35 protein-coding genes and 1 pseudogene are annotated in these 41,641 nt (G+C 65.1%); 23 read left to right on the top strand and 13 right to left on the bottom strand.

Annotated elements, in window-relative coordinates; genetic code table 11:
* The 14 genes and pseudogenes from J1M81_RS25935 to J1M81_RS26000 form a co-directional block, all read left to right on the top strand.
* A pseudogene (locus tag J1M81_RS25935) lies at positions 1–242 on the top strand (hypothetical protein); the annotation flags it as partial.
* Positions 239–1,756: an SCO6880 family protein gene (locus J1M81_RS25940; RefSeq protein ID WP_206499175.1), complete on the top strand. Its 1,518-nt coding sequence runs from the start codon at positions 239–241 to the stop codon at positions 1,754–1,756. The pseudogene J1M81_RS25935 and the gene J1M81_RS25940, both read left to right, overlap by 4 nt.
* Before the next feature lies 1 nt (position 1,757).
* Positions 1,758–3,533 (top strand): hypothetical protein, encoded by a 1,776-nt coding sequence (locus J1M81_RS25945; RefSeq protein ID WP_206499176.1) that lies wholly within the window; start codon positions 1,758–1,760, stop codon positions 3,531–3,533.
* Position 3,534: 1 nt separating this feature from the next.
* Positions 3,535–3,804, top strand: coding sequence for a hypothetical protein (locus J1M81_RS25950; protein WP_094658377.1), 270 nt, complete (start codon positions 3,535–3,537; stop codon positions 3,802–3,804).
* A gap of 4 nt (positions 3,805–3,808) precedes the next feature.
* Positions 3,809–5,431, top strand: coding sequence for a M23 family metallopeptidase (locus J1M81_RS25955; RefSeq protein WP_206499177.1), 1,623 nt, complete (start codon positions 3,809–3,811; stop codon positions 5,429–5,431).
* A gap of 50 nt (positions 5,432–5,481) precedes the next feature.
* On the top strand, positions 5,482–6,165 hold the full coding sequence (locus tag J1M81_RS25960; RefSeq protein ID WP_206499178.1) for a hypothetical protein: 684 nt from the start codon (positions 5,482–5,484) through the stop codon (positions 6,163–6,165).
* Positions 6,162–6,710 carry a hypothetical protein gene (locus J1M81_RS25965; RefSeq protein ID WP_206499179.1) on the top strand — a complete coding sequence of 183 codons (549 nt, stop codon included), beginning with the start codon at positions 6,162–6,164 and terminating at the stop codon, positions 6,708–6,710. Before J1M81_RS25960 ends, J1M81_RS25965 begins: the two co-directional genes overlap by 4 nt.
* Positions 6,711–6,721: 11 nt before the next feature.
* On the top strand, positions 6,722–7,129 hold the full coding sequence (locus tag J1M81_RS25970; RefSeq protein ID WP_206499180.1) for a hypothetical protein: 408 nt from the start codon (positions 6,722–6,724) through the stop codon (positions 7,127–7,129).
* Positions 7,129–9,093 (top strand): type IV secretory system conjugative DNA transfer family protein, encoded by a 1,965-nt coding sequence (locus J1M81_RS25975; RefSeq protein ID WP_206499181.1) that lies wholly within the window; start codon positions 7,129–7,131, stop codon positions 9,091–9,093. The genes J1M81_RS25970 and J1M81_RS25975 overlap by 1 nt, the downstream gene beginning before the upstream one ends.
* Positions 9,083–9,922 (top strand): DUF4913 domain-containing protein, encoded by an 840-nt coding sequence (locus tag J1M81_RS25980; RefSeq protein ID WP_206499182.1) that lies wholly within the window; start codon positions 9,083–9,085, stop codon positions 9,920–9,922. Before J1M81_RS25975 ends, J1M81_RS25980 begins: the two co-directional genes overlap by 11 nt.
* Positions 9,923–9,953: 31 nt before the next feature.
* Positions 9,954–10,352 (top strand): hypothetical protein, encoded by a 399-nt coding sequence (locus J1M81_RS25985; protein WP_206499183.1) that lies wholly within the window; start codon positions 9,954–9,956, stop codon positions 10,350–10,352.
* Positions 10,349–10,912: a thermonuclease family protein gene (locus J1M81_RS25990; protein ID WP_206499184.1), complete on the top strand. Its 564-nt coding sequence runs from the start codon at positions 10,349–10,351 to the stop codon at positions 10,910–10,912. The genes J1M81_RS25985 and J1M81_RS25990 overlap by 4 nt, the downstream gene beginning before the upstream one ends.
* 360 nt (positions 10,913–11,272) lie before the next feature.
* Positions 11,273–12,573, top strand: a protein-coding gene (locus J1M81_RS25995) for an IS3 family transposase (protein ID WP_149407240.1) whose coding sequence is annotated in 2 segments (ribosomal slippage) — positions 11,273–11,546 and positions 11,546–12,573 — 1,302 coding nt in all. Because the reading frame shifts where the segments join, the coding sequence is not laid out codon by codon here.
* A 52-nt stretch (positions 12,574–12,625) separates the two neighbouring features.
* Positions 12,626–13,036, top strand: coding sequence for a hypothetical protein (locus tag J1M81_RS26000; protein WP_206499185.1), 411 nt, complete (start codon positions 12,626–12,628; stop codon positions 13,034–13,036).
* Between the two features lie 71 nt (positions 13,037–13,107).
* Here J1M81_RS26000 and J1M81_RS26005 read toward each other — a convergent pair whose 3' ends face one another.
* Both J1M81_RS26005 and J1M81_RS26010 read right to left on the bottom strand, forming a co-directional pair.
* Complete coding sequence (locus J1M81_RS26005) at positions 13,108–14,910, bottom strand: hypothetical protein (protein ID WP_206499186.1); 1,803 nt, start codon at positions 14,908–14,910, stop codon at positions 13,108–13,110.
* Positions 14,911–14,988: 78 nt separating this feature from the next.
* Positions 14,989–15,918 (bottom strand): hypothetical protein, encoded by a 930-nt coding sequence (locus tag J1M81_RS26010; RefSeq protein WP_206499187.1) that lies wholly within the window; start codon positions 15,916–15,918, stop codon positions 14,989–14,991.
* A 32-nt stretch (positions 15,919–15,950) separates the two neighbouring features.
* Here J1M81_RS26010 and J1M81_RS26015 point away from each other — a divergent pair, with 32 nt between their 5' ends.
* Positions 15,951–16,796 (top strand): hypothetical protein, encoded by an 846-nt coding sequence (locus J1M81_RS26015; RefSeq protein WP_206499188.1) that lies wholly within the window; start codon positions 15,951–15,953, stop codon positions 16,794–16,796.
* 61 nt (positions 16,797–16,857) lie between these two features.
* On the opposite strand, the gene J1M81_RS26020 is transcribed toward J1M81_RS26015, so the two are convergent.
* From J1M81_RS26020 to mobF, 6 genes are all read right to left on the bottom strand, one after another.
* Positions 16,858–17,238, bottom strand: a complete 381-nt coding sequence (locus tag J1M81_RS26020; protein WP_206499189.1) for a hypothetical protein — start codon at positions 17,236–17,238, stop codon at positions 16,858–16,860.
* Between the two features lie 411 nt (positions 17,239–17,649).
* Complete coding sequence (locus J1M81_RS26025; protein ID WP_143546445.1) at positions 17,650–18,522, bottom strand: zeta toxin family protein; 873 nt, start codon at positions 18,520–18,522, stop codon at positions 17,650–17,652.
* Between the two features lie 46 nt (positions 18,523–18,568).
* Entirely contained in the window at positions 18,569–19,027 is a 459-nt protein-coding gene (locus J1M81_RS26030; protein ID WP_094686151.1) for a hypothetical protein, read from the bottom strand.
* A 112-nt stretch (positions 19,028–19,139) separates the two neighbouring features.
* On the bottom strand, positions 19,140–25,709 hold the full coding sequence (locus J1M81_RS26960; RefSeq protein WP_308051321.1) for a helicase-related protein: 6,570 nt from the start codon (positions 25,707–25,709) through the stop codon (positions 19,140–19,142).
* Between the two features lie 659 nt (positions 25,710–26,368).
* Positions 26,369–27,007 (bottom strand): hypothetical protein, encoded by a 639-nt coding sequence (locus J1M81_RS26605; protein WP_241258490.1) that lies wholly within the window; start codon positions 27,005–27,007, stop codon positions 26,369–26,371.
* Positions 27,008–27,187: 180 nt separating this feature from the next.
* Positions 27,188–32,908 carry a MobF family relaxase gene (gene mobF, locus J1M81_RS26040; RefSeq protein ID WP_206499191.1) on the bottom strand — a complete coding sequence of 1,907 codons (5,721 nt, stop codon included), beginning with the start codon at positions 32,906–32,908 and terminating at the stop codon, positions 27,188–27,190.
* A 175-nt stretch (positions 32,909–33,083) separates the two neighbouring features.
* Between mobF and J1M81_RS26045 the strand changes: the two genes are divergently transcribed.
* Both J1M81_RS26045 and J1M81_RS26050 read left to right on the top strand, forming a co-directional pair.
* Complete coding sequence (locus tag J1M81_RS26045; protein WP_143546444.1) at positions 33,084–33,371, top strand: hypothetical protein; 288 nt, start codon at positions 33,084–33,086, stop codon at positions 33,369–33,371.
* Positions 33,371–34,021 carry a M48 family metalloprotease gene (locus J1M81_RS26050; RefSeq protein WP_206499192.1) on the top strand — a complete coding sequence of 217 codons (651 nt, stop codon included), beginning with the start codon at positions 33,371–33,373 and terminating at the stop codon, positions 34,019–34,021. The genes J1M81_RS26045 and J1M81_RS26050 overlap by 1 nt, the downstream gene beginning before the upstream one ends.
* Before the next feature lie 73 nt (positions 34,022–34,094).
* On the opposite strand, the gene J1M81_RS26055 is transcribed toward J1M81_RS26050, so the two are convergent.
* Positions 34,095–35,369, bottom strand: a complete 1,275-nt coding sequence (locus J1M81_RS26055; RefSeq protein ID WP_206499193.1) for a hypothetical protein — start codon at positions 35,367–35,369, stop codon at positions 34,095–34,097.
* Between the two features lie 271 nt (positions 35,370–35,640).
* Between J1M81_RS26055 and J1M81_RS26060 the strand changes: the two genes are divergently transcribed.
* Together J1M81_RS26060 and J1M81_RS26065 are read left to right on the top strand one after the other, a co-directional pair.
* Positions 35,641–36,177: a hypothetical protein gene (locus J1M81_RS26060; protein ID WP_206499194.1), complete on the top strand. Its 537-nt coding sequence runs from the start codon at positions 35,641–35,643 to the stop codon at positions 36,175–36,177.
* A gap of 128 nt (positions 36,178–36,305) precedes the next feature.
* Positions 36,306–36,812, top strand: coding sequence for a hypothetical protein (locus J1M81_RS26065; RefSeq protein ID WP_256993627.1), 507 nt, complete (start codon positions 36,306–36,308; stop codon positions 36,810–36,812).
* Between the two features lie 20 nt (positions 36,813–36,832).
* Here J1M81_RS26065 and J1M81_RS26070 read toward each other — a convergent pair whose 3' ends face one another.
* Positions 36,833–37,039: a hypothetical protein gene (locus J1M81_RS26070; RefSeq protein ID WP_206499195.1), complete on the bottom strand. Its 207-nt coding sequence runs from the start codon at positions 37,037–37,039 to the stop codon at positions 36,833–36,835.
* A gap of 198 nt (positions 37,040–37,237) precedes the next feature.
* Between J1M81_RS26070 and J1M81_RS26075 the strand changes: the two genes are divergently transcribed.
* The 3 genes from J1M81_RS26075 to J1M81_RS26085 all read left to right on the top strand — a co-directional run bounded on the left by J1M81_RS26075 (position 37,238) and on the right by J1M81_RS26085 (position 39,069).
* On the top strand, positions 37,238–38,176 hold the full coding sequence (locus tag J1M81_RS26075) for a hypothetical protein (protein ID WP_206499196.1): 939 nt from the start codon (positions 37,238–37,240) through the stop codon (positions 38,174–38,176).
* Between the two features lie 84 nt (positions 38,177–38,260).
* Positions 38,261–38,737, top strand: coding sequence for a hypothetical protein (locus J1M81_RS26080; RefSeq protein ID WP_241258491.1), 477 nt, complete (start codon positions 38,261–38,263; stop codon positions 38,735–38,737).
* Positions 38,734–39,069: a hypothetical protein gene (locus tag J1M81_RS26085; protein WP_206499197.1), complete on the top strand. Its 336-nt coding sequence runs from the start codon at positions 38,734–38,736 to the stop codon at positions 39,067–39,069. Before J1M81_RS26080 ends, J1M81_RS26085 begins: the two co-directional genes overlap by 4 nt.
* A gap of 130 nt (positions 39,070–39,199) precedes the next feature.
* Here J1M81_RS26085 and J1M81_RS26090 read toward each other — a convergent pair whose 3' ends face one another.
* The 3 genes from J1M81_RS26090 to J1M81_RS26100 form a co-directional block, all read right to left on the bottom strand.
* A complete protein-coding gene (locus J1M81_RS26090) occupies positions 39,200–39,796 on the bottom strand; it encodes a DnaB-like helicase N-terminal domain-containing protein (protein WP_206499198.1) in 597 nt (198 codons plus the stop codon).
* 76 nt (positions 39,797–39,872) lie between these two features.
* Positions 39,873–40,106 carry a glutaredoxin-like protein NrdH gene (gene nrdH, locus J1M81_RS26095; RefSeq protein WP_206499199.1) on the bottom strand — a complete coding sequence of 78 codons (234 nt, stop codon included), beginning with the start codon at positions 40,104–40,106 and terminating at the stop codon, positions 39,873–39,875.
* Between the two features lie 205 nt (positions 40,107–40,311).
* On the bottom strand, positions 40,312–40,452 hold the full coding sequence (locus tag J1M81_RS26100; protein ID WP_206499200.1) for a hypothetical protein: 141 nt from the start codon (positions 40,450–40,452) through the stop codon (positions 40,312–40,314).
* A 365-nt stretch (positions 40,453–40,817) separates the two neighbouring features.
* Between J1M81_RS26100 and J1M81_RS26105 the strand changes: the two genes are divergently transcribed.
* Complete coding sequence (locus J1M81_RS26105) at positions 40,818–40,982, top strand: hypothetical protein (RefSeq protein ID WP_206499201.1); 165 nt, start codon at positions 40,818–40,820, stop codon at positions 40,980–40,982.
* The last annotated feature ends 659 nt before the right edge of the window (positions 40,983–41,641 follow it).

Genomic DNA, 41,641 nt, shown 5'->3' on the forward strand with positions numbered 1-41,641 from the left:
GTGGTGGTGGTCGCGGTGGTGGTGGCGGTGCTCGCAGCCGGACGTCCAGCGGTAATTCCGGACCCGCACGGGGCAACGTCGGTGGACGCAGCAGCGGGCGGCGGGTCCCGTCGATCTCGGGAGGCGTTCAGTCGGCCCGCGCCGGGATCTCGCGCGGCAGTCACTCTCTCGACGCCATGGCCCAGGACATCGCTGGCGATGTGCCGGGCCGCCCCTTCGCAACGAACGAGGTCATGAAGTGAGCACGACCACCACGCCCATGCGTCACCGCCAGACGTACATGATCGGCCCCGCACCGAGGGAATCGTTCCTCTTCGGGCTGAACATCGCCGCAAGCGTCTATCTCTTCGCCTGCGCGATCGTGGGCGTGTTCGCACTGTCGATCGCCGACAACAAGCTCTATGCCCTCGCCTTCATCGGAGTCATGGGCATTACCGCGTTACCGCTGATCCTGCGGTTCCAGCGCAAAACCATCTACCAGTGGGTCGTCCTGTACTCGCAGTGGCTGATCCACATGTCGAAAGGCGAGAACTTGTACCTCTCCGGACGTTTCTCCCGCGTTCCCGGCGGCACCAACCGCCTACCCGGCGTGCTCTACGACAGCGTGCTGCACGACGGATGGGTCCAGCATCAGTCCCGCCAGAAGTTCGGCGTGATCGAGATGCCCAAGACTCATCAGTTCACCATCGTCATCGAGTGCTGGCCGCAGGGCAACGAGGCCATCGACCAGGACGCGGTCGATACCTCGGTGTTTTCCTGGGGCGCGGCAGTCAACTTCATCTCCCAGACCGGCGACGTCGACGGGATCACCGTCGTGATCGAGAACGGCCCCGAGTCCGGAAATCGGCTCCGACGTGAAGTGCGGTCGATGGCGCATGGCGACGGCTTCTACGGCGGAGAGCTGCCGGCACGGATGATGCTCGAGTCCGCGGAGTACCTGGCCACCGGCACACCGCGTTTGTGGGCACGGGTGGCCGTCACCTACCGAGCCGCCACCGCGAGTCGACGCAGAGACCCGGGCGAGCAGATCAAGGAACTGGCTCGCCGGATCGGCGGCGTGCTGACAGTGCTCAACGAAGCACAGCTCAACCCGCGACTGCTCGCATCGGAAGAAATCGTCTCGTTCGTCAAACACTCTTACACCCCGGCCGCATTGAACGATCTCGAGCTGTCGGAAATGAAGGGCGGGCACGACCTGGGGTGGGAGGACGCCGGCCCGCAAGCCCAGAAGGCGAATATCTCGAACCTCTTCCACGACGGCTGCTACTCCACGACTTGGGAAATGGCCGAGCGCCCGAAGAACGCCTTCGTCGAGACCGTGCTGCGACCACTGCTCGACCCCAACCCCGACGTGCTGCGCAAGCGCGTGGCGATCTGCTACCGCCCCCATTCGCCGGCCGAAGCCGCGACCATCATCGGCCGCGACCTCAAACACGCCAACAGCGGCGTGAACCGACTGGGCAAGAACGGCCCCAGTTTCGAGGCGCAACAGCGCTTGAAGAGCGTCGAGGACCAGCTCGAAGAACAGGGCCACGGACACGGGCTCACCATGATCGGGGTGTTGGTGACGGTGACGACTCCGGACGGGGAGGACCGCCCGAAGGCCGACTCGGTCACCAAGGATCTCGGCACTCGATCCTCACTTCGCTTGCAGCGCCTGTGGTTCACCCAGGACACCGGATTCGCCGCAACCCTGGGGGTCGGCGTCCTCATGCCCTCGCACACCAAGAACGTCGCAAAGAAACTGGGAGCGTGAGATGAGCATCAAACGCCCCTGGCGACGGGCTGCCAGCGCCGCCTCGCACCGCGACCTCGGCCGCACCGCGGCACTACGGCAGCGTGAACAGCACTGCGAAAGCGTCGATTCCGCCCCGGTGGCCGTCCTCGACGACAACGAGCGCCGCGAGCTCGAACGCGCCGCCGAATCGAAGAACATCGCCGTCTCCTGGCGGGCACGCCTGCATCTCGGGCGCGACGCTGCAGCTCGATCGAAGACCGTAGGCCACAGCCGCGACGCGGAGACACTGCGCGGCAACCACATGGGACTCTCAGGACGCGGCGGCGGCAAAGCCGGACCCGTGCTGCCCCTGACCGAATTTCGTGCCACCACACTCCAAGCAGCCGGTATGTGGCCCTTCCCGGTCGGAGCCGGTGCACCGATCGTCGGCGTTCCGCTCGGTGTGCACCTCTACACCGGCGCACCGGTGTGCTTCGACCCGCTCTCGTGGATGACTCGCGCCCGATTCCTCCAGCAGCCCTCGATGATGCTGCTCGGCCTGCCCGGATTCGGTAAATCGACGCTGGCCCGCAAGATCATCCTCGGCCTGATCTACGCCGGAGTGTCCACCCTGATCATGGGCGACATGCGGCCCGACTACCGCAAACTCGTCGAAGCCCTCGGCGATCGAGGCCAGATCATCGACCTCGGGCTGGGCCGCGGTCAAATCAACCCCCTCGACATGGGACCGCTGGCCCAAATTCTGCCCACCCTCGATGCCGCCGACACCGACGCGGCCGACAAGACCGCGGCCCTGGTTCGCAAACGCATCGCCGGCGACCGCGTCCGCCGAGTCAAGACATTGCTGCAGGTCACCCGCGGTAACGCCCCGATCGACGACTTCGAGATCTCCGCCCTCGGGGCCGCGATCCGCCTACTCGAAGAACGCTTCACCGGTGCCGTCCAACCGCTGCTCTCCGACCTCGCGGACGTCCTCGAGGAAGGCCCCGACCCGGTACGGCGTGCATTCAAAGCCGACACCGACTCCGACTACCGAACCGGCTCGATGACACTGCGCCGTACCCTCAACGCCCTGATCGACGGAGAATTCGGCGAGGTGTTCTGCGGTCAGACCACCGTGCCGATCGACATCAACGCCGCTGCGGTCTGCGTCGACGTCTCCGGGATTGGTACCGCCGACAAGACACTCAAAGGTGCAGTGCTACTGGCCTGCTGGGAGCACGGCTTCGCAGCTACCGACGCCGCGCATTACCTCGCCGATGCCGGATGCGGGCCTCGCCGCAACTTTCTGGTCATCCTCGACGAGATGTGGCAAGTGCTGCGCGCGGGCGTCGGCATGGTCGACCGCGTCGACGAACTGACCCGCCTGAACAGGGCCTGGGGGACCGCACTGTTGATGTGCACCCACACCATCAGCGACCTCGAATCCCTACCCAACCCCGAAGACGTCGCGACCGCCAAAGGACTGGTCGAACGCGCCGGAGTGCTGGTGGTGGGCGCATTGCCACGCAAGGAGATGACACGACTGTCCGACATCAAACCGTTCACCGACACCGAAGTCGCCGACATCACCTCCTGGTCGTCGCCGAAGGCACTGACCGGTGAGGCCGGCGCTCTGAGCGCTCCACCCGGGCAGGGCAAGTTCATCGTCAAACTCGGTGAGCAAGGCGCACCGGGTATTCCGTTCCGGACCGTGCTCATGCCCTCCGAGATCGAATCCGGTGTCCACGACACCAACCACCGATTCACCTTCGTCGGCGACGACCTCGACGACGACTACGACGAGGTCGCGTGAGATGGCGAAACGGTTCTATACCAGCGAGTTTCGGGACAAGTGCCTCGCGCTCGTCGGGGAGCAGATGAAGACCGCCTCCTCACGCGAAGAGGCCGTCGTCGCTGTCGCTGCGGCACTGCAAATCCCGGTCACCACCCTGCGTAACTGGGTGCGCACCGAACGCGGTGCAGCACGCGTCACCCAGTTCCCCGCGGATACCGAACTGGCAGTCCGCGAGCTTCGTGACCAAGTGGCCATCCTGCAACGCGCTCTCGGCCGCGAAAGGATCTGAACCGGTGAAAAGCACCGCCAGCAAGGGGACGTTGGTCGGCGTCGCCCTGTTCCTTGCCCTGATCCTGGCGCTGGTGCTGCTGATCTTCCCCGACGACGACGAACCCAAAGTCGGGGATTGCCTGCCCGGCGGTGCACCGACCGCGACGTTCCCCGCCGGCACCAAGGTCAAGCCGATGAAGGCCGGCACCTACCAGTTGACGTCCGGATTCGGTCCGCGTTGGGGCACCATGCACAAGGGGCAGGACTTCGGATCGGCTGCAGGCGAACCGATCTACGCCACCGCCGACGGTGTGGTGTCCAAGGCCGGACCGGCAACGGGGTTCGGGCAGTGGATCGTCATCGACCACAACATCGACGGACAAATCATCTCCAGCGTCTACGGACACATGTTTCCCGACGATCTAGAGGTGACCCCCGGCCAACAGGTCCACGCAGGCCAGGAAATCGCCAAAGTCGGCTACAACGGCGAAGTCTCACCACCTGGACCAGGCGGTGCGCACCTGCACTTCGAGATCTGGCAAGGCGGCCACGACGCCGGCGAAGCCGTCGACCCGGCCCCGTGGATCGCCGCAGCCTCCGAGCCCGACGCCCCCGTCGCGAGCCCAGCCACTCCGTCGCCCTCGCCCGCAGTACCGACCCCAGGCGGCGACCTCCCACCTCTACCGCCGTCAGTCGGGTCCGAGGAGCACTGGCAGGTCGACACCGTTCGCGTAGCCCGATCGGTTGCGCAGAAGTTCCCCGAGATCAAAACCATCGGTGGGTGGCGGCCGTACGACGCCTACGACGATCACCCCAGTGGCCGCGCCGCGGACATCATGATCCCGGACTACGACACCGGTGCCGGCAAGGAACTCGGAGATCGGGTCGTCGAGTACCTGATGGCCAACAAGACCGAGCTGCACATCGAGTACATCATCTGGCGCCAGACCTACATCCCCGCCGAAGGCTCCTCGAACCAGATGGAGGACCGCGGCTCCCCCACCCAGAATCACTTCGACCACGTCCACGTCACCACCGCCGGCGGCGGGATGCCCGACGCTCTGACCACCTACGGCTCCGCACCGGGCGCAGCAGGCAGCCCAGGGGCCGTCCCGACCCCCTGCGGGGTCAACCCGGCGGCGAGCGGCGGCGAAGCTGATCTCGCACCCGGGAAAGTGCCCCCGGAGTTCGAGCCGTGGGTGATCAAGGCCGGCAACACCTGCCCGCAGATCCGCCCGCCCGTGATCGCCGGACAGCTCAAGCAGGAATCGGGCTTCAACCCCCGCGCGGTTAGCCCGAGTGGAGCCGAAGGACCGGCCCAGTTCATGCCCGGAACCTGGCCCGGGTACGGGCGCGACGACGACGGCAACGGCTCGGTCTCCCCCTACGACATCGGAGACGCAGTCATGGCCCAAGGCCGCTACATGTGCGAGATCGCCGGCCAGGTCGACGCCGGGATTGCCAACGGCTCCATCTCGGCCCCAAACGGCCCCCTCGAGCTGTATCTCGCCGCCTACAACGCGGGCTTCGGCGCGGTGCAGTCCTCCGGCGGATTCCCCACCGGCTCACCGGACTACGTCAACCAGACCCGTCCCTACGCCGACCTGATCCAGCAGTACGCCACCGAATACGCCTCGATCGCATAACCGATCCACCCCAACCGAGATCACGAGCACGACCGAAGGAGATACCCGAAATGGTGAAACGGCGCAGCACCCACAACTCGGTAGCCGAATGGGAGACCGCGAAGAAGGCCGTCAAGGAACACCTCGACGACCTGCGCGCGCTCGAGACCCATGGCGAGCTCTACACCTGGGCGAAAGAGCACGACCTCGCCGTCCCTGGCCTGTTCCCGAAGTTCAAGACCGAACTGTCCAAACAGCTCGGTATCGACTACGACGCACTGCGCGAGCAGGCCTACGCCCAGCGCAGAGAGCAGATCGCCGCGGCCGCCGCGGATGGGCCGGTACTCGAGATGTGGACCGCCGCCGACGACGAGGTGTCCTCGTTCGCGATCTGCGGACCCGAAGGGGTCGTCGTCACCTACAACACCTTTCACCCCGAGGACAAGATCTACCGCAACGGCGACCAGGTCTCGGCCGACCGTTCGGTGGCGCAGCACGCGGTGTTCGTAGCAGGCCAGGCCCGCGAGGAGCTCGACGTCGAGGCAGTCCGGCTGATCCTGCACGTGCTGAACCACGAAGTCGGGGCCGACGACCCTGCCCTGGAGCGAACGGCGCTGCGAGGCCGCGTGCACGTGAGCGTCGAAATCGACCAGGACAACCCAGCGGCGGAGTGGTGCCGCGAGAACGGCTACAAGTCGTGGCGAGAGACAAATCTGACCACCCTCGTCGTCGACGACGAACGGATCGCAGGATGAAACGCGGGCAGCTCATCGTGGTCAGTGCGGTGCTGGTCCTCGTCGTGGCCGTCGCCGCCGCTGTGATCACCCTCGTCAAATTCAGCAGCACCGACGAGAGCCACGACCCGGCGACCGACGCCCACGTGCACCTCGACGACGACCGTAGTTCCGATCCGGACGCAGTCGCCGAAGCGGCACTGGCGGCGATGTTCTCGTGGCAACCGGCCATCGACCCCTCCCCCGCTGCCGCCGTCGGACGAGCTCAGCGCTGGCTCGGCGGTCAGCTTGCCGCCGACGCCACGCAACCGACCGCGACCGGGATCCGGCCGCTGCCGCAGTGGGCAGGATGGAGTGACTCCGGGGACATCGTCACCGCCACAGCACAATCGGGCGATTCGATCACCGCCTCCGACACCCGGCAGGTACTCGAGGTTGCTCTCACCCAGACCGTCCTGCACCGCGACGGAAGCACCGCCCCATACAGCAACTACCGTGTCCGGGCCGTCGTCGAAAAGAACTCCGACACATGGCAACTGACCGAATACAACTTGGCACCGAAATGAGGACGTGGGTCATGATAAGAGACATCATTCATTCGGATCCGAGCATCGTGATTTCCGGAACCGATCACATCGCACTATTTCATTCGTTGATCTCCTTCATGACGCTCGCCGTGATCACACTGGTTGCGGCGCTGTCGATCTGGGCCCTCACTGCTCCTCTCTGGTTGCTCCGTCGTCCGGGGGCACGGATCGTGGCAACGTCGTTCACAGTCGCGGTTCTCACCGGTGCAACGGCCACGGCACGGACAGTCCTCGACGCGCCCGGCTATTGGGCATCGGTGGCGTACCTGACTCCACTCTTCACGGTGGGAATGGTCGGTGTGATCGGACTTCGCAAAGGTGTTCCTTTCGGCCCTGCATCCCGCAAACGGAAAGCCGACACTCTCATCCAGGACCCGATCGCAGGGAAGGCGCTCTGATGGCGCAGACACGTAGATCCGGAACCGGCGCACGATCGCAGGAGAACCTTCTGCAGGCGGTGCTGCTCTGCATCGGCCTGGCCGTGGTGGTCACCCTCGTCTTGTCCTGGTGGGCAGGAACGTTCCTCGCCGGCGGCGACCCCAGCGGCAATCCCATTCAGGGGGTATTTGAGTCCTTCACCGGCCAACGCCCCTGGCCGTGGCAGTCGACGGCCATCGCCGTGGCACTGGTGGTGGCGATCATCGCAGTCTCCCTGCCTATCGCGGTCCGGCGAACGAAGGGACGCGCCGATGTCGACCGGGCCGCGCGCACGATGGTGGCACCGAACAAGCTTCGCGGCGTCTCCCCGAAGGAATCGCACCGTCTGACCCCCCAGTTCGACAGGACCGACCCCCGGTCGTGGGGATTTCTGATCGGTGTGACCGTGTTGGGGAACAAGCCGGTGTACCTGTCGTGGGAAATGGTCATGGTCGCCCTGGCCGGCACCCGAATGGGAAAGACCGTCGCTCTTGCGGTGCGCGCGACCTTGGCAGCACCGGGGGCCACGATCGTGACCAGCAACAAGCCCGACCTGTACGCCGCGACGCGCCTCGGGCGCGAACGGTACGGGCGGGTTTGGGTGTTCGATCTGCAGGCGGTCAGCGGATCGGTGCAGCTCACGTTCTGGTGGAACCCGCTCAAGCACATCACCACCCTTGCTCAGGCCCGCAAGCTCGCCTCCTTCTTCGTGTCCGCGTCGACGAAGAAGGACGCCAAGACCGACGGTTACTTCGACGGTGGAGCTCAAGAGTTGCTCGCCCTCTACTGCCTGGCTGCGGCGTCGGCCGGCGGTGATCTTCTGCACGCGGTGAGTTGGCTCGGCCGCGATCAGGACAGCACCCCCGCACAGATCCTCGATGCGTTCGACAAGAAACGCGCCGCGGCCCGAGTCCGTGAGGCGCAGGGCCTGACCGATCGCCAGCGCGACGGCCTGTTCGACATGGCGCGCAGATTCCTCGACATCCTGTCCGACGACGAGTACGCCCAGGCCGTCACACCGCCTGCGCGGGCGATCATCGAGGTAGACGCGACGGACAAGACCGTGGCCCCGCGCGTGAACACGCGGTACGAGGAGCCGCTGCACGATCGCCTCGAGTTCGATCCGCGGGCGTTCGTGGCCAGTACCGACACCCTCTATGCACTCTCGCTCGAGGGTCCGGATTCGGCGGCACCGCTCACCACCGCTTTGGTGGGGCAGATCTTCGATGAAGCGACCGCGCTGGCCTCACGGACCCCGGCTCGCACCTACGACAAGCAGATGCCGCGGTGGTGGCCGACCAGGATGTGGCAGCCCACCATTCGCACTCAGGGAGGCCGGCTCGACGTTCCGCTGGTTGCCGTTCTCGACGAGGCCGCGAACACCGTGCTACTCCGTCAGTTGCCTGACCAGTACTCGCATTTCGGTGGCCGTGGAATCATCCCGATCGCGATTCTGCAGTCGCCACAGCAGGGTGCGCGGGTGTGGGGTCGCGACGAGTTCGATTCGATGATTGCCGGTGCCGTGCATTTCTACGGCGGCAACATCAAGGACAAGCAGTACCTCAGCGATCTGTCCGAGCAGATCGGTTCGCACGAGGTGCAATCGACCACCCGCAGCAACGGCCAAGGAAGCCGCAGTACGTCGCAAAGCTGGCAGGAACGGCCCATACTCCCTATCAACGAATTAGCATCCCTCTCGAAATACCGTGCCATCGTGGTCTTTCCGGAGAATCCGCCCGTTCTGATCAAGAAAGTCTGGTGGACCGACACAGACGACGCCGAGATGATCACCCAGTCCATCATCGACTACAGCGGATCCGCCGAGCAGGCGAAAGAACTGCTCGACGGTCCGTTCAACGTCGACTACGAACCGGGCCACGACGACGTCGACGAGTACGAGCTCGAGGACTGGAACCGATCGGCGGTGAGCATCGATGGACGATGAATTCGCCCTCGACGAGGAACTGGATCTCGACGCCGAACCGGAGGTCGAGCCCGCGTACGAGTCGGTCGAGGACTGGGTTCAGCACTACCTCGCACGGGTGATTCAGCGTCGGATCAGTGACCGACCCGGCCACGGGCTCACCTGGGATGCCCGGTGGTGGCGGCATGGCGAAGCAGTCGCCCGCCTGACCGCACTGTGGTGGGCCTGGGAATCTGCCCGGCGTTCTGTCGAGGACCGGTCGGCGATGTCGGGATGGTGGGTCGATCACTGCGAACCTCACCTGCGGATGCTCCTCGACGGCGTCACCGGGCCGATGAGCGGTGCCGACGACACCGGCACCTGGGGCGGCTACGGACCTCTGACGTGCGAACCGGTTCCCGCAGGCTGGGTCGCGGACGATCTGGCAGACCTTCCTCATGAGCATCCGGTGCCGATCGGGGAGGACGCCGACGAGCTACCGGCCCCGGCGTTTCTGCGGCTCGAGGACTTCGTGGAGAAATACCTCAGCCACGTCATCAACCGCAAGATCGACGACAAGCCCGGCCGCGGACTGTCCTGGGATCGGCGCTGGTGGCAACACCAGGAGGTCGTGTCGCGGCTCAGGGCCTTGTGGTGGGCGTTCGAGGAAGCACGCAGTTCACCCGACGATCCCGCGGCGATGTCGAGCTGGTGGCTTCGGCACTGTGACCCGCAGATGCGGGTGCTCCTCGACGGTGAATCGGGACCGATGAGCAACGCCGACGTCGACGGGAGCTGGCCTGGCCATGGCACTCTGCTCATCGCCTACCCACCGGAGGGCTGGCAGGCACCGAAACATCTGACCCCCTGACGAGCAATACCTGATACCGAAGGCTTCCCCCATGAGAACAGCACCTGCACCCGCATTCGAGCGCCCAGGTACGCCCGGCGACCGGCACCGACTACGGGCATCGATCGCCTTGACGGCGATCATCTGGTGGCTCGCCTGGTCGATACCCGTCGCCGAGTGGGTGCTGTCCTCGGCGGCGAGTGTCTCGACCGATAGCGGCCGACGTGACGCCGCCAACGATGCTGTGGCGCAGGGATGGTGGGCGATCATCACCCTCGTCGTAGCGCTGTCGATCGGAAGCCTCATCGCCGTGGCCATCGACTACACGAACGGACGCCGCTGGGCTGTCACCGCGTGGAAGAACGCGGTGCGCCTGGCGAGCGCCCTCGCCCTGATGTGGGCGATCTGGACCGTGAGCGTCCTCGCCGCCGGCGGAGTGCAGACCCTGTGAAGGCGGCCGAAACCGCGCGCTCATCGGTGGCCTTTCGCGTGGTCACCGCTTGGGTGTCGGTGGCCATTCTGACGGGATGTATCCCTAATGGCGCACGGTCGACCACCGCGTCCGGATCGGAATCTTCTGGGGTGGTCGAGCGAGTGGTCGACGGGGACACGATCGAGGTGCGCCTGGCCACCGGTGGCGAACCGATACGGGTCCGCATTCTCGGGATCGACACTCCCGAGACAGTCAACCCCGACACCGACGTGCAGTGCTGGGGGCCGGAAGCAAGTGTCTGGGCACACCAACAGCTCGACCACACGGCCGTCACGCTCATCTCCGACCCGGTGGCGGACGCCACCGACCGGTACGGTCGCGCCCTGCGGTACATCGTCCTCCCGGACGGTAGCAATTACAGCATCGTCGCCGCTGGCGCGGGAATGGCCCGGGCCTACACGTACAAGGGCCAGCAGCTCTCCGAAGCGGCGAATATCGTTGCCGCGCAATCGACAGCACAAGACGGCGGTGCTGGCCTCTGGGGACCGCCGTGCCACGGGCAAGCCCTTCCCAACTGACACCCCACTCAGCTGGTCAACCCTCGGCGTTCTCGCATTCTTGTTGCCGGGCCAAGACTGCCGATCGAGCGCTATTGTCAGCGCACGAAACAGGGAGGGACAACATCGATGACAACACCGGGGCACCCATCACACAAAGGCCGCAACTGGACGGCCGGAGTAATACTTGCGGGGGCGATAATCGGGGTAGCGAGTGGAGTATTGGGCTTTCCGGGGCAGGTCAAGGACGCCTACAACGACCTCTTTGGGTCTGAAGAGACGCAAGCTCTAGATCCTGGCTCGACCACCACAGTCACCACGGCCCAGGTGAATCACCCTAGGTTTGATGCCGCTTCCTTCTGAGTCAGGAAGGATGAGCACATGCCCAAGAAAATCGATCCGGAGGTCCGTGCGAGGGCCCTGCGGCTACTCGAAGCTCACGGAGCCGAGTACGCCTCGGTGACGGCCGCGGCGGAAGCGATCGCCAAGCAGGTCGGTGTCGGTCAGGAGACAGTGCGGCGGTGGGCCGTGCAAGCCCAAGTCGACCAAGGCTCCCGCGCCGGCACTACCTCGAAAGAATCGGCGGAGATCAAAAAGCTCAAGGCCGAGAACAAGCAGCTGCGCGAGGACGTCGCCATCCTCAAAGCTGCGACGACTTTCTTCGCGGGGGAACTCGACCCCCGCAACCGATGATCATCGCTTTCATAGATTCGTTGCGTGCCAACGGTTCTGCGGTCGAGTCGATCTGCCGGGTCCTGAGCGATCAGGGCTGCAAGATCGCCGCGAGAACCTACCGAGCATGGCGTTCACGCACGCCCGCTCCGCGCACCGTCGCCGACGCCCACGTCATCGACGCGGTCAGGGATCTCGTGTGGAACACCGACGCCCACGGCCGGCGGAAGATGACACCGGAAGGGTTGTACGGGAGGGTGAAGATGCGCGCACATCTGGACCGGACCGCGATCCCCGGGGTGTCCTACGGCGCGGTGGACCGCGCGATGAAGGCACTGTGCCACAACGGTATTCGGCGAGCGAAAGGAATCAGAACCACAATCCGCTCGGCGGACGGCGTGCGAGCGGGCGACCTGCTCAACCGACAGTTCCGGGCCGAGGAACCGAATCGGGTATGGGTCACCGATTTCACTTACGTCCGAACATGGGCCGGGTGGGTCTACGTGGTGTTCATCATCGACGTGTTCTCCCGGCGGATCGTCGCCTGGCATGCGTCGATGTCGAAGACTGTGGACCTGGTGACGATTCCGCTTCGGATGGCGCTGTGGCAGCGCCGCCGTGAGGGTAACCCGGTGAAAGCTGCTGAGCTGATACATCATTCGGACGCGGGCAGTCAGTACACGTCCGTGAAGCTGACCGAGAAATTAGCGCTCGAGAACATCGCCGCGTCCATCGGATCGGTCGGGGACGCCTACGACAATGCCCTCGTCGAGTCAGCGAACGGGCTTTACAAGACCGAGTGCATCCGAACGACGATCTTCCACTCGGGGCCGTACAAGACGATCACAGACGTCGAGTACGCGACCGCCGGTTGGGTCGAGTGGTACAACGTCAAGCGGCTTCATTCCAGCATCGGCCACATGCCCCCGATCGAATACGAAACACTCCACTACGCTGACCTCACCACCGAGGATCAGCCCCAACTGGAGGCGGCACAGAACCTAGGGTGATTCACAGGTGACTACACCGTCGACGACGACCGCTGGACCCACGACAACCTCAGTGAGTACGCCACCCCGGACGACCACGCAGTCGTCAGCGCCCGCTGCACCGGCAGCAGCGACGGTCGTCGACCACATCGACGTCTACATCAAGGTGCTCGCCGGAGAAAAGCTCGGACCGGACCTCTATGCGACCTCGGGCACCGGCAAATTCGGTCTCGGTTACGGGTGGACCGGAACGACGAACGGGGCCGAAGTGAAGACAGACGCATGTCAGATCACCATGCAGGTCACCGGACCTGAGGACTTTCCCGTTCAGCGCAGTGCCCAGTGCTCGAAGCAGCCCGGCGGTCCCTTCAACGGCGGCGACAACTCCGAGGGCATCACTGTTTTCGGGACGTACACGATCACCGTGACAGACGAACTGACGGGCACAGTCGGACAAAAAGCGTTCACCGTGACGGCAGGCTGACCGCAGGGACCCGATACGACTGCAGCGACGCTCCGAAAGCGGTGGCTTGTTTCGGAGGTACGTCGGTCAGGTCAGATCGTGTCATCGACATCTTCAGGGGTAGCGGCTATCAATGTCCGTAGTTGATCGATCGAGATGTCCAGCGAGGCTTCGTCTCCGGTGGTTACCGCGTGATCGATCAATCGTTCGCGTATCCCGTAACCGAAGGTTCGGATCGTGATGCCGTCGCTGGCTTCGAGAAGCCGGCCGATGTCGCGACCGAGCGGGGTCGGTCCGCTCCCATAGCCGAAACTCCATCCGTTGAACCGGTTCTCTTCGGGTCTCGGCATTGGTTTCAGCGGACCATCGGGCTCGCGGAGAAACACTGCGGTGTGCCCGGATCCGGTAGAGCTGGCGACGATGTGGGTGCCATCGGGAATGCGATCGACGGCATGAGCGAACCACGGCCACATGATGATCATGCGATCGAGCTCGTTGTAGGAATTTCGGTAGCGCGCCATCAAGGTACCGTCGGCTGCGGTACGAAACCGCGATTCTGCTTCCAGGAGATTGACTGCCTTACCGAGCCTGCGGAGCTCCGCACAGTCGTGGACACCTTCGGTCCCGTGACGCCAGTACTCGTCGAGCACTGGGGAGACGTCGAACCTGGTGGGTTCGGTCGCCGGATAGGGAGGAAGCGGCTGTACTGATTCGTCTCCTTGGTAGGACCGCAGCCGATAGACGTTGTAGACGGTGTTCATCGCGGTCTCAAGAGCCTTCGCAAGCTCCTTGTTTCGGTGCTCGTCGTCGACGGCGTACTCACCGACTGCGCTGAGCCAGACACCCAAACCTGACCAGCAGGAACGCAATTCGTCCACGGTTGGGTCGGGTGGGCCGGACAGCGGTCGCCAGTCGAGGTCGTCGAGATTATCGACAGTAGGGTCGATCGCACAGTGGTCGGTGTCGAACGCACTGCCCCCGTGGCGCATCGCGCTCCGCCATTGCGGCTCACGATGGGTTTCGTCGTTCTCCAGGATCATGTCAAGGCGTTCCCACATCGTGCGCAAGGCTATTTCGCTGGTGGGATCGTCATAGCGAGGGTGTTGCTGAGACCGCCGCAGTGTCACCATCGCCTCAGCGAGTGGGCGAATCTCCGGAGCATCGACAACGACCGGAACGGGTGCATTCGTGGCGGCAAGTTGGGCGATGTTCTCCGGTGTGGCGAGCTCGTTGGTCGGGAAATGCCGCACTGTCTGACCTACGAGTGCGTCGATGGTCGCCATCGGCTCATCCAGCTCGATCAGCGTCGTGTCGACCATCTGATCGAGATCACGAGTGGCTCTGCCCCTCAACGTGTCCCACAATGAAGGTCGAGGCATATGCTCGTCCGCCCGGGTGACGAAGACATGGTTGTACGCCTTGATCCCCGTGATGTCGTTGCAGTATGTGTTGATCCAGTAGACCCCCAGGTAGTCCCCGTCGAGGTAGGTCCCTGCCACGGCCGGCAGTACGTAACTCTCGAACCGCCATCCCGAGAAACCACTCGAGCCTGCTACGGGGCCGGTCAGGACTACTGTCCGCGTCGAGGAGCGCCAGATCCGTAGGTGCACTTGCTCCGAGTCGTCACCGCGGCCCGCGCCGATCGTGGTGATGGTGTCGACGACGAGCGGCAGCGGTGATGTAGCGGGCGTGGCGGTGGTGGCCACCCCTGAGGCCGAGTCATGACCGCGAGTAGCCCTTTTGTACACCTCGATCTCGCCGACGTCGTAGAGCATGGTTCGCGGGCCGATGACCCGGCCGGTGATCGCTCCATCGAGGGTGAGCTGGCGGATTCGAGCCGAGCTCACGCCGAGAATGTCCGCGGCCTGCGCAGTCGAGATAAGAGTGGACGACATAGCCGAACGCTAACACAGCGGATGCGTTCATGAAGGTCATCGCTTGCGGTATCGCAAATGGTTGCCTTTTATACGCATCTACCGCCGACGCGTCCGCCACGGATGCTGTGGCGGTTTCTTTCTCCAGCGTGTCCGCCACGACTGCGGTGGTGTCTCGAACTTCCGATAGGACTGGGCGTGCCGCTCTCCTTTGACCCGGATGTAGGCGTTCATACCGAGGTCCTCGGGGCTTCCCTTCCGGGCCGCTGCCACCTGACCAGAGCTCACTGGGTAGTAGTGACGTACCCCGTCGACGAAGGTTTGTTCTACAGCCATGACCAGCCTGAGTTGTCTGTCGAGCTCGTCAAGCCAGTCTTCGACACTGAATTTGATATCGGGAAAGCCCGGTGGACGCGGGGTGTACGCACTGGGAGGTCGATCACCCCCGTCCTCGAAGTACGTGCGCAGCTGATTCAGCAGGCCGGCAACAGACTCGACGTAGCTGAGCATGTGCCCTTCGTCGAGAACGAGGCGTGCGTAGAAGGCTGCAGCTTCGACGTCGGTAAGAGCTTGCTGCACGTCTTTGGACAGCAGCTCGAGCTCGGAGGACGGGATTCCTCTGTCGAGCCCTCCCTGATGCCGAGCGACGGCGTCGAATGCCGACAGTGGTCGGCGGACTGCAACTACTGCCGCCCAGAGATCGGCCACGGCCCGGGCCGCTTGGCGATTGACCGTGAATGTTCGGTCCGTTCTGTTCGTGAACAGTGCTACCGACACTGCCGCTGCGGTAAGGATTGCACCTACCCACGCCGCGGCCGACCCCACCGCGCCGACCGACCAGCCCCAGAAAACGGCCACAACGCACAGCACGACGCCTGCAGCACCTGCAGCGATCGCCAAAGGCCCCATATGTTGCGCGACGACAGCGAGCAGGCTTTGCACGATCCGCCGGCACTTCAATCCGATCCCGGTATTGGCCGCCATCATCGAAGTATCGCCTGCATCCGTTGCGCCGTGGTCGTTTCCCAATCAGCTTCCTTACTGGCTGTTAGCGTCGCGCAATGGTCGTAACCGTTCCAGAGAAGACGCTCGAGCACTGGATCAGCCAGTACATCGCCAACCGGTATGCGCGCCACGCGGCGCTCTGGTGGCCGACACAAGGTGAAGACATCAATGTCGGCTCGCTTCCCGCGCGCTCCGGAAAGGCAATTCAGCTCGAAGTGAAGACGTCCACCGTCACTACCACCGGTCATGAAGTCCTGATTAACCTCGAACAGCTTGAGAAGTATCTGCGCAAACGTTTTGCGCTACAACCCTTTTACGTATTCCCGCTCCCCTTTTGGCAAGGGACCCTGCGAGAGGACGCTCACCGTCGCGGCGATGAAGTGACCGAAGGGGGATTCAAACGCAGCGGGTCGCCACGGTGGTTCGGACATTGGATGGTCGTCCTGACCACGCAACAGGTCTACGCCGCAATCAATCCCCGCCTCGGTGACCCCGAAAAGAAGGTGCTGGCCAGAGTGCAACCGGGCCCATACGGAGTACCGCATGTGACATGGCCCAATGCTGGTGGCATCACGCCCGCACCCGTCGACTTCCCAGATTTCTGGGATGTCCTCGGCCGGTGCGGTCGACCGGATTGGCCGCAACTCGTGCGACTGCCCACGCACCTCGTCGGCGAGTGGTTTTACAACCACAATGAGATGCTCGACCTACTTCAACTCGCTGCCGCGAACGACAACAACGCTTCGGCGGAGTCGTTGACCACCTTCGAGAGTATGGACAGAGAAGGTTTCGCTCGCGCTTCTGAATTGGATGACTTTCAGGAGGGTGGGGACTCGGATACCAGCGGAGGCTCCGATGAGCACCGTCAGATCGTATTCATCTACGCCCGAAACTTCCGATGAGAACCGTTGCCTCACCGCCCCCTTGAGCTGTGCAAGCAGCGTCCTGGACCAATCAGCAGACTCACGTCGCCGAGATGATGTGCTCCGATACCCGAGTTGACGGAAATGCGGATTCCAACAGGGGTAGCGAGTAGCCAGGTAACGAGTAAGGACGCAGGGGCGTAGAAGTCGGCCCCGATGGGAGATCAAGCCAGGAACCGGGAGCACCGACACGGTTGCCATCGCGGCGCAGAAGACGCCCGTGTTGCAGGCCTGCAGTCGTCGACTCAGAGCTGACTTTGATCTGCCCGATCCCCAGCGCTTCTTCCTCGAGCAGGAAAACCGCCATGTCTCTCTCTTCCGGCCGCCGTTCGCGAACTTCGCGGAGCTTCGTCTGCAGCACCCGGTCCGTGGTCGACGTTTCGTACACGTCGGAACCGTCGTAGCGTGCGAATGCATGCACTCGGTACCACAGTGCAAGGCCAGTCTGCACGAGACCGATGATGCTGGGGCTGGTCCAGCCGATGAAGTGTCCGGATCGGGCGGGGCACATGTACGCGTGCTTTTCGTCGAGGTCGCCGGCCCCGAGGGCGTTCATCGGGACTGCTGCGGCCAGCGTTGGAATCATCGTGCTGCGGGCGTCGATCAACGCTTGCCGAGACCAGAGATGTCCCCGTGAACCCGCTGCGTCGGGAGGCGGTATGAGTCCTCGACGGAGATACCCATCGACGGAGGCTCGGGAGAGGCCGTAAAACTCCTGAAGATTCGCGCGCGATAGATATCGAGGAGAGGTCTCTGCGGAAGTCGTCATACGTCGACCCTCACACCTGCCGTGCCGCATGTCAATGCATTTAGGCATATTGCCTAAATGCGTTTAGCGATCCGGGCCTACAAGCTTGTCCGTCCACTCCCCGCTGCTGTTTTTTGCGTAAGACTGTTCGTGCTTAGGGGCGATTGCATCAACAGACGCCCTGTACAGGTCGTACCTCACGACCTCCCGGAGCCCGTTAGCGATGTCGCGGGCGTTCACTTCGCAGTCCGAATAGTCCTGTCCAGCCGTGAAGTGTCGGGTCACGGCCGAGGCAGGCAGCCAGCGCCCACCCATTGCCGCCTCCGGATCGTGCGGATCAGCCACAGCATTCTCGTAGCCCGCTCTCCACCGCGCGACGATGCGCGTGAGCGATAGTTCCTGCGTGGCCTCGACGTCGATGACGTGGATCTTGTACCCGAATGTCCTCAGCTGTTCGGTCAGCTTTCTTGCCCATGGCTTGTGCCCCAGGGTTCCGTCGATGGCGATGTTCTCGCCTGCTCGGATCGCGTCGTTCAACGCACGCTGATAGAGAATCATCGACTCGTGGTGAACCAGGGCGGAGAGTTCGAGAGGGTGAAAATCCTCGGACAGCGTGTGCCGCAGCGGCTCTGGAAGCAACATCTCCAACGTACCGCTGGCTCTTGCAGATCGGAGAAGTAGTTCTTTGAAGTCGTCGGCATCGACGCGACGCCGCTCTGTAAGGTGCCCGTCCATGAGAGTGCTCTTGCCAGCTGCTGGCGGACCGGCGAAGAGTATCGCTTGACGATCCCGGGGTGGATTCGAGGAATCGGCGCGCCACGTATCTAGGAGAGCGGTGTGACGTCTCCTGCGCGCTGCCGTGGGAATCCACTCACCGCCCACCGATCGGAACTCGAGCTCGTCCATGACGGTCGCGTTTGGAGCGTACGTGTCAAGTGGACCGTCGGTCAGCGACATGCTTTCCAGTCGCGCCCGACGGTCCTCTACAGCTTCGTGAGACACGTCAGCCTGCTACCGCCTCAAGGACCCGGTCGTAGTCGGAGTCGTCGATGAATCGATCATCCAATGCTCTGCCGACCTGGAGGTTGAATCCCGCCAGGTTCAGCGGCGGCACTTCACCCTCGCTGGCTGGTATCCGGTCGACTGATTCGTAGACCCATTCCGACAGCTGTTTGATCATCAGCTCGCGAGTGAGCAGTCCCGCTGCGCAGCGTGCCGCGATCTCGTAGGGAGTTCCACCAGCCGTACCTGGCCGGATGTCCGGTGCATCGATGCGTGCCATCTTCAACCACTGCGAGATAGCCGGCTGGCTGACCTTGTTGGCTTTGGCCAGGTCTAATTGATTCACTCCACGCTCGTTGGCTTGCCGCACCTTGCGGAGCTGCTCGATGCGAGCCAGTACGACACGAGCCCTGGCGGCCGTCATGGAGGTCTCTAGCTCGCGTTCCAATACATCGGACATGACTACCTCCTTCGATATAAATAATCTTATACCTGCTGTTCAACGGCTGCAAATAGAAACTATTCCTGTCTTCAATCTCTATCTCTATATGCACAACACGGGCCACACCTGTCTACCGCTCGTGTCCGAGGTCACGGTCCCGATCGGCTGCAGACGGCGGTGGTCGATCGACGTCGCGGCGTCTGGTCGCCTGTCGGTTCAGCATGGACTTCAACGACGGTGCGCTGGGGGACGCACCGGGAGCGTGTCCATAGTCAGGTGACGTCTCCGCGTCTGGCTCTGCCTCGAGCTGTCGTATCCCCTCGTCTGCGGCGTAGCGGGCGGCGTCGCGGCGTTCCTCGAATCCGGAGGTCGAGCTGTCGGGGCCGGTCCATGCCGTCCAGTGCCAGGTGCGGTCGGTCCACTGGATCGCCGCTCCCGGTGCCCCGCTGTCGCGGTCCGCTCCGCGTTGAAAGCGTGACCCATCAGGCGATTTCGGCTTCCACGGGTCGTCGGCGCGGCGCGCGTCTCGCTCGGATTGGGCTGCAGCCCACTTCTCGGCGAAGGCCTGCATCCGCTCAGGAACGGACTCGACAAGCGCTGCACGGCTGCTGTGTTGAGCGTCGGCGTGCGCGGGTGTTGGGTTGAGGTCGAGGCTCCATTTCGGATACAGCCCTTGCGATCGGCGCCGGTCGAGGTCGCGTCCGCGTTCGGTGAGCGCTTCGGGTGAGTTCTCTCGGGCATTGACGTCCGCTTTGAGTTCGGTGAGCGCGTAGCGTGCCTGGGCGAGTTCGTCGGTGCGCGTGAAGATTCGGTCCTCCTGCGCGGTGAGTTCGGTCAGTCTCCCGGCGATGTGCGCGCGGTCGGCGTGCGCTGCGGTCGCGCGCACGGGCAGCTCCCTGATCATGTTGCGCATCTGCTGGAGGATCCCACGTGCGGCGGTGGCACTGGACATCGCTTCGGTGAGTTTGCGGTGCTCGACGTACCGCTTAGGCCCTGCATCGATGGACAGTTCGAGCTGGTCGTTGACCGGGCGGTAGGTGCCGGCGATCGCGACGCCGGCGATCTCCGCGAACTCGCTCGGTCGTCCGCTCTTGACCGCCCGCATGTCGATGTAGGTGGTCTGCAGGACGTTCTGCAGCGCGTCGACGAGCGATTCGGTGTCGTCGTCGGCCGCGGTCCGGTGATCGATAGTGATCATCTTCTCGGCGCGGTCGTCGATGTCGAGCCACGCTGCAGCGCGGTCGGCATTGGCCTCGATCGTCGGCATGTCGGCGTCGAGGCGCTGGGCGGCGCGGTCGAGGCGGTCGATGGCCGCGCGGCGTGAGGCGTTCGCGTTGGCGATCATGGTCTGTTCGGATTCGAGCGCGTCGACGTGCGCCTGCTGCTCGATCGCCCGGACGTAGACGGGGTCGCCGGTGGCGGCGGCCTTGGTCTGCGCGGCCGACAGGGCGATGTCGCCGCCGACGTCTTCCATCGTGTCGGGGATCTCGCCTCCGCGTAGCTGCTGCACGGAGTGGGCTTTGCGTTCGATGATCTGCCACATGGTGGCGTCGTAGGAGCGTCGGGCGACGATGTTGACCACGTCGACCTCGCGGTGGACGTTGCCCTGCCGGATGATGCGCCCGAACCGCTGCTGCATGTCCGCTGCGGTCCACGCGGGATCGAGGGAGATGAGCTGCTTGAGTAGGCGTTGGGCGTTGACCCCGGTACCGAGCTTGGGTGTCGAGCCGATCAGCACGCGAACCTTGCCGGCGCGGCAGTCGGCGAAGAGCTGCTGTTTCTGTTTCGGTGTCGGGTAGTCGTGAATGAACACGACCTCCGATCGCTCCATTCCTCTGTCCACCAACGCTTCTCGCAGTCGCGCGTAGAGACTCTTCTCCCCCGCACCACCGGCCTTCGGAGTGCCGCGGTCACAGAAGACCATCTGGAACACCCCGCGCGCGTCGGGGCCGTGCCGGTCGGCGGGGGTGAACAGGTCGCGGTGCTCGAGGTGGGTCTTCCAGAGCAGATCCGCCGCGACAGCGACCCGGTCGTGTTCGGGCTCGGGTTCGGGCAGTTTTGCCAGCGTCGGGTGCAGGGAGGCGTTGCGCCCGTCATTGGAGATCTTCAACGCGTTGTCGACGTCCATGCTGCGACCGGAGGTCGCGGCCATGCGTTCGTCGAGGTCGAACATGAAGTCGCGGACCTGCGGCGCGAGGTCGAATTCGACGACCAGCGGCTTGCCGGTGCGCATTCGCGGCAGCTCGACGGGGATCTGGTCCTCGGTGACCACGTCGCGGAACTGATCGACCATGGCGATCAGTTGACGCAGGTTCTGGTACTCGGCCATCCGCGAGATCGGACGCAGTGAGGTACCGGTGATGTTCATTTCCACGGTGGTGCGCTGTTTGGCGAATGTCTGTGCCCAGGCGTCGATGTGGCCGATACCGGCGGCGTCGAGCAGATCGGGGCGCAGGTAGCGGTTCATCACCCACAGCTCGGACAGGGAGTTGCTCACCGGTGTTCCGGTGGCGAAGGCGATCGCTTTCGCGGGTGCGTCGGGTTGTCCGGATTCGATGTTGCGCAGGATGGCGCGGTCGCGCAGCCAGCGCGCTTTCATCTCCAGGTCGGAGGCGCGTTGCGATCCTTCGGGTAGGGACAGGTCGGCGGAGTTGGAGGTGCGGGCGAGGTTCTTGTAGTAGTGCGCCTCGTCGACCCAGAGGAAGTCGCAGCCGGACTGCTCGAAAGTCAGGCCGGTGTCGGATGCTTTGGAGGACACCAGTTTCTGCTGTTTGGCCTGTTCGCGTTTGAGGACACGTTCGATCTGTTTGATGGTGTGCTCGCCGCCGGTCTCCTTGGCGCGTTCGAGGCCTTCGCGGAGTTCCATCATGCGGGTGTCGATGTAGGCGAGTTCGGTGTCTTTGCTGACGGCGATCAGCTTCATCACCGATTCGGGCACGATGACCATGTCCCAGTCGGTCACGGCGGTTTGACCGATGAAGCGTTGCCGATCGCGGGGCCCGGACAGGTCGCCCCCGACGAGCACTTTCGCGGCCGGATAGGCATCGCGAACCTCGGCGGCCCACTGGTCGACGAGATGGTTCGGCACGACCACCCACGGCTGGCGTTTGTGTCCCAGTCTGCGCATCTCCATGCAGCTGATGGTGATGGTGAGGGTCTTGCCCGATCCGACACAGTGATCGAGCAGGATCGTCTCACCGTGGGTCAGACGTTGTTCGGCTTGCCGCTGGTAGTAGTACGGAATGTAGTTGGGGTTCAGGCCCGGGTACTGCTTGTGCTCGGTGGCGAACTGGGGTTTGACGAACCGGTTGAACCGCCCGTTGTAGACCTCGGTGAGGTGCTCGTAGCGGGCCGGATCGGACCAGAGCCACTGCACGAACTTCTCTTCCAGCCGTACCGCGCGATTGCGCAGGTCGGTGGTGTGTTTGGGGTGGAATCGCGGTTTGGGTTCGCGGTCGAGCTCGCTCTCGGTCTTGAGCACTTCGACGGGCTTGTTGTTGGCGATCGTGGTGAACAGCTCGAGCCCGGAGTAGCGGCCGGCGATGCCCCACGGGTCCTCGTAGCCTTGCGGGTCGTCCCAGTTCGGGGCCGAGCTGGTCTCGAACTGCCAGGTGGCGTTGACCGCGGCGTACGAGACGGTCAGCTCGTCGGGGTCGATCCCGAACTCCTGGACCAGGAACTGCTTGTGGTTGTCGACTCCGACCCATTCCGCGCCGGGGCGCACCCCGATGCGCGCGGGATCGGCGTCGGGTGGCACGACGGCTTCGAGGGCGTCGACGACGCCGGTGTAGACGTCGGGGTTCTCGGCTTCGGCGACGCGGGCGCGGGCGAGTTTGCTGCGGACGTCGCCGGCGAGAAATTGGCCGGCGACCTCGTAGGTACTCGGATCGGTGAGCGAGGGGTAGATCTTGCCTCGGGCTCGGTCGAGTACGTCCTCGACGTCGGTGTCGAGCAGCTCGGCCACCCGTTCGGGGTCGATGCTGCCGCGTTCGTCGAAGGCGATGGCGATCGCTTCGTCGATGCCGGCGGCGCTGGTGGCGCGTTCGGTGGTGAAGGTGACGTCGGTATCGAAGATCGAGGTCTTGTTGGCCTGCTCGGTCTCGTCGTCGAAGAGTTCGAGCGATCGGACCATCGCCATGCGGGGGTCGAAGCTGATGGCCCCTTGCAGGTGGTGGCGGCTCTTGCGGGGCCCTTGCGCCGGGGTGCGTGCCTTCTCCAGCAGTGCTTCGGTGACCTCGGTGGGCATCTCACCCCCGTAGGGGGGTAGATCGAGGTCCGCGAGGTCGTCGGGGTCCACCCCTCGATCGAGTGCAGCCTGCTGGGCTGCGTCGATGCGCCACTGCGCTTCGAGGGCGGTGAAGTTCTCGGCGGTCTTCTCGGGGCTGTTCTCGGTGGCGTGGTTGGTCCACTTGAACCGGTTGATGAAGCCATATCGGCTCGTGTAGTCGGTGTATTGCCGATCGAGCTTCTCGCGCAGGTCTTGTCGGTGTTCGGGGGTCGAGTCGGCGGTGCGTGCGCTGTCACCGATATCCATGACGGTATCGCCCATGGCGAGCAGTCGTTGCCACTGATCGTTGATCTCGCGGCCCTTGGCGGGGGTCAGGACCCATCCGGCACCGACTTGGTACTGCTCCCACCGGGAGCTGTGGGCGTCGAATCGCAGTGTGCCGGGGATGGTTCCGGTATCGGTCCCGGAGTCCGTGTGCAGGCCGGCATCGTCGAGCTCGTGATGCTGGGTTCGATCCGGAGCCGCTGCGGTCACGGCCAGGCCTGAATCCAGGGCGTCGTCGACGATGGTCTCCAGCGCCCGGGTCAGCAGCGCCGGTACGGATTGCGATTGCGGGGCAACGACTTTCATCGTGGTCGAGCCGTACATTCCGGAACCGACCTCGACGGTGCCCAGGATGCGCTCTCGGTGCCGGTTGAAGTACCGGTTCAGGTGGATCGGTGCGGTGTTGTCTCCGTTCCCGGTAGGAAGGGTGACTTGGGCCACCTCGGTCCACAGCGTGGTCTGTTCGGTGGCCTCGCGTCCCGGCTCCCGCCGGCGGAAGATCAGCACGTCGGTGAGCACGTCGGTGGCGGCCTGGCGGCGATGCGCGGCCGACGGTAACCGGACCCCGCCGACGAGGTCACCCAGGGCGGCGATCTCGCGCCGCGCGGCCGGGCGCACCGAATCGGAAGTGAACGTGCTGGTGATGACCGCGACGTACCCGCCGGGCGCGGTCAGGTGCAGGGATTTGATGATGAAGTGGTTGTGGATCGAGCGACTGTTGGGGTTGTGAATGTCGTCGTAGACCGGATAGTCACCGAACGGGACGTTGCCGACCGTTGCGGTGAACGTGCTGTCGGCGGCGAACGCGGCCTCGAATCCATGATTGCGGATGTGCTGGTTCGGATAGAGGTGATGGGCGATCGCCGCGGTGATCGGGTCGAGCTCGACGCCGACCATCTTCGTTCCGGCGGGGGCGAGACCGACGAAGTGTCCACTGCCGCAGCCCGGTTCGAGGACGCGGGCACCCTCGGGCAGACCGGCGCGTTCGACGGCGCGCCAGAGGGCAGAGGCGATGGCGGGATCGGTGTAGTGGGCGTTGACGGTGCTCAAGCGGGCCGCGGCGTAGTCCGGGCCGCTGAGCAGGGTGCGCAGTTCCTCGCGCTCGGGCTCCCATTCGGCCTTGGCGGTATCGAATATCTGCGGCACGCCGCCCCATCCCGACCAGCGAGCCAGGGTGTCCTGCTCGGCGGCCGTGGCGGGGCGGGACTCGGCGGCCAACCCCTGAACGATGGCGAGGGCGTCGAGGTTGGCGCGGGCTCGGGCTTTCGCTCCGGACGGAACGAGAACGTCCGTGCCGAGAACGAAATCGACTGCGGGAGCGACAGTTCTGACTGGATCGGCGGCTGCCTCGACCCCACTACCTAACGGTTCCTGGCTCGGTTCGCCTGCGTCGACGCCAACGCGGTCGGTGGCGGTCTCGGGTTCGGGTGTCGCTTCCGGTTCGGTCGTGGTCTGGGGTTCGGGTTCTGACGTGACGGTATCGGAGACGTCGGCATAGCGGCGGGCGGTGTCGGCGCTGATGTAGACGGTGGAGCCGTCGGGGCGTTGGGCGGCGATGAGGCTGTTGCTGCGCCACAACGGGCTGGTGAGGGGTTCTCCGGTCTCGTACTGGGGCACTTCGACCGGCGCGTCGGGTACCTCGCGGGGTGTCGGGGTGTCGGTGAGATCGCCTGCGGGAACCGATGTTTCGGTGCCCGCAGCGGCTTCCTTGGCAGCATCGGTACTGGCGGCGGTGGTGTAGCCGTGGATGAAGTCGGCGCGGATCTGTGTGGCTTCGGCGCTGTCGGCGGGCAGTGATTCGAGTGCTGCGCCGACGACGGGGTCGGCGGAGGGGTCGGGCGCAGCGAAGGGTGCGCGTGGGTTGTAGGCGCGACGTCCGCGATCGTCGAAGTCCACGATCTCAGCAGTGGCGGCGTTGTCGAGCTCGTTCTGTGCGCGGTGCTGACGTGCTGCTTCGTCGGTGGTCTCTGGCCCTGTGGTGTCCGGCTCGGTGGGGTCGGCCTCGGGTGCCCGGTGGTGAGTCTGCCAGAGCAGGTCGACCAGCTCGTGGGGAAGTGCGTCGAGGCGGGCAGGGTCGGCCAGTAGCGATTGTGCGGCAGCGGTGAGCGCGGTGTCGGTGTCGTCGATGGCCACGACGGCGTCGAGCATGACCGTTTTCGTCCGGGCCAGTGCCCAGGACTGGAACTGGGCGTAGGTGTTCGACGACGCCTGGGCCGAGACGGTCAGATCTGCGTCGGCGAGGACGGCGGCACGGATCCGCTCGGTGAGTGCCTCGTGTGCAGACGCCTGCGGGGGTGCCGGCTGGGTCGCCTCGTCGGTGCTGCGCAGCAGTGGCAGCTCGCCGGCGAGGATGGCTTTGATGGAGCGGTCTGCTTCGGCTTTGGTCAGGCGCGCGTCGACGGTGTCGTCGGGTAGTCCGGATCGGGCGAGCAGCGTGCGCAGGGTGTCGAGTTGGCGTGCGGTGGCGGGATCGTTCGCCCAGGTCGGTGGGGTGCGGCGTTGTGCGGCATCGGCGCGGGCGACGGCGCTGTGGTTGATCGAGGCGGGGTCGATTCCGGCTGCGCGCAGGGCGTTGCCGAGCTGCCCCTCGCCCGCGCGGGCGCGCTCGTAGTCGGCGAGCAGTCGGGTGCGGCGGTAGGACAGGTCCGAGATCCGCTGTGTCAGTGCCTCGATGCCGTCGCGGTTGCCTTGCTGGCGTGCGCGTTCGAGCGCCCGTTCGGCGTTGTCGAGGTGCTGTCTGAGCCGGCCTCCTCGGTGCAGGATGTCGGCGGTGGCCGTGTGGGCGTCGACCCACTGCGCCCGTAGGGTCAGAAGGGAGTCGTGCCCGGTGTTCGGTCCATCTCGTCGAGGATCAGTGTTTCGAGCTCCGCGGCGATCGGATCGTTCGCTGTGGTCGGCGTCGGCTGGTTGTCGTCGAGTCGTTGTTGGATCAGTGCCTGGGCGAGCAGCAGGAATCGGCCCGGCCGGTCCATCCATACCCGGTCCACGATCCGGCTCGCCAGCGGCGAGATGTCCACCGACAGTGTCGTCCAACGCATCTCGTCGCGATTGTCCTGTGCGGTCTGCAGGTGCGCTCGGCGCTCCCCCTCGATCACTGCGTCCGTGGAGATCACCCGTTGGTAGATCTCCTCGGTCACCTGCGGGTAGAGGTGTTCCTCGAGGATCTTCGACCGTGCCGACTGCCAGGCCGTGGTCATCAACGCCACGGTCGTGGGGTAGTCCGGTGTCACTCCCGGGTTCTCGGCCCGCCACCGATCCATCAGGAAGCCGTGGGCGCTGTCCCCCACCGTTTCCTCCACCAGTTGGGTCAGTCGCGCCGCTTCGCGCTCGATCTGTTCCTCGCGTGCGGCCTCGGGCAGGTCCGGATCGAGTCCGATCCACTCCCCCCAGATCCTGCGCACTTCGTCGCGGATCCGCAGATCCACGTTCATCTCCGGTTCCGACATCGTCGGTCCCCTCTCCGATCGAAAACAGGGACGGTTGGTCCTGGTCGTCACGCGCCATGGTCGCTGCGCCCCCGCTCGGTGTGTGGTGAAAGCGAAAAATCTACCCATGCGGCACACCGGATCGGTGCGGCCGTTCGGCTGGTCGGGCTCGTCCATCGTGGTCCGTCCTTCATTCGGTGCTCACAGTTCATGGCCACGGTCCTTTCGTGGGCCGCTCTCGGGTTCTCGGTGCGGGCCCTTGCTTCCCTTCGCCTGCTTGCGTAGTCGCTCGCGTACCGCGTCCTCGGCGGTGCGTTCGTCCTGCGTGAGGGCGGCGCGGCGTTCGAGTTCCGCGCGGTAGCGAGCCAGCGTCGCGGCTCCGCTCTCGCTGGGATTGAGCCGTTGACTGAGGGTGGTCTGTTTGATCTTGGCCTTGAGCTCGGGTGTTGCGGTCTTCATGGCCTTGGTTCCTTCTGAGATGCGCTGGTCGATCGCGTGCGGGTCGAGGTCGTGCTGCGTGGCCTCGGTGCGGGCGCTATCGGGCTGGGGCGTCTCGTCGACGGCAGAGCTGGTGGTGCGGGCAGCGGTGGGTTCTTCCCGGGTCGGTTCCGGTTGCCGGCGTTCGGAGGTCTGGACCTCGGGCACCGCACGATCAGCGGTGATCAGCTCGGCGGCGATGGGTTCGAGGTCGGCGTGCGGTGAGCGGGTGTGCTCGGCGTCGTCGAGGGCGAGCCGAGGCGTGGTGTGTTCGATGTCCGGTCTGGGCAGGGTCGCGACTCGGCCGCGTGCATCCGGCTCGGGTGAGCGTGCGGGCGGCAGGGGGGTGTGTTCGGCGACGGTGGGGGCATCGTGGTGGGCCTCGTGCATTTCCGCGCGCATGATCTCGCCTTCGAGTGCGCGGACGGTGGCGCGGGCGTCGTCAACGGACATCTGGTCGATGCTGGCTGCCGTGTCGCGGATGACGTCGGCGTCGGCTGTGGTGACGATGTTGGCGGGTCCCCCGGCGGCGGTCTCGAGGTCGGTCTGGGCCCGCTTCCAGAGCTGGTGTGCGTCACGTTCGGTGGCGTGAGCGTGCTCGCGCAGTATCTCGACCAGGGCTAGGTCGGCCTGGGCGTGGAGTGCGTCGTCGTCGCGGCCGTCCTTGGTCGCGGCTGCTGCAGCTCGCGCCAGGTCTCGGCATCGAGCGTCGGTGGTTTCGAGTTCGTGGGTCGTGTCGAGCCACCGGGCGTGCGCGTCCTGTGCGGCGAAGTACAGCGGGCGCAGGGCGTCGGCACGGCTGCGGATATCGACGATCATGGGGATCGCGGCGGTCATCGCCGGGCCTCGTTCGTCGAGGTACGCGCGCCACAGATCGTTGCTGCGGTTGCGTGCGTCGGCGAGTTCGGCGTGCAGCGCAGCTACCCGTGCGGCGGGTGCGATGTCTTCGTGTTCGGGGCGGACCATGCGCAGGGAGTCCATCGACTCCGCGAGCATGTCCCAGTCGGCTCCGGTGTCGTACTCGAAGTCCGGTGGGGGCAGGTCGGACTCCGGGTCAGGAGGTAGGTCCGCGTCGCTCAGCTCGGGGTAGTAGTCGTCGAAGCCGACGTCGAACACCGGGCCGGTCCCGGTGACGGTCTCAGGGGCGTGGCTCTGTGCGGCGGCGGGGGTCGACTCGTACGGGTCGGTCTTTCCGGCGACCGTTGCTGCCGCCTCGTCCTCGGCAGGGTCGACCAGTGCGTGCTCGACGGCCGGGAAGTCGTGGTGGGTGAACTCGTGATGGCTCAGGGCGGTGATCCGCCACGCCAGCGCTTGGGTCAGCTCGTCGGGGCGTAGTTCGTCGTCGACCTCGCGGGCCTGGGTGAGCAACTCGTCGGTGAAGGCCAGGATCTGCTGCGGCTCCCAGTCGATGGGCGCGTTGTCGACCGCGGCGACAAGGGAAGGCCATGCGTGATCGCTGCGGATCGTGCGAGCCGTCTCCTCGCCGAACACGACGTCGAGCGCCGGCGTCCAGTGCGGTGTGAGGTGCTTGGACGGTGTCGTGGAGTCCAGAGCTGCCGGGCTCAGGGTGCGCGAGAGCCGCCACCACAGGGCTGCGGCGGGCATCTCGTCGGGAAGTGGGCGGTCCCCGGTGACCGAGCGCAGCAGAGCGGGGACGTCGAGACCGGCGCGGCGGGCGGTGGTCAGCCGGAGTGCGAGCACCGGCCAGAACGGGTCGGTGAGGATCCGCGGCTCGATCTTCTGGGCGAGCGCTCTCCAGGCGTTGGTGGCGGCATCGGGCGAGCCGATGACCGCTGCTGCCCTCTTGTCGAGCCGGTTCTGCTGCCGCTTGTGTGCGGCCGCGTACTGCGCGGGACCGGTGGGCCGGAGGTCGATGTCATCGACCGTGTGGGCAGCGCGCCACACGGCGAGATCCGCGAACAGGTCCGGGTGTTCGAGGAAGGGGCGGGCCCAGATTGGCGCGGTCTCGCTGGTCCAGTCGCGGGCGCGTTCGTGGACCGCTGTCGAGAGCGAGTCGACCAGGTGGGCGCGTGCGGTGAGGTAGTTGCTCCACGTCGGATCTGTGCGCAGGGCTGGGGGGATGGCGGGCAGCCACGGTAGGGGTCCGCTGCCGGCGGAGTGCTCCCCGCTCGGGTCGAGCCTCCAGTCCAGCACGGCGGCGACGTCGACGGCGGTGTCGAGTTCGCGGTGGCCGGCGGCGCGGGTGAGGGTGGCGATCGGGTCGGTTCCCCCGACGGCGCGGATGGCCAGGTGCTTGCGCAGCACGGGCCATGCTGCGGCGTCGGTGACGCCGGGGACGATCTTGTCCGCTTCGGTGTCTATCCGCTCCATCTCGTCGTTGCCGAGGACCTGTTCTGCTGCGGTGCCGACGGCATCGTCGTAGGCCGCTGCGGCGATCGGGAGTCGTTCGGCGGGGTCTGCGAGTCGGCGGGCGGCGGTGGTGGCCGATTCCTGCGCGCCGTCTCGGCCGAGGATGCGGGTGAACAGGTCCACCGCCGTTTGAGGCGTGACGGCTTCGGGGGTGATGACCGAGTGTTCGTCGCCGTCGAGGGCGGACCCGAAGTACAGGTGGTTCTCGTGGCGGCCACGGGTGGCGGCGACGTAGGCGAGCTGTCGGGTCTCGTGTCCGCTTAGGACGGTGTGGCAGGTGTCGGCGGTGATGCCCTGTGCGCCGTGGATGGTGCGGGCGTATCCGAGGGTGACCTTGTCGCTGACGTAGTCGGCGGGCAGGGTCACCACGCGGCTGTCTCCGATGCGGCGGACTTTCAGGCTGCCGTCGGCGTTCGTCTCCTCGACGGTCCACCGGTTGCCGTTGCGGACGAAGTCGGTGGCACCGACGACGAGTCGTCGATCGTTGCGGCGGGTGGTGATGACATCCCCGACCGAGGCGTGCAGTCCGTCGGCCAAGGTGACCTCGCGGCCGATGATGGTCTTGCCCGTCGCTGCGAGGCGGTCGATGCGGGCACGTTCGTTGAGGGTGCGGACCGTGTCACGGGTGGGGGCGAGCATGACCGCGTCGAGGCCGTTGTCGATGTCGCGTTGCCACGCCGAGTAGGCCTGGTCTTCGGCGGCGACGAGATCTCCGACGTGGACTCGGTTGTTGTCGATGTAGAAGCCGATCGCTTCGGCGTTTCCGGCTCGCAGGTCCAGGGAGGCGAGGCCTTCGGCGTTGTCCTTGAATCGGACGACGTCGGTGAGGGTGATCGCCCCAGTGGTGGTGGCGATGTCGCGGAGAACTCCGCCGGCGGCGACGGAGGCGAGCTGTTGATCGTCTCCGACCAGACGGACGCTGCCGCCCCGGTCGAGAACGAACTGCACGGCCAGGTCGAGGTCGGCGGTCGAGGCCATGCCGGCTTCGTCGATGACGACGAGAGAACGGTGGTCGATGCTGTCGAACCAGTCGGGGACTGTCACGACCTCGCCGGATGCGGCGTCGTCGAGCTCGCGCAGGGTGTGGACGAGTTTGCCGAGGGTGTCGGTCGTCGCGTCGAGGTCTTCTTCAAGGGCGGCAGCAGCAGCGGCGGTCGGTGCCAGACCGAGAACGTGACCCCCTTCCGCTTCCCAGCTGCTCCGCAATACGGCCATGGCGGTGGTCTTGCCGGTGCCGGCGGGTGCGAGAGCGAGCTGGAGGCGTTGCCCAGAGGTGGCGAGCTCGCGGACCATCTGCGCTTGCGAGACGTTGAGGTCGAACTTGTTGGCGGCGTGTTCGAGCAAGGCGAGATCGACGGTGAGCGGGTCGACGCTGCGTCCCCCACCGAGTTGCGCGGCCTGTACGAGGCGGTCTTCGGCGGCGAGGATGGACTCGCAGGTGTAGAGGCGGGTGCCTTCGGTGGTGTAGACGCTCGCCCCGTTGCTGCGGCGCAATACCCCCGGCTCGTCCAGGTCGTCGTCCGGTCCTAACGCGACCGATCGCTGCGGATCCAGAGCAGCATCGGTGATGGCGGTGATCGCGTATTCCATCTGCTCGCTCGGGACCGAGCACGCGCGCACGATGCGGGCGGCTTCGGCGCGCAGATGCCATTGCTGCCAGCGGGCGCGGCTCTGCCCGACCACCGACAGGGCGTGGTCGGCGCTCTCGGCGATCCACTGTGCGTCCACGGTGACGGGTTCGCGTACGGGCCCGTGGTCGTGGGTGGTGCGTCGGATCATTTCCGAGAGGGCGCGTTCGTTTCCGAGGACTTCGATTGCTTCGGCCCGCCAGTCGGTGCGTTGTTCTGCGAGCGAGCGCGGTTCGTGTTTGGCTTCGCGGGTTTCGAGGTTGGCGCGTTGGTTGAGTTTGCGGGCTTCGGCGGGTGTGGGTTCGCGGCCGAGTTCGCGTTGGAACTCGGCCGCGAGCTCTCCCCGACGCAAGTCGATCATCCCGGCGCGGGACGACCAGCGGGCTGCCAGATCGGCGTCGACGCCGACGATTTCGCGGATCGGGCGTTTGCCGGGGTCGGTGCCGGCGCGTTCGGCGAAGTCGACGCCGAGGCGTTCGCGGAGGTATCCCTCGAGGCGGGTGTTGTAGGTCTCGGAGATCGCGACCATCGCTTTGTGCAGTGGCCGGCCGTCGATGGCGAGCCACTTGTTCTGTCCTTTGACTTTCACCTTGTTCGAGATCGCGACGTGGGTGTGCAGGTCGGGCTCGCCCGCGCGGGAGTCGCGATGGGTGAAGGCGGCGGCGAGCATCCCTTCGGTGTCGACTTGTTGGACACCGTCGGTGCCGAGCCTGGTGAGCAGGGCGTTGTTCTCGAACCAGTCGAGTGCGTCTTTGACCGCGTCGTGGTGGGCGGCTTCGATCGCTTCGGACATCTCTCGCGGGGCCAGCGCCCACAGGGCACTGACCGACTTCACCGGGGAGAAGGTGATGTCGTATCCGGCGACGGCGGTGGTCTTGGCGCGGGAGTTCTTGGCGACCCAGCCGCTGAGTTCGCGGTCGTCGAGCGGTGCGCGGCCGAGTTCGGTCTCGAACATCTCGCGGGCGATTCGGGTGCGGATCTGTGCGCGGACGTCGTCGTCGACCGGCGCGTGGGAGGGCAGACCGAGGGCGGCGTTGTGTTCGGTGAACGCTTCGCCGACCGCCTTGCGGAACTCGGTGACGCCGGTGTGAATCCGAAAGGGGTTGCCCAGCTTGCTCTCTCGCAGTGCGAGCGCGGCGGCGTCCTTCTTGCTGGCACCGTCGGCGACGAGGGCGGTGGCGTGCCTGCCCTCGATGGCGGTGGCGTCGGGGTGTTTGCCTTCGCCGAACAGGGCGAGCATGTGCGCTTCGGTGACCTCGTCGCCTGCGCCGATGGTGCGCAGCGTGGGCAGCCCCGATCCCATCCAGAGGCCGGGTGACTCGCCTTTAGAGGAGTAGTAGTCCGCGAGAGTGTCGCGTCCACGTGCGGTGGCGTCGTGCGCAGCGACCTGCCGGATCAGGTACATGTACCCGTCCCCGGCGGTCAGCTTGTGCATCGTCGCGGTCACGAAACAGATCATAGCTGCTGTTATCTTTTCGTTATCCTTAATGCAAGAGGTCTGTAGGACTTGATCTTGGGTTCGTGAGGTGGAATGGTGCGGCAACAGGGACGGAGCTGCAGGCGAGGGCCTGTGGGGACGTGACGAGGTCTGACTGGCGTCTGGGTTGGAGGTGGGTGTTGCGATGAGTAGGTCGGGTGATCGGATCTCTACGCGAACTCAGCTCCGCGCGGCAGCGGCAGCGAAGGTGGCCGATGCGGCGAGCTCGGCTCGACCGGCGGTGGCATCGTTTCTGGCTGCGCAAGCTCAAGTCGTCGCAGCGGAGCAGGCGATGGTGGCGGCGTTGATCGAGTTGCAGTCGTATGTCGGCGGTCTCGACGTGGCGGCGGAGATGGTGGGGCTCGATGACGAGTCCGCCCGTGCCTTGGTCTCGCGCGTGGCCGCCAGCGGCGTGGGGAGTGAGGGCGGGTGATGGCCGCGCGTCGACCGGTGCGGCAGTCGACGACGACCGAGGAGCATCGCCGGGCGTGGGTGGCTCGTGTCGGTGAAATCGCCGCGTTACTCGGGCAGTCCACTCCCCCGTCCGTCGAGTTCCTGCCCGGGCCGTTGGGTATGGGTGCGCGCTATCACCATGGGACCGACACGTTGGGTGTGACGGATGGGTGGATCAGCGCAGAGCCGGATCCGTGGTCGTTGCCGTCGTCGGCGTTGCTGGCGCACGAACTGGGTCACCGTGAGGAGTTGACCAACATTCGTCGCGCTCGCCGGCTCTACTATCTCGCGTACTTCGCTCTGGTGGCACTTCTGCTCGGTGGCTGCGTCGCCGCGTTCGTGTCGTGGACGCGTGAGTCGGACGGCGGGTTGGATGCGTCGGTATGGTTCCCGCTGTTCGTCTCGGCCGTGGGAGTTGCCGTCGTGGTGTCGATGATGGTGACGAGTTGGCCGCGTGAGTACTACGCCGACGGTGTGGCGGCGCGTCTGTTCGGCAGTAGGGGCGTTGTGGCGTGCTTGGCCGTGTACGCCGAGAACGGTTCCCGTTCGACCGTGTGGCCGTCACACACGCACCCCTCACACCGCATGCGGATCGCACGGCAACGCCGCCGCGAAGCCCAGAGACGTTAGGTGGCCGGCGGACCCGAATTGCCCCGTTCCCGCTTCGCTTCCGAGAGCATTCGGTCGGGTGAGTTTGTCTCGTTCAGGTCCGATCGAGTGCAGCTTGAGCCACCGCACGAACGTTATCCTTGACGGACTCTGCCTCGACCGGGATCTGGATGGGCTCTCCGCTGTAGGACTCACCGTAGGTTTGCGCGGTTACGGTCCACTCGGCGGATAGAGAAGACGCGGTGCTGTCGACCGCGCGCAAGATCAGCAGTTCGTCATCGCTGGTCCATGTCTCGTCGGGGCGCAGGTGTTGCAGATCGATTGTGATGACGATCGTCTCGTCGTCGACGTTCTCCCATGCAAGGGGAGCGCCCGCGAATTGCAATCTTGCGCTGTAGTCCATTACTGGGGGTGGAATGTATGGGTCGAACAGAGGCGTGCTCGGTGGCGTGACGGGGGGAATGAACTCGTCGAAGTCGAAGGCGTCGCGCTCTTCCCAGTCGAGACCTTGCGCACCCTTGATCGTGATCTTGACTTGGACGTCGTTGAGGAAGACGCGTTCGATGTTTCGTAGCCGCAGTCGCGTGCCTGGCCACGCAATGGCTGCCAGGTACTGCTCACTGTCGTCCCAGCCTTCTTGCACGTCCTGCGACCACTCGTCCAGAAGGGTGTCGAGGTCTGTTCTCGTTCGCGGCTGCGGGTCGTACTCGACTCCCAACAAACTTGAGAGGTTCGGGAGGTTCAAGGGTCGGACACCGAACGGTGATTCCTTTCGTGCCGCCTCGGCTGCCTCGTCGAATTCCCGTCTTTGCTGATCACTGATCGCGGCGATCAACGTAGAGCTCGCAGCGTCACCGTCTGAAAAGTAGCGGGCAGAACCGTCGATGGACAGTGCTACGTCGATGGGAGGTGGGCCGGCTTCGATGTCGAGGTACTGCTTGCGTATCTGCGCCATGTTGGGCCGATCAATGACACCCATGGTTCGCTCGAGATGGTAGATCTCGATCTCGGTTCCGTCTCCCAGATCTTCTAGATCCTTTCGTTCAGCCAACAGTATTTCCTGGTTGGTGACGAAGACGAAGCCATGCGGGGCGTGATTCTTGGCAGCGGCCAAATCGTCGGTGAACTTCTTCTTGATGGTCGCGGCGAACTTCTGCTGACCTCGGGGGAAGTAGACACCCATGATCCAGCTCTTTCCGTCCTTGGTGGCGACGGCGTCTTTGCCGCTGTCCTTGCCGCCGAGCGGGTGTGAGGGGTCGATGTTCTCGTACCCCTCCGCGTGGAGGACGTGCGCCGCGAGGCGTTCCGATGGGGTCTGTCCTTGCGTCCACTCTCGGAGGCGGAACCACGTCTCGTCCTTGCGCGTCATCTACGGGGCCTTCCGATCTCGAACAACGGGGCACCCGCGAGCGTAGCTATCTGCCGTCGCGCACCTCGGCATATCGATGCGGCGTTCTGTGTTCTCGATCGGGGAGGAATGCCTGGCGTTCGACCCGTGTGCGTACGGCAGTGACCGGGTAGGCTGGGCAGCGCTGAGGATGCCGTTGCGGGTCGATCCTTCAAGCGCAGATTCGTGTACCCACCGAACTCGTCGCGCTGTTGGTGCCGGCGGTTCGGGCGACTTGAAAGGCCCGCAACTCATGAGTGTCACCCCAGTCAATACAGAAGCCATCTACGCCGCCGCGGAGGCCGCTGTTCGTGGACGTGTCGCCTTGGCAGAAGCCATCGTGACCGCACAGCAAGCAGTCGGAACTGCCGAGGAGAACGCCGCCAAGCAACGAGCCGAAGCCGACGCCGCGATCAAAGCGGCCGAGGCCACCAAACGCGCAGCAGCGAAATCGGTCGACGCCAGCAAGAAGGCCGTTCACGCCGCGATGCGAGAAGCATTGGTGGGCGGGTGGACTGCAGCTGAACTGCGCGACATCGGGCTCGCAGTGCCGACGTCGGTCATCTCCTCCGCTGTCGGTAGTAAGTCGACGGAGTCACGCAAACGCAGTGCGAGCGCCACACCGAAGCGCCCGCGGATCAGCCTGAACGCGAGCGAGGACGCCGCGTCGAGCAGCGCCGGTGAGCGAAGCTCAACCGAGACGACTGCTCCCTCGGATCATCAGGCGCAGAACGAACACGGGCGCATCGACAACGCTCCCGACGTACAGTCACTGGCGCACACCGGATAGCGCGGGAGACGGGTCGATGAGATCCTCGACAGCGGGCCGTGTTCGCGGCGAGAAGCCGTTGGCGCACAGCGGCCGTCGTGTTCACGACAGGCCGGCCGGCCGGGAACCGTTAGGTGGGTGGGGAGTCGGTGCCGAAACCGTTGGTAGTGGGCGACGCCGACGAGCGAGCTCGGTTTCGCAGCTACGTCGTACATGGGCCGCACCGGTCGTCGTGTGCGATCTGGATCGGGGCCATTGCCGACGACGGGTACGGCAGATTCTGGGTCTCCCGCGGTGGACGACCGCGGGTGGTTCGCCCGCATCGCTACGCGTTGGCGATCGCGCTCGGTGGGTCGATCGACGAGTCGGTGAACGCATTGCACATGTGCGACAACCCGATCTGCGTACGAGTGACGCTGGACGAGGCGCAGCAACAGCCACTCCACGTGGTCGACGGGAACCAGTCGCAGAATCTGCGCGACATGGCAGCGAAAGGTCGCGGCGGTGGACGTCGCCAACCCGGGCTTTGGTACGGGCCGGATCGAGCCGCACGTGCTGCTCGATCGCGCCGGTTGCGTGCGGCGGTACGCCATGGTTGGGACGACGCAGCTGTACAGGCAGCCCTATTGGAGAGCGCTACGCCGACCTTGTTCTGAGACCACGGCTGGACGCAAGGTCACAGGGAGCTGCTGAAGGCACTGGCTACGACCGCCACGGCCATCGCGAACAGGACGCCGACCACCACGCTCACGAGCCGGAAACCCATGCCGAACACCATTCCGGTCGCGCGCATCGGTGCGAATCGCCAGCCACCGTCGTCGGTGACGCCGGCGCGCAACACCGCAACGACGAAAACGATGCCGACCACTATCGCTATCACCACGATCATCACCTCGCTTCTCGTTCTGGGGGTCGCCCCGTGTGGCGGCCAGTAGACACCACGGCACCGACAGGTTTCGAGGCACGCGGCTACAGCCGGCGCGTCGACGCCCTCTGAACCGACGCCCTTTCGCTCTTCCTCCGCGCGTGTCATCCCTCTCTGGGAGATCCTCACGCGCACGACGAAAAAGGATCAACCGTCATGACTTCAGCACGAAATCGTCCCACCCATTCCGAGCGCATCACAGTCGAGGTCGCATCCCTCGATCAGCACAACGATCCGGGGCACGTGTTCGCCCGCGCCGAATTCCTTTCCCGGACAGCGGCTGCGACCTTCGCTGTCGGTCAGGCCGCGATGCTGTCCGCCGGCCGGGAGATCGACCGTATCGCGGCCACTGTCAGTGTCCGGGCGGGCGACGGAGCGCACACCGAGCTGCCCTTCATCGGCACGCCCAACGAACTTGCGGTGGTGCTCAGTAGCGAGCCGGGGTACGCATCGGGGGTACGCAGGGCGCAGGTGCCGGCCCCGCCCGCGGTAGCCGAGGTGATCTCTCGATTCGCGGACTCGGCTCCGTCGCGCATCGACGCGGCCCCGACCGAGCCAGACGTGAGTGAGGTGCGGGTTCAATCGACCCGTCCCGAGCCGATTCCCGATTCCCGGACCGTGGTCGGGGTGTACGCGACCGCGGACGCGACGCGCATTGCTTCCGCGATCGCCGAACGGATCGGCGGTTCAGTCACCGCGGATCCCGAGAGCCGGAGATTGACCGTCAGCCATGCGGCACCGATCACCGTGCACGAGAGTGAGGCAGTTGAACGACGTCATCGCATCGCCTCTCTTCGGGCGAACATCGCAACTCTGGACGCAATGTGGGACCGCGACCACGTCGCCGCACTCAGTGGTGAATTGGACGATCTGCGGAAGCGCACACAGTCGTTCGAGCCACGTCCGGACGGCGTGCCGATGGACGGCCCGGCGACGCACGCTCAGTCACGCGGGCAACTGACCGGTGAGAACACGGCAACATCGATGCCCCCCTCGTTGCGAACGGTGCTCAACCGACAGCCGAGTCACCCCCGCGAGGTAACCCCACCGGTGCCATCACCTCAGGCACGCTCGACACAGGATCTCGGACGTTGACCGATCGAAGCCTCGTCCGGGCCAACGTCGTCTCCATCCCCTACGCCAGCTCTGTTACCTGCTTCCCCACCGTGAGGACCAATCATGGGCACCGTTGATCCTCGCTCGATCACTCCGCCGGCCGCACACGGCGACGTGATGGAGGTCGGCTGGTCTATCGGACTGGCCGGACACCGCACGGCCGAGGAGATTCCCGAGATTGTCGAGCGGTTTCGGGTGTGCGGTATCACGGCGGAGATCCTCGACGAGGTTCTCACCGATCCGAACCGACTGTTGCTTTCCCCCGACCGCGATGGTGAGCGGTGGGCGCAGCAATACGGCGGACCTGCCGGTGCCGCGCTGCTCGTCTCCGAGCTACTCGCCTACCTCGCGCACCAGCACCGCGTCGCTGCCCGTATCCGCGTGGATCTGGTCACGGGCATGGTGGCAACCGGCTCCGCGTCTACTGTCGCGCATCGTCTCGGAATCCCCGATCACGACGTGACCCGACTACCCCTCGTACACCCTGACGTGCAGACCAGTGACATCGACGCACCCTCGACCGTAGGACTCCGACCATGAGCACACCCGAGTACGCCACCGCTGTTCTCACCGAAGTCGACACCCTGGAGTTGGCGGCCCTCGCCGAGCTCCGATCGCCGGAAGCGGTTGCCGCGTTCGACATGCTGCACAGCAGCATTCGGCCGGAGACCGCTGCGCGGTTCGTCGAGCTACTGGCGATCATCAACGAACTTTCCGGGCCGGACTTCGCCGTTGCCGCATCGTTGGATCTGCTCGCGGCGGTCGACGATTCGACCGACCTCGCGTTGGTCGTCGCGGCCGCGCCTACGCTCGACGATCCGATCACCGCGCTCGCTCTCGCGCAGCTCTTGCGGACCATCCACCAGGACTGACAACGTCTCCTCCCGACGTGGTGACCCCCCCGCCATCGCGCGTGGTCGGGGGTTTCACCATCTGGCTACCGCATCTTTGTGGCCTATGGGATTACGAGGTCTTCGTCTCGACCACTGGAACCCGGGCGGTTCAGGATATCGGTGGTTGCCGAAAACTGTTGAGCCGGTTGAAGGCTGCGCGCTGTCGGATGCCGAGTTCGACCATGTAGTCGAACAGGTCCGCTTCGGGTGATTCTTCGGCGGCCTGAGTCAGTCGTTGGCCGGCGATGTGGAAGCTGCGCCGGTAGGACTGGGACAGGACGTTGTCGGCGTAGTGCACGGCGGCGACAGAGTGTGCGCCGGCGGTGACGATACCCATGAGGCGTTTGCGTAGCGGTGCGTCTTTTGCTCCGTCTGCCCCGGATCGGATGAGTGCACCGGCGACGGATGCAAAGTCGTGGGGTTGGCCGGCGGTGATGAGGTCGACGATGTGCCCGTACATGCGTGCGTGCGCAGGATCCTCGAAGTCCGCCGCGGTGAGCGTGCTGGTGATCCGCTCGATGTCGGTTCCGTCGGCACTCTGATTGCGCACGTCCATCAGGGCGCACAGGAGCATCGCTTCGGGGTCGGTGGCCGGGTTGTAACCAGGCTCGACGGACGTGTCGAGGTCCTCGACGGGTGCGAGGTCCGCGCGTGCCTGCGCTGCCGTGTCGTCGCCGGGTGTGGGGACTGCGCGTAGTGCATTCATCGTGGGGCCTCGCGTTCATCTCGGGCGGATCAGGCGGTGGGGTTGCAACGGCGCTGGGGTCGGCGAGTTTGGCGGGTCAGGCTGCGGCAAGCCTGTCGAGGGCATCGATCCGGAACCCGGACCAGTGCTCCCCGCCGTCGACGACCACCACTGGGGCTTGGAGGTAGCCGAGTTCGCAGGTGACGAAGTGGCGGGCGGTGTCGTCTTGCGTGATGTCGATTGTCTGGTAGTCGAGGCCGTGTTTGTCGAGTCGTCGTTTCGTTGCGTCGCATTGTCCGCAATTCGGCTTCGTGTAGACGGTGATGGACATAATTCCCTCCTCGTGAGAATTGTTCTGTTGACTTCTATTCTACGTCATTGACGTCAATTAAACCAAGTGTATTGGACCTGAATTATTCGTTATTCCCATTGCCTCACTTGCTTTTTCGTCCATCCTATTTCTCTGATGAATTACATTTATCGGCACCTAGGAAGTGCTGTCGACCTCCAACTTCCGTGTCGGTCTGCATAGGGTTTCAGTGGAGGAGTTCGCGGCGTGCGGTGCGGCGGTCGCGGCGCGCGCTGGCGCGTTTGACGGCGCGGCGGACTTTGCGGCTGCCGTTGCGGTGGATGATGATGTCGATTTCGTCGGCGGTGGTGGGGTGCTGTGCTCGCATGGTGACCTGTTCTTCTCGACTGGTGGCCGGACCTTCGCCCTGCCAATTTCTTTCGCCGTGGTGGCTGGGGAGAGAAACCAGCGCACGGGAACGACGGGGCAACCCTTCGGCCGGACAGTTTTCGTGGGAGCGCAGCGACTACGGGACGAAAAGTGTTCGGAGCCTTCGGCCGTAGCGCAGCGGAGCGGGGGGTTGAGGCGGCGGGCGCGGGTGATGGATGCTCGCCAGAAGCCACCTACGTCGAAAAGAAATTTGATTCTTTTCGCTCTTTTGAGTGCGGAGCGCAGCGGAGTTCGGTTCGGTGCGGCCCGTAGGGGTGCGTGTGGCCCGCCGGGGCCTACTTGTGACGTGGCCGGCTTCGGGTGGTGGGACGCGGAACGCCGCCGGAGCTGGTGCTCTACGGCGGCGCGGTGTGGGGTACGGCTGTGAAGGTGATTGCGCGGGAGCGACGGAGCGTGACCGGGCTCGGTGACGCGGCAGCTTTCGCTTTTCTGTCTGTGCGGTTGTTCGTCTCCTGGGGCGTGTGGTGAAACCTTCGGCGGCGCGCCCGTCGGCGTCGCGGTTAGGGCGGTCAGGTTGTGGCGGGTACGAGGGTGTCGGGTTTGACGAGGTAGGGGTAGACGCCGGGGCCTGGTGTTTCGTTTTCGACTAGCACTAGGCCGTCTTGGATCTCGCGTACGACGACTATGCCGGGTGCGCCGGGTGCGAGGTGGTATCGGTCGCCGATGTTCACGGTCTCTCCTGTGCTGCTGTGGTGGTGTGTGTTGATTGTCGGTGCTCGGGGCCGACTCGGATGGCCACCGTGTTGGTGGTGTCGTTCACGTGAGGGGTGTGATCGCGTCGGCAGGGACCCATTGCCGATCGAGGTCGAGTCGGCCTCTTTTGTTGCCGGTCGGGATTGAAAAAGTCACGCTCGCAAGCCAATCCCCGACGCTGGTCCGGGCCCACGCGTACAGGGTTCCCTCGACGATGGTGTCCATTGCAAGGCCTTCGGCCCGGACTTTCAAAGCCGTGGTGTCGCGGAATCGTCCGCCTCCGGATCGTCCGATCGCGAGGGCCACGTTTTGTGCACGGATGGACAGATGTCCACGTACTGTTGCCCACCATGCCGAGACCTGGTTGGCGTGTTTGTATCACTCCACACGAGTTGGTGCCGCGGCCAGCGGTGCCGGACACAAATTTGGAGTGG

Source organism: Rhodococcus sp. KRD175, from assembly GCF_017168275.1.
Taxonomy (GTDB): Bacteria; Actinomycetota; Actinomycetes; order Mycobacteriales; family Mycobacteriaceae; genus Rhodococcoides; species Rhodococcoides fascians.

Excerpts from the sequence above, each read along its gene's own strand:
- J1M81_RS25945 (WP_206499176.1), top strand. The coding sequence starts at position 1,758 with ATGAGCATCAAACGCCCCTGGCGACGGGCTGCCAGCGCCGCCTCGCAC.
- J1M81_RS25950 (WP_094658377.1), top strand. The coding sequence starts at position 3,535 with ATGGCGAAACGGTTCTATACCAGCGAGTTTCGGGACAAGTGCCTCGCG.
- J1M81_RS25960 (WP_206499178.1), top strand. The coding sequence starts at position 5,482 with ATGGTGAAACGGCGCAGCACCCACAACTCGGTAGCCGAATGGGAGACC.
- J1M81_RS25965 (WP_206499179.1), top strand. The coding sequence starts at position 6,162 with ATGAAACGCGGGCAGCTCATCGTGGTCAGTGCGGTGCTGGTCCTCGTC.
- J1M81_RS25970 (WP_206499180.1), top strand. The coding sequence starts at position 6,722 with ATGATAAGAGACATCATTCATTCGGATCCGAGCATCGTGATTTCCGGA.
- J1M81_RS25975 (WP_206499181.1), top strand. The coding sequence starts at position 7,129 with ATGGCGCAGACACGTAGATCCGGAACCGGCGCACGATCGCAGGAGAAC.
- J1M81_RS25980 (WP_206499182.1), top strand. The coding sequence starts at position 9,083 with ATGGACGATGAATTCGCCCTCGACGAGGAACTGGATCTCGACGCCGAA.
- J1M81_RS25985 (WP_206499183.1), top strand. The coding sequence starts at position 9,954 with ATGAGAACAGCACCTGCACCCGCATTCGAGCGCCCAGGTACGCCCGGC.
- J1M81_RS26005 (WP_206499186.1), bottom strand. The coding sequence starts at position 14,910 with ATGTCGTCCACTCTTATCTCGACTGCGCAGGCCGCGGACATTCTCGGC.
- J1M81_RS26015 (WP_206499188.1), top strand. The coding sequence starts at position 15,951 with ATGGTCGTAACCGTTCCAGAGAAGACGCTCGAGCACTGGATCAGCCAG.
- J1M81_RS26025 (WP_143546445.1), bottom strand. The coding sequence starts at position 18,522 with ATGTCGCTGACCGACGGTCCACTTGACACGTACGCTCCAAACGCGACC.
- J1M81_RS26030 (WP_094686151.1), bottom strand. The coding sequence starts at position 19,027 with ATGTCCGATGTATTGGAACGCGAGCTAGAGACCTCCATGACGGCCGCC.
- J1M81_RS26960 (WP_308051321.1), bottom strand. The coding sequence starts at position 25,709 with ATGCTCGACGCCGTCGTGGCCATCGACGACACCGACACCGCGCTCACC.
- J1M81_RS26605 (WP_241258490.1), bottom strand. The coding sequence starts at position 27,007 with ATGTCGGAACCGGAGATGAACGTGGATCTGCGGATCCGCGACGAAGTG.
- J1M81_RS26045 (WP_143546444.1), top strand. The coding sequence starts at position 33,084 with ATGAGTAGGTCGGGTGATCGGATCTCTACGCGAACTCAGCTCCGCGCG.
- J1M81_RS26050 (WP_206499192.1), top strand. The coding sequence starts at position 33,371 with ATGGCCGCGCGTCGACCGGTGCGGCAGTCGACGACGACCGAGGAGCAT.
- J1M81_RS26055 (WP_206499193.1), bottom strand. The coding sequence starts at position 35,369 with ATGACGCGCAAGGACGAGACGTGGTTCCGCCTCCGAGAGTGGACGCAA.
- J1M81_RS26060 (WP_206499194.1), top strand. The coding sequence starts at position 35,641 with ATGAGTGTCACCCCAGTCAATACAGAAGCCATCTACGCCGCCGCGGAG.
- J1M81_RS26075 (WP_206499196.1), top strand. The coding sequence starts at position 37,238 with ATGACTTCAGCACGAAATCGTCCCACCCATTCCGAGCGCATCACAGTC.
- J1M81_RS26080 (WP_241258491.1), top strand. The coding sequence starts at position 38,261 with ATGGGCACCGTTGATCCTCGCTCGATCACTCCGCCGGCCGCACACGGC.
- J1M81_RS26085 (WP_206499197.1), top strand. The coding sequence starts at position 38,734 with ATGAGCACACCCGAGTACGCCACCGCTGTTCTCACCGAAGTCGACACC.
- J1M81_RS26090 (WP_206499198.1), bottom strand. The coding sequence starts at position 39,796 with ATGAATGCACTACGCGCAGTCCCCACACCCGGCGACGACACGGCAGCG.
- nrdH (WP_206499199.1), bottom strand. The coding sequence starts at position 40,106 with ATGTCCATCACCGTCTACACGAAGCCGAATTGCGGACAATGCGACGCA.
- J1M81_RS26100 (WP_206499200.1), bottom strand. The coding sequence starts at position 40,452 with ATGCGAGCACAGCACCCCACCACCGCCGACGAAATCGACATCATCATC.